Raw genomic sequence first — 56,485 nt, 5'->3', positions numbered from 1 at the left:
ATCAGGCAGAGCAGGCCGCTGAGACGCGCCAAATGCAGGAAGTGGCCAGCAAGCCGGTGGCTCCACAGGCTAAAAGGATGATGGCTGACAGCGCCTATAACGGCATTGCACCGGTCATGGCCGCCCCGCAGACGTCAATCGCCATGATGGCGCCTCAGCAAGAGCGTGATCGCTTTACCGAGATTGACGATAACGGCATTCACAGAACGGCAGAGTCGCCGGTATCCACGTTCTCCATCGATGTGGATACGGCCTCCTACAGTTTTTCCCGTCGCCAGATCAATCATGGTCGTCTGCCGCAGCCGGATGCGATCCGGCTGGAAGAGTGGGTGAACTATTTCGACTATGACTATCCCGCTCCGGATTCTCCCGACACCCCGTTCCTGACTCAGGTAAGCGTGAGTGATTCTCCCTGGCGGGCGGGTAACAAGCTGGTGCATATCGGCATCAAGGGTTATGAACCTAAGCAGCAATCGCGGCCCCGAGCCAATCTGGTGTTTCTGCTGGATGTGTCCGGCAGCATGATGGCAGAAGACAAGTTGCCGCTGGTCACCCGCTCCCTGCGCATGATGGTGGACCAGATGAACCCCGAAGACACGGTTGCCCTGGTGGTCTATGCCGGTGCGGCGGGTGTGGTGCTGGAGCCCACAGAAGTCAGTGACAAGCACAAGATCGAGGCAGCGTTGAACCAGTTGCGTGCCGGCGGCTCCACCGCAGGCGGAGAGGGGATTCAGCTGGCCTATGACCTGGCCGAGCAGCATTTCGACAAGGAGGCCATCAACCGGGTGATTCTGGCCACGGACGGGGACTTCAATGTGGGGGTGACCGATCAGGATGCGCTGGAGGGTTTGATTACCCGCCAGCGGGACAAGGGAATCTACCTGTCGGTGCTGGGTTTTGGTCAGGGCAACTACAACGACAGCCTGATGCAGACGCTGGCCCAGAACGGTAATGGGGTGGCCGCCTACATCGATACGCTCAATGAAGCGCGCAAGGTGCTGGTGACCGAGTCTACCTCGTCGCTGGTGCCGATCGCCGAAGATGTGAAAATCCAGGTGGAGTTCAATCCGGCAACGGTGCAGGAGTATCGCCTGCTCGGTTACGAAACCCGGGCGCTGGAGCGGGAAGACTTCAATAACGACAAGGTGGACGCCGGGGAAATTGGTGCCGGTCATACGGTAACGGCGATCTATGAAATTACCCCGGTGGGCGCATCGCCAATGATCGAGCCGGGACGTTATGAAAAACCGGGCGGCAAAACGGAAAGCGACTTCTCCGGTGAGTACGCGTTCCTGAAACTGCGCTACAAGCGCCCCGGGGAGAGTCGTTCGCAACTGATTGAAACGCCGGTGCCGGTGGCAACAACCGATGCGGATGCGCTGCAAAACCGTGAAACGGCTTTTGCCGTAGCGGTGGCCGGTGCGGCACAGATTCTCAAGGGAAGCCAGTACGCCGGCGACTGGAATCTGGACGATGCCATCGAGCTGGCACAGAAGAACAAGGGCGAAGATGCCTATGGCTATCGCAGCGAGTTCATCCAGCTGCTACGCCAGGCGGAGGTGAGCGAGAAGATCTAGCTACGAGCTACAAGCTACAAGCTACAAGCTACGCTTGATTGGAAAGGCAAGCCCAAAATGGTTCCCGGGTTTCTGCGCTTCTACAGCGCTGCTGTAGGAGCGAGCCTGCTCGCGATCCGAGCCTAAGCGAGGTAAGGATTCCAGAAACTCTGTTCGAATGGAAAAAGAAAGCAAACCGTGCAAAACATGGAATCGATCTTAGGGCGATCAAAGCCGAAATCAAAAAACCGCACCCTGACAGGTTTGGTTTTTTGCTTTCAGAGCATGGCAGCGTGGAGCATAAAGCTACCCGGTTAACGGGGCATGTCCACGTGTTGCAGCTTGAAGCTTGAAGCTTGAAGCTTGAAGCTTGTAGCTCGCGGCTTATATCGTCCCGTTCACAATTGGCTCGAATGCGGTAAGCCGGTCCAGCGAGGTGGCATTGCCCAGGCTGTGGTTGGGGAAGCGGCTGGCGAACTGGCTTTGTTCACCGTGCAGGGCCATGTAGTTGAGCCACACGGTTTCCGCCAGCAGGTTGACGTTGTTGGCCGCCGGGCTGCCGGCGGTTTCTACCGAGGCATCCGGACGCATCCAGCCCAGCTGCTGTTGCCCGTTGTTGAGGGTGGGGCGGCTGGCCGGGTTGTAGACCAGAATGAAGGAGGCGGCGGTGGAGGAGTTATCGCCAGTCCATTCGCCCTTGCCACGGCCGTTGACCGAATCATCAATACGCCCGTTGCTGGCCACGGAGCCGTCGCTGAATACGTACAGCATGATCGGTACGCCCTTGCGACGGGCATATTCCAGACAGGCGCCCATGCAACGGCCGGCACGCAGGTCACGCATTTCGCCGGTGGCACGCTCGCCGGTGTGATAATCAAAACCGCCCATGGATATACAGCCAGCCCCGGCATAGCCGTTTACCACCAGCTTCATGATCGACGCGGTCTTGGCGAACTCGCGATCATTCAGTTCGTTCTCTGAAAAGATCGACAGAATATCCAGATCTTCCTCCACCTTGAGTGGGGTCGGATCACCGTAGCGATCGGTAATGTCCGCAGCTTCCACATAGCCACATCGGAGCAGGTCCTGAAGGTTGCTGCGACGGTTGGCATCGGTGAGGCCGCTGTCGATACGGTCGATGCGTTTGTGGCTGATGCGGGCAATGGATTCCATCACCGCGGTGGCGTCTTCCTGATTCAACAGGCCCACCAGCTTGCCGGTATCCACCAGTCCGGTCACATCGGAGAAACGATCAATTTTGGTCGGCCGGGCAGAGGCAATGATGGAGCCATCCGGGGCCAGTGAGTTGCCACCGGACAGTGAACTGCGCGAGCCAATCAGCGACATGAGTTCGCCATCGGCGCCGGCGCTGAAAATCCCGTACATGGGGTTGTGGGGATTGTTGGCGGTATCGTTTTCAGAGCGGGCGGGAATCACGCAGCCATTGATGTTGGGCGCTGCCGCCGAAGCCTTTTGCAGGATGCCGCGCAGGAAGGCGGAATCGCTGTGGAAGGCCAGGCCGAGATCCCTGTTAACAAGCCCCGGGTTGTTGTTGGGGGCCAGGTTGCCGGGCAGACCCAGTTTCGAATAACCAGCGCTGGAAAGAAAATCTTCCTGACCTCCCTGGCCGCCCACCAGCACATTGGAACCGGAAATATTGGCGCCGCCGGCAAGATCGAAACAAATGAACGGGATCTTGCCTGCGCCTTCCGCCACGATGCCACAGTCCGTCTTGATCGCTTCCAGATCTGAAGACAGTGCCGCCATGGCTTCGCGGGGGTTGCTGAACAGGCCAAACAGGCCCACGGTGCCAAACGCTGCGCCGCTGACCAGACCACGGCCGAGCATGTCCCGGCGGGTCATCGCCTTGCCGTGGCCAATATTGAGAAGCGGCGCATCCGGGTGGAGGGGCTGCGGACGTTTTTTGAAAAAGTGTCGCTTGATCATGTTGTCTCTCCCTGACGTCCTATTGAACCAGCATGCTGGCGCTGCCCAGCACGGTGGCGCAGGCGGCTTTGGTGGCGGTGGCAGTGCGTTCGATGCAGTTGTTGCTGCACTGGGTCAGGTTGGTATCAAACAGCAGATGCTCCAGTTCGGCACCGATCTCGGTGCGCTGGGGCTGGCGCGCCTGGCCGTTGCCGATCATGCGTTCGAACAGCGGATCGATAACCCGGTCTCGCCATTGCTGTTCGGTGATGTTGGTCACGTCGCTGTTGTAATTCATGGACGGGAACAGCGGGGTGATGGTCGGGTCGTTGCTGCGCTCGGCCTCCACCAGGGCATTGCAGTATTCGATGGCCAGCTGGGCGATGCCGATCTGGTGGGCGGTAAGGAAGGCCTCGATATTTTCCTCACTGGGCAGCTGGGTGCGCAGACGCTGATAGGTATCCGGAATATCGCCGCGGGTTTTCGGTATGCCGGTCAGCACACTCATGGTGGCATTGATCTCGGCAAAGTCTCGCAGTCCCACATCGGGCTGCTCGCCGTACTGATTGGCGGCCAGCGGCAGTGGCGTGGGCTCGGTGAAGACATTGCTGTGGCTGCCCAATTGTTCGAAGGTCAGGAAAAATTCATCACCTTCCTGCCCCTGCTCCACCGGCAAAAGCGTTCCCAGCCGGGACAGGGTTTCACCCTGGCTGCTGTAACCCTCTCCGCCCAACTCGGCTTCCAGCGGGGCAAAGGATTGGCCCACATCAGGTACCCGACCATTGATGCCCAGCCGCAGTCCAGACATGGCCGTGCTGCTCTCCACGGTGTCCTGTTGCAGGTTGATGAAGTAGGGCGCGGCAAACAGGTAGCTGTAGTTATCGAAGCGTGACACCTCGAACACCACATAGGCGCCGGGCTGGTCGATCAGGTGGCCGATGTAGAACGGCAGGAAGAAGCGTTCGCCCACCCCGGCGGCAAAGTTGGTCTGCACCTGTTCAGCGGTAAGGGCGCGATTGTGGATAGCGGCAAAGCGTATCACGCCCTCCCAGGGATGATCGTTGGACGCTTCATTGCCGAGAATCAGGGCGAAAGTGTCATCCCAGGTATTGAGCAGCCCGGGTGTAGCCGGGTCCAGGGCAGGATGCAGTTCACCGTTGATAAACAGCCGGCGACCGTTGACCGGGTCGTAGGTAACCGCGATATGTTGCTGGCTGGCCTGCAGGGGCATGTCATCGGTGGCCAGAATGGGTTCGCCATTCAGGTTGGTGGATTCGCCGGTGCGCTGGTAAACCACGAAGTCGCTGTCGCTTTGCGCCAGTGTCAGGTTGCGCGCATCTGGGCCGGCGGAATAGCTGATGATGTGGGCGTTGTCCTGACCGGTGCTGACCGGGGTGATCCAGGCTTCCAGGGTCAGCTCGCCGGTGGCCTGAATCAGATCGGCGAGTTTTTTGCTGGTCACGGTGCTGCCCTGGGCCTTGCCATCGTTCAGGCGAATGCCCCAGCCGCCTTCCCAGGTCACGTTGCCACTGAATTGCAGATTGATGGCAGGTTCGACACCGGAGGTATCGTAGGCAACAGTGCCTTCGCCGGTCTTGAATTCGTAACGGGCAATCACGTTGCTTTCATAGCGGCCGCCGCCGGCGGCCAGGGTGCCATCGCCCACATTGAGTGCCTTGCTGAGCACCAGTGCCTCATCCGGTGCCGTGGCGGTGATGCCATTCGCCATGGCACGAATGGCATCTTCCATGCTTTGTGCGTCGCTGCTGCAATCGCTCCAGCAGTTGTGGCCGTCTTCCCCCAGACGTTCCACCAGCCGGCTCAGTTCTGGCTGGTTCAGATCCATCTTGCTCTGGGCGGCGATATAGGCCTCGTTGACATCATCGGAAGCGATGTAGGGGCTTTGTGGCGTGCTGGCATCACTCTGGTGACAGTCGGAGCAGTAGTCGTCCAGTAATGGGTAAACATGGGTCTGGAACAGGCTCGGGTCAGCCGGGAAGTTCTTGCTGTTGCCAGGATCCTTGATCGGCGGTTCGCTGAGCTCTGTGGTGCCACCGCCCAGGCCCAGGCTTTCTCCGGCCCAGGCACTGATCCAGGTACTGATCAGGTCGGCACACACCTGGGCATCGTTCTCCCAGCAGTTATGGCCGCCGGCGACTTTCTGCACCAGCCGTGAGGCGGCGGGCTGATTAAGGTTGATGAGTGGATTCGCCGCCGCGTAGGCCGCATTGATATCGCCGGTTTGTACAAACGCGGGCTGCTGGGTGCGATGGCAGGCGCCGCAGCGTTGTTGATCCACCAGATTGTTCCAGATGTAAATCTTGAACGCCGATACATCGCTGTTGCGCGGGGCTGGCCCTTGATAACTGGTCTGTCCGCCGCCTTCCGGTGGAGGTGGATTGGTTTGCGTGGTGGCGCCGCTGCCGCTGCCGCCGCAACCGGCCAGCAGGGCAAGACAGAACGTACTGATGAGGAGTCCGCTACGCATTGCTTCAGTCTCCCATGCAGTAGGTGGCCGCATCGGCAAACAGGGTCTTCATGCGGTAGTTATCGTTCTTGAAGGCGCTGGTCATGGTGGCCAGCTGACTGGTGTCGGCGTTGTCAGCCGGTTTGCGCAGGCATACCGCCGTGAACACTTTCTCGGCCTGGCAACTGGCGAAGACCTCGCTGTTGGCCAGTTCCTCGCCCAGGCTGGCAGCACCGCTGCCGCCACCCGGCAGGGTGGAATCCCAGCCAAGATTGGCATTGGGGCCTTCGCGCCAGTAGTTGTCCCAGTGGTCGTCCGGGGTGATATAGCCCCAGGGGAAGTTGTTGCTGTTGATCAGATATTTGCCCTGGACGCGAGTATTGGTGTCCGGGTCGTTGCCGGTGTTATAGACCATGCGGCCGCCGTCACCTTCCTGGTCGCCTTCCCAGTCGTAGTAGGCAAACGCCTGAGCAAGGGGATCCATGCCGCTGTGACAGCCAATGCAACTGTTGCGGAAGATGCGGCTGTCCCCGCCGGGACTGCGGCTGACATCCTGGCGGATGCGGTCGGAGGGGCGAGTGGTGTCCTTGACCTGTTCCAGGTCGCGGCACATGTGATTCATCAGGGTAAAGCGCAGCATGGCCCGATTGGTGCCGGCATAGAAGAAAGCATTGGCGGCGGCGCGGGTGGTGAGTACGCCGGCCACGGCTTGTGCCGGGGTGCCGTACTGGCTGACCTGGCTCACCGGCTCCAGTACCGCCTGCAGGTCGGCGTGGCTGGCTTCCAGATTACGGTAATGGGCATTGCTGTCCGCCGCTGCGGCGGGGCTGCTGTTGCCCACATAGAGCAGGTCGGCAAACAGAATGCGGCGGAAGTCCACATCATCGCGAATGGCGCCGATCACGGTGGCGGTGTAATCGTTGAGGTCGGCGAACACGTCCTGGGCTTCATTGGTCCAGGGGGTGGCGAACTGCTTCAGGGTGACGCTGTAGAAGGCCGGGTGCTCCATGGCCAGCTCGGCGGCGGCCTGGGCATTGTTGTTGTCGATCAGGCTGGCCATCTCGGTGAGTGTGGCCGCATCGGCGGGCACACCGGCCAGGCGGTTGTGAATCCGCTGGGCCTGATCCCGGCTGTTGGCATGGCCATTCTGAATGACCAGCAGCAACGACAGCGCTGCCAGTGCGATCCCCCCGGTTCGTCTCATTCGAAGCGTCCCTTTCTTGTCGTTATCAAACCGCCGGATTATGGTCAGTGGTTACCGTTGTTCAACTGACTTCCCGTTTCCCTTTGTTATTCTCACCGACTTTCGGCGTCGGGCTCTGTGATTCGGGCCCCAGAATTCTAAGAATATCTTCGCGATACTGAACTGATACTAAGAAATACGGATGGTTGGGGTGAAGGGACTAACAAGACTCCTGTTGCCAGGTTTGCTGGTGGCTATGAGCGGCTGCGGCGGGATGGACGGGGGAGACCAGGGCGAGGATCCGTCGGTAACGGATGTGCCGCTGGCCTATGTGGAACGCAAGGCTCCCGTTCTCGATATGGATGAGGATGCGCCGGATTCCCTGCGGGACCCGGCGGGTTTTCTGGCGGGTGCCCGTTTGATTGTGCGTGATGGGGTGTCCAGCCGGGCCAATGCGCGGGATGTGTCTACGCCGTTGCTGGGGCAGGGGCATGATATTCGTGACCTCTCTGTCAGTTATGACGGTGCTCGCATGCTGTTTGCCGCCCGGGCACCGGAGATCCCGGATGCGGACGACGACGAGCAACCCACCTGGAATATCTGGGAATATCACTTCGATAGCGGTGTGGCCCGGCGTGTCATGACCAGCGGGGTGCTGGCGGAACAGGGGCAGGATCGTTACCCCGCTTACCTGCCGGATGGCCGCATCGTGTTTGCTTCCACACGTCAGCCACAGACTCGCGCGCGCATGCTGGACGAAGGACGACAGCAATATTATCCCCTTGAAGAGCGCCGTGATGTTCGGGCCTTTGCCCTGCATGTGATGTCTGCAGCGGGCACCGCTGTGGAGCAGATCACCTTCAATGCCAGCCATGATGTGGCCCCTCTGGTAATGCCGGATGGCCGAATTCTGTTTCAGCGTTGGGACAACAAGGACAGCGAAAATCGATATGACCTTTATCGGGTCAATCCGGATGGCACCGCGGTGGAGCCGTTATACGGTGCGGACAGCCATGAGTGGGTGAACGACTTGCAGCGCCAGTTTGTCCCCATGGCCATGATGGACAGTGGCAGGGTGATGGCGGCACTGCGTACCGAGGAATCCCGGGATCTGGCGATCCAGCCTGTCCTGATTGATGTGGCTGGCTTCGTTAATCGTGACGGACCGCTGTGGGGTGTGGTGGGTGGCGCCCCGGAGCAGTCGCTGCAGGCGCCGGCGGCGCGACCGGGTCAGGTGAATGCGGCCGGCTGGCTGGCAGATCTGGCGCCGATGAATGATGGCAGCGGGCGCTTGCTGATGGCCTGGTCTCCCTGTCGGTTGAATGAGTATGGCACGCTGCGGCCCTGTACCAGCGAATTTCTTGGCAGGGGGTTGCCTGCGGCGCAGCCGGCTTACGGGCTTTGGGTTCTTGAGCCCGCCAATGGCGTGCAGCGAGCGGTGGTGCCGCCGCGGGATTCGGTCTGGGTTACCGAGCTCGCAGTGGCAACGGATAGTCGGTTACCGGCCCGGGCGACAGTGCCGGAACGGGATGAAACGCTGCAGCAGGCTGCCCAGGCGGTGCTGGATATTCGCAGCATCTATGACCTGGACGGCGCTTTTTCGGGTTTCATGGACCCGTTGCCTGTCGGGGTAAACAACTTTGCGGATTTTGCCAATCCCGCTTTGGTGTCACCGGACCAGCGAGCGGTGCGGTTTTTGAGAATCATCAAGGGCGTACCTATTCCCGGAGATGAGGTAAGAAATATCCCGGGCAACCAGATCGGTCGGCTGCCGGCGTTTGGTATGCGTGAACTGGTCGGCTATGTGCCGGTCCAGCCGGATGGCTCAGTACGAGTGCAGGTGCCTGCCGATGCGCCGCTGGGGCTGCAGCTGGTGGGTGCCGATGGCAAGTCAGTATACGGGCGCCATGGAGCCTGGATTACCCTGCGGCCCGGCGAAACGCTGCAATGTCAGGGGTGTCATGAAAATAACAGCCCGCTGCCACATGGTCGTCAGGAGGGGATGGCAGCGTCATTGAACCCGGGCGCGCCGCTGACGGGACAGCCTTTCCCGGGCACCCGAAGTGATGTGGTCAGCTTTGCGGATGCAGGCGAAACCATGGCCCAGGCCCTGACCAGGCTGTATCCGGAGCGCGCTCTGCCCATGATGGATATGGTTGCGGAGGATGTATGGAGTGATCCGGCCCCGGATCCTGATAGTGAACTGCAGCTTTTATATGCCGGTCTGGAGACGGAGATTCCGGTCAATCAGGCTTGTCTGGCGGACTGGCATCCGGGCTGTCGCACCATCATCAATTACCCGGATCACATACAAACTGTCTGGGATATGCAACGAAATGTCATGGTGGAGGGGGTTGCAACGGATGTAACCTGCTCCACGTGCCATAGTCGGCGAGATGCCAGCAATGCCGTTCAAGTGCCTCCGGGGCAGCTGGAACTGACCGGGGATCCGGCGGTGGATCAGCCCAATCAGCTGACCAGTTACCGGGAATTGTTGTTCGATGATAACGAGCAACTGTTGATGGACGGAGCATTGATAGACCGTTTGGCTATTGCACTGGATGACGATAACAATATTGTGTACCAGACGGATGAGGATGGTGAGCTGATACTGGACAGTAACGGCAACCCGATCCCTGCGGTGGAGCCGGTGGAGATCGCTTCACCGATTCGTGCAGGCCAGGCCCGTGACTCGGACCGGTTCTTCAGTCTTTTCGCTTCCGGTGGAAGCCATGAAAGCTGGTTGAGTCCGGAAGAGCTGCGGTTGCTGGCGGAATGGATTGATCTTGGTGCGCAGCAATATAACGACCCATTCCGTGTACCGGAGTAAACGGATTTGCCGCAAGAATGCTAGTTGTTAACACTTCCGCTGTATGTTCAGAAGTGCTCCGAAGGGTGTTGCTGCTCGTCGTGGTGTGCGCGGGCATCAGCCAGACTGCGCTCGCCGCTGAACCTGCTGTGCCGGCGGATCCTGTACGGGTCAAGGTGGATGTCTCCTTTGTCGAGGTACACACCGGGCCGGGCAGGGGCTATCCCGTGTTTCATGTGGTAGAGCGCCATGCTCCCCTGACGCTGCTGTTCGAGCGGGCCGGGTGGTTCAAGGTGGAGACGGCGCGCGGCAAGGTCGGCTGGGTGTCCCGGGAAGCCCTGATGGATACCGTGGATGGCACCGGGCAGGCGCCGAAACTGGCCTACACACTGGAAGAGTGGCAGCGCCATCGCTGGCACGCGGCCTTGCTCGGCGGGAACCTGGATGGGGCTAATTCCCTGGCGGCGGCAGTGGGTTACCGGCTGACCGAAAACATTACCGCGGAAGGCATGTATACCGCTGCCAGCGGAGATTTTTCCAACAACAAGCTGCTGGAATTCAATCTTCAGCATCAGCTTTTCCCTCAATGGCGGCTCTCCCCCTTTGTCATGCTCGGGACCGGGCGCGCCAGCATTGAGCCCAGGGCTACCCTGGTGCAGCCGGAAAGCCGGGGAGAAAGCTATGTCCATGGCGGGGCGGGGTTGAAGTACTACCTGTCCCGGGGCTTCCTGCTGCGCGGTGAGTACCGCAGCTATGTGTTGTTTACCGACGAAAACCAAAACCGGGATCTGGAAGAATGGAAAATCGGCTTCTCTGTATTGTTCTGAGTCTGTTGTTGCCGCTGCTGGCCAATGGCGAAGAGCAGGCAGAACAGGAAGATGTGGTGCGCGATGCACGACCGGAATCGGTGCTGGATCCGCAGATTGAGCGGCGTCAGATTACTGAAGCCGATATCGATACCGAAAACTTCGAGGCCGGTGTCTATGTGGGCATGATTTCCATCGAGGATTTCGGTACCCAGCCAGTGCTTGGGCTGCGGCTTAACTATCATCTTTCCGAAGACATCTTCTTCGAGGGGGTGCTGGGCCGGGCCAAGGCAGACGAGACCAGTTTCGAGCGACTCAATGACGGGGTGGAACTGCTTACCGATGATGAGCGGGCCTTTACCTATTACCAGGGCGCGGTGGGCTACAACCTGCTGCCGGGTGAAGCCTTCCTCAATCGTAACCGGGCCTTCAATAATGCCCTTTATGTGCTTGGCGGCGCCGGCATTACCGAATTTGCCGGCGACGAGCACTTCACCATCAGTCTCGGAGTCGGTTACCGCTTGTTGATTAATGACTTCACCACAGTGCGGGTGGATATGAAGGATCACCTTTTCAATCTCGACGTGCTCGGCGAAGACAAGATGACACAGAACATGGAATTCAGCGCAGGCGTGAGCCTGTTTTTCTGATGTTTCAGGGGGAAGCCACCATGAAAAGAATAATCGCCATCATCTTCACCGCCGCCCTGGCAATCAGTGGCCCGGTACAGGCTGCGGAGGAAGGCAAAACCGCTCCGGACTTTACCCTCAAGGCGCTGGATGGCAGTAACGTCAAACTGAACGAATTGCGTGGCACCGTTGTGCTGGTGAACTTCTGGGCATCCTGGTGTGGTCCCTGCCGTACCGAGATGCCGCTGCTGGATGAACTCTACAACGAGTACCGGGATTACGGCTTCACGATTCTGGGTATCAATCTGGATGAAGAGCAGAACCGGGCGCTGATGTTGCTGGACCGGATTCCGGTGAGTTTTCCAGTGCTTTTCGATCCTGAAAACATCACCAGTGAAAGCTTCGCCGTAGATGCCATGCCGACTACCGTATTGATTGACCGTAACGGTGTGGTGCGTCATCACCATCGTGGCTACAAGGATGGCTTCATGGACAAGTATGAACAGCAGGTCAAGGAATTGGTGCTGGAATGATAGTGCGTGCTGTGCTGCTGGCGGTGGTTGTGATGCAGGCGGGCTGCTCCATAAAGCCGTGGGTGAAGCCCTATGAGCGTTCCCGGCTGGCGGATCCGGTAATGAATGCTGCCGGCCATCCTGTGTCAGAAAGTTATATCAACCATGTGCATCAGGCACGGGAAGCCATGCGGGGCGCTGAGGGCAGCACCGGAGGAGGTTGCGGGTGCAACTGACGCGTTCGGTTGGTTGGTTGCTGGTTCTGCTGTTTCTGTCGCAGGCAGTTACGGCGGCAGTATTGCCGGAAGACCGTTTTGACTTGCTGGTTCACCGCTACGAAGGCGGCGGAATGAACATCAAGGGGCCGTCGATCCTGGTGCGCAAATCCTTTGCGGACAAGGTGGCGGTGAATGCCAACTATTATGTGGATGCGGTTACCGCAGCGTCCATTGATGTAATTACCACGGCCAGCCGGTATTCGGAAAACCGGATTGAAAAAAGCCTGGGGGTGGATTACCTGCACGGCAAATCGATCTACTCGATCAGCTACAGTACGAGTTCGGAAAAAGACTTTGAAGCGGAGTCGGTGCATTTTGACCTGAGCCAGGATTTCTTTGGTGATCTGACTACGCTGACACTGGGATATTCCCAGGGCGAGGATGATATCTCCCGCAACAAGGATGCGACTTTCTCGGCAGAAGCCGACCGGCAGCATTTCCGTATCGGCCTGTCCCAGGTGCTGACCCGGGATCTGGTGGCCAGCCTGAAGCATGAGCTGATTACCGACGAAGGCTATCTGAACAATCCTTACCGTTCGGTCCGGTATGTGACCGGGCCTTTCAGTTACAGCTTCCAGCCGGAACGTTACCCTGGCACTCGTACCAGTGAGGCCACAACCCTGGGGATGTCATATTACCTGCCCTGGCGGGCCGGGTTGCACGGTGAGTTCAGGATGTACGATGACTCCTGGGGAGTGAAGGCCAACAGTTGGCAGGTCAAACTGATTCAGCCGCTGGGTCAGAGCTGGACTCTGGAAACCCGTTACCGGACCTACAGCCAGAGCGATGCGGATTTTTATTCCGACCTTTTCCCTTATCAGAACGCCAGCAACTTTCTGGCTCGCGACAAGGAATTGAGTGATTTCGATTCCACGGTGTTCGGGGTCGGCATTGGTGTGCAGTTCAATCGAACCAAGCAGCACACCTTCAATCGTGCCGGGCTGCATCTGTGGTTCGACAAGTTCAACTTTGACTACAACAACTTCCGCGACTTGCGTTCTGATTCCCCTGTCCCCGGGTCCGAGCCGCTGTACAGCTTTGATGCCACGGTAACGCGACTGTTGTTCACGGTCTGGTATTAACTACAGTTGCGAGTGACGAGTTACGAGTAGCGAAAATCAAAAAACCGTTTGCTTCCTGCTCGCGGCTGATTTTTTCTTCGAAACTCGAAACTCGAAACTCGAAACTCCTAGAGCGAATCCGTCAATAGAATCCCGAAACTGAAACGGTTTTCGTAATCGTTGTAGTTGACCAGTGAATCTCCGTAGCCGGTAAAGAGTTCCACCACGCCTTTAAAGCGCTTGGTCATCGGGAAGGTATAGGTGAGCTGGCCGGCACCCTTGTTGTCGGTGCGCAGGTTGTTGCGCACCATCAATTCCAGTACGTGATTTCCGAACGGCCGGGCAATCTCCAGTTCAAAGTGCCCCATGTATTTTTCGATATCCGGGTTGTCGTCCCCCTGGGTGTCCAGTGGATCGTCTTTTTCCTTTTCCGGAATCCGGTACCAGGGCTTGATGGACCAGTAATAGCTGCCGGTACGGGCCACATAGCTGAAAAATATCCGGTTCCAGCTACGGGAGACAGGGATATCGCGGCCGTTGGATTCATGGCTGATACCCAGCGCCACCAGTTCCGAGTCCACTGGGCCAATTTGCCAGTTGACCGGTTTTGTCATGAACACTTCGGGCTCGTAGTTGGCTTCCCGGAACGGGGCCGATTCATCCTTGTTGTAGGCCTGCCAGTAGAAGGTCCCGGTGAAGGCCATCCACAGGGTGACATCGTCAAACAGTTTTTCCTTGATGGGGGCTTTCAGGGAGAGCTGAAACTTGACTTCGGTGGGTTGCAACTCGCGGTCATCCTTGGTGGGGTCATTCCACTTGCGGTTGGACCAGTAGCTGTACGGCATCAGGTAGTTGCGGCGATGGGGGGTGATCACAAACGGGTTGCCGCGGGTGTTGTTCTCCAGTGCCAGCCGTGCCCGAAGGGCATCCTCATGGGCGCTGATTCGCTCACCGTTTTCACTGACGCTGCACCAGTCATGCATTTCCTTCACGGTGATGGCATCGTCAGCGGTCTGTACGCTGCGTAACAGGCACTCGTCACGGCGTTGCTGCGGCGTCATTGCTGTTGTTGGCGTGCCTTCGGCGGGCACTTCGGCAGGCGCCTTTGACGATGAAGAGGGGGCGGAGGTGTCAGCCATGGCGTTGCTGCAGAGCAACAGCAGGCCCAGCGCCAGCGGTTTGCGCATCAATCGTTCCCGGGGTTGTTCAGAGATTGCTGATTTCTTCGTCGGACATGGTACGGGCCTGTTCCTCCAGCATGACGGGGATGCCATCGCGTACCGGGTAGGCCAGGCCACTGGCCTTGCACTTCAATTCAGCCTGTTTTTCGTCATGAATCAGCGGTGCCTTGCTGACCGGGCAGACCAGAATATCGAGCAGATTGGGATCGAGCATATTCATGATTCCTTCATCAGTTGGGCAGGAGTATAGCAGTGATTGGCGAGGAATCGGTGATCCGATATACGCCGTGTTTCTTTTTGCGATCTTTTACTAACCGTCTGTTTATTAATGGTTTTGTGTCATAAACGGCAGTTTCAAACGCTTGTTTGACTTGTGGGTCACAAATACCACTGGAGAGACGGCAAAGCACTGACCTAAGATGACTTTCCAAATTATCGGCGAGCCCGGGGCCCGCCGCATTTTTACTCTTTGATTAGGGAGATTTGAGATGCCGGATTACAAGGCTCCCCTGCGCGACATGCGCTTCGTACTGAATGAAGTCCTGGACATGGATGGCCACTACGCCAGCCTGGGTCTGGAAGATATCAACAGTGAACTGCTGAATGCCTTCCTGGAAGAGGGCGCCAAGTTCTCCGAAAACGAACTGGCTCCCCTGAACCGTTCCGGTGATGAGGAAGGCTGTGGTTTTGAAGACGGTGTTGTTACCACTCCGAAAGGTTTCAAGGAAGCCTACGCCAAGTATGTAGAAGGCGGTTGGCCTGCCATGGGCGGTGATCCGGAGTTTGGTGGCCAGGGCCTGCCGGGCTCTGCCGGTATCGCTATCTCCGAAATGACCGGTACCGCTAACTGGTCCTGGAGCATGTACCCGGGCCTGTCCCACGGTGCGGTTGCCACCATCGAAGAGCACGGCACCGACGAGCAGAAGCAGGCTTACCTGCCCAAGCTGACCAGCGGTGAGTGGACCGGCACCATGTGTCTGACCGAGCCGCATTGTGGTTCTGACCTGGGTATCCTGAAAACCAAGGCCGAGCCGAATGCAGATGGTTCCTTCAACATCACCGGTACCAAGATCTTCATCTCTGCCGGTGAGCACGACATGGCCGAGAACATCGTCCATATCGTACTGGCCCGCCTGCCTGATGCCCCCAAGGGTACCAAGGGTATTTCCCTGTTCATCGTTCCCAAGTTCATGACCGACGGTAACGGCGGTGTGGGCGAGCGTAACGCGGTGACCTGTGGCTCCATCGAGCACAAGATGGGCATCAAGGCTTCTGCTACCTGTGTGATGAACTTCGATGGCGCCAAAGGCTACCTGATCGGCCCGGAAAACAAGGGCCTGAACTGCATGTTCACCTTCATGAACTTTGCGCGTCTGGGTACCGCCATCCAGGGTGTGGCTCACGCCGAACTGGGCTTCCAGGGTGGTCTGACCTACGCCAAAGAGCGTCTGGCCATGCGCAGCCTGTCCGGCCCGAAAAACCCGGAAGGCCCGGCGGATCCGATCATCGTTCATCCGGACGTGCGTCGTATGCTGCTGACTTCCAAGGCCTTCGCCGAAGGTGGTCGTGCGCTGGTTTACCTGTGTTCCCAGCTGGGTGACAAGGTGAAGCTGGAGAAGGATGAAGCGGCTCGCAAGGAAGCTGACGAGCTGATGGCGCTGCTGACTCCGATCGCCAAGGCGTTTGTGACCGAAGCGGGTCTGGAAGCGGCCAACCACGGCGTTCAGATCTACGGCGGCCATGGCTTCATTCGCGAGTGGGGCATGGAGCAGAACGTACGTGATGCCCGCATCTCCACCCTGTACGAAGGCACCACCGGCATCCAGGCTCTCGACCTGCTGGGCCGCAAGGTGATGATGACCCAGGGCCAGGCCCTGCGTAACTTCACCAAGATCGTGCACAAGTTCTGCGAAGCCAATGCCGACAATGCCGACCTGAAGGTGTTCCTGGAGCCGCTGGCTGCCTACAACAAGGAATGGGGCGATCTGACCCAGGCCATCGGTATGCAGGCCATGCAGAACCCGGATTACGTGGGTGCCGCTTCCGTGGATTACCTGATGTACTCCGGTTACGTGACCCTGGCATACCTGTGGGCGCGTATGGCTGCTGTTGCCCATGCCCAGCTGGAAGCGGGCGCGGGTGATGAGGACTTCTACAAGGCCAAGATCAGCACCGCCAACTTCTACTTCAAGCGTATCCTGCCGCGCGTTGCCGGCCACAAGGGTGCCATCGAAGGTGGTCTGGACTGCATGATGGAACTGGATGCCGAACACTTCGCATTCTGATCGGTCTTGGCCCCCAACAAAAAAACCGCCTTCATGGCGGTTTTTTGTTGGGGCCGCAACACGCAACACGCAACACGCAACACGCAACACGCAACACGCAACACGCAACACGCAACACGCAACACGCCTGACGCAGGCACGCCCCTCACCCCTGTAGGAGAGCCAACTTGTTGGCCGAACCACGCCGCCGCGCGAAACCGCAGCGCTCTTCGTGTGCCACAGACCCCACCCCGCGTTGTTGCGTGAAGCATGTTGCGTGCCGCGTTATTCGACGAAAGGCGCACTTCGCCCGCCCGTAATGCCTTTGCCTGCACTCGTTCCCCGTCGCATACTGAAGCCATTGTGTGATGCGAGTGGGGCCCGTTCTGGTGGCGCCACCAGGGACAGGCATATGGTAAGGACACTGTGCTGGCGATTTCTGGCAATCCTCTTCGTGGCCATCGGGATGGTCGGCGTGGTGGTGCCTGGCTTGCCCACGGTGCCGTTTCTGCTGGTGGCCGCCTGGGCCGGGAGCCGCGGCTGGCCTGCCCTTGAGCAATGGTTGCTGGAGCATCCCCGCTATGGCGAGCCTCTGCTGCAGTGGCGCCAGAACCGTGCCATTTCCCGCCGCGCCAAGTGCGCAGCCTCTACCATGATGCTGATCAGTATCATGATTATCGCGTTTTCCAATGCCATGACGGCCATCAAGATTGCCGTGCCGTTGATGTTGTGCCTGACATTATTGTGGCTGTGGAACCGGCCGGAACCGCCCAAGCCGGTTCCTGAACATCACGAGGCGTGACTTTTCAGTCAGCGTTCTGGCTCAGCGTGCCGTATCCCGGCATGAACGGTGAGTCACAAATAAGCCTGTAAAGACAGGCACTTGCTGCCTAAAATTTGCGCCCTGCCAATTTTCGGGAGATGTGCAAATGGCGACCTATAAAGCGCCCCTCGAGGACATGCGTTTTGTTCTCAACGATGTGTTCAAAGCGGACGAGCAGTGGGCCACTATGCCTGCTACCGCCGAGGTAACCCGCGACCTGTCTGATGCCATTCTGGAAGAAGCAGGCAAGATGACCGAAGGCCTGTTGTTCCCTCTGAACCGGAACGGTGACGAGCAGGGCTGCAGCTGGAACGATGGCGATGTGACCACCCCGGATGGCTTCAAGGAAGCCTTCAAAACCTTTGCCGAGAACGGCTGGACCGCTTTCTCCGGTAACCCGGAATTCGGTGGCCAGGGCATGCCGAAATCCCTGGCGGTGCTGTTCGAAGAGATGATGCACAGCGCCAACTCTTCCTTTGCGCTGTACCCGGCACTGACCAGCGGCGCCTGTCTTGCCATCGATGCGCACGCCTCTGAAGAGCTCAAGGCCCAGTACCTGCCCAAGCTGTACAGTGGAGAATGGGCCGGCACCATGTGTCTGACCGAGCCGCATTCCGGTACCGATCTGGGGATTGGCCGTACCAAGGCTGAACCCAATGCGGACGGTTCCTACAGCATCACCGGCACCAAGATCTTTATCACCGGTGGTGAGCACGACCTGACCAGCAATCACATTCATCTGGTGCTGGCCAAGCTGCCGGGCGCACCGGAAGGCTCCAAAGGAATTTCCCTGTTCCTGGTGCCCAAGTTCCTGCCAGACGCGGACAACAACGCCGGCGAGCCGAACGGAGCCACCTGTGGTTCTATCGAGCACAAGATGGGCATCAAGGGTTCCGCTACCTGTGTGATGAACTTTGACAATGCCAAGGGCTGGATTATCGGAGAGCCGAACCAGGGCCTCGCTTGCATGTTCACCATGATGAACTACGAGCGTCTGTCCATTGGTCTGCAGGGTCTGGGCCTGGGCGAAGTGAGCTACCAGAGCGCTGTGGAATACGCCCGTGAGCGTCTGCAGGGCCGTAGCGCCACCGGTGCCAAGAACCCCAATGGTCCGGCGGATCCGATCATCGTACATGGTGATGTGCGTCGTATGTTGATGAATATGCGCGCAATCAATGAAGGTGGCCGTGCACTGGCTGCCTACGTGGGCATGCAGCTGGATGCCGCCAAGTTCAGCGACGATGCTGACGTCAAGAAGAAGGCGGATGATCGCGTCGCACTGCTGACACCGATCGCCAAGGCGTTCTTCACCGATCGTGGTCTGGAAACTACCATCACCGGCCAGCAGGTCTTTGGTGGTCACGGCTACATTCGTGAGTGGGGCATGGAGCAGTTCGTTCGTGACTGCCGTATTTCCCAGATTTACGAAGGCACCAATGGTATTCAAGCGCTGGATCTGGCGGGTCGTAAAGTGGCCCGCAATGGCGGCAAGTCTGTGGATGCGTTCCTGACCGACGCCAATGCCTGGCTGGAAGCCAACGCCGCCAACCCGCAGCTGGTTGACGTGGTTGAGCCGGTGAAAGCCGCTCTCGCGCTGCTCAAGGAAGCCACTGGTGAGCTGCTGGCCCAGGCCGGCGATAACCCGGATGCCATCAGCGCCGGTGCGGTGGAGTATCTGGATATCTTTGGTTATGCCCTCTACGCCTGGTTGTGGGCGCAGATGCTGGCGGCTACCGATGGTCGTGACGACGACTTTGCCAAGGCCAAGCGCATCACCGGTCAGTACTACTTCCAGCGCTTCCTGCCCAAGGCAGAAGCCCTGTTCGCCCAGCTGAAGGGTGGCGCCACCACCATGATGAGCCTGGACGACGAGTTGTTCTGATTGAGGGACGCTTCATGCAGCACGCAACACGCTGCAGGCTTAAAAAACCGCACCTTTTGGTGCGGTTTTTTTTTGCCGCTTCGCGGCCGCAACGGGCAGCACGCTTCACGCAGCACGCGGAAGGCAGAACCGGAGGCGCTGCACCGTGGGGGCGCTTGTGCCCTTTAGGGTATGCCTGCTCTCGAATGGTTTGGTCGAGTTTGGGAAAGATTCGTTTGCAAGCAAGCGCCCACAAGTGGCAAGAGCTTGCTGCTTTTGAATAGCGGCGAGGTCCGCCGCCTTTGTGTGTTGCCTGTTGCGTGAAGCCTGTAGCGTCTCTTTAAGGGAACTGATTATTAAGGGGGGAGGAACCCTTCAATGTGTCGGCCTTGCCGGGATCATCAATGAATGGATTGCGGACGCCCTGGAATTTCTCGATCTCATCATTACGGAGCATTTCAGCTTCATCCACCGGATCTTCCTCATTCCAGCGCTGATACATTTCCAGCGTGCCCAGTAGCGGCAGCTTGTAGCGGTCATGCAGGTACAGCATGGCCCTGGCTACATCGCCTTTGGCGTGAGCGGGTGGCTCGAAAACCTGGAACGACTGCTGATAGCCGCACTCGGCATCGGCGGCAATATTGTCAGGCAGATCGCCAAACAGGGTGCGACGGCGATCCAGTTCAACCTTGGTGGTCACGGGAAAGCGGCCGTGGCGATCCTGTTGTGCGGTGGTGAAGTCCTTGTTGTTGCGGCAAAGCCGGCTGCTACGACAGCCAAAGTGCTTGGCCAGGCGCCGATCATCATAGATGTTGTCGACGGAAACGCGGCCGTCAGCACGAAAGGCTTCCTGACAGTAAAGGGTCTTGCCCCCTTCAGGATACAGTTGCTGGATAAACTGCTCATCCTGATCACCTGCAAGACATTGCCCCACAAGAAAAAGTGCCATGGGCACAATCAGTGAAAACTTATTCATATTGTGATTCCGGTCACGTTTCTGTCCCCCATATTAGCCCCCAAAGCCGGGGTGACAGTTCCATACAATGTATACCTTGAGGATGGGCGGTGCCAATTGGTTGATGAGTGGTTGTCGAACAATCGCTGTTTCGATTAGTCCTCAACGGTAATGATCTCGGCAACATAGCCCACACAATAATTGCTACTTAGGTAATGAGGGTGTGAAGCAGCACTGAAAAACCAGGAAATGTGGTTAAGAAAAATTGTCAGACAGGAATTTAGAACTTTTTTATATATGTATTTATTTCGAACTAAATTCGCGATTTTTCTTCCGGTCCGTCAATGCTGATCATTTTTTAACATGTGGCTTACTGTAAAGAAAATAAAACGTTTATTTTTTCAATAAGTTATCATTTTTTTGGGGTTTTTGCCTGATTTGGGGTATGTGTAACTCTTTGATTTTGTTGGTATTTAACAATAAGAATTTAGTCTTATAGTCTAAAGAGTAGGTGACGTGTTACAGAAAAAAATTTTAGGAAACATCAAAGACGTACTTTCCTGATCAGGATCAAGTAATCATGGGTATGTTCGCATTGTTTATGTGATACGGTTTGCAAAGACCGGCATTTTTACAGTGCGGTCAAAAATGGAGAAAACAGTGTCTGGAGGACAGATCATGAAGAGCTTGATTACTCGTTTCCTGAAAGAAGAAGACGGCGCAACCATGGTGGAATACGCGATCCTGGTAGCCCTGATTTCCGTTGTTGCCATCGTCATCATCGCTTCGGTGGGGACAAAGGTAAATTCGGCGTTTACCGAAGTCGATACCCAGCTTGGTAATGTCGGGTCATAAGATTCACCACCAAGTAAACGGATGAATCGAGGGGAGGGGCTAACATGCTGGTTGTGTGGCTTGCTGCAATTTCAATTGCTCTCCCCTCAATTTTTTTTGATTGCAGGGAGAGGCGCATTCCCAATGCGCTGATCGCGTCTGGTTTGCTGCTTGCGGTATCCGCTGTTTTGTACGATGGGGGAGTTTCATCGCTTGCAAATGCCCTGCTTGGAGGGCTGGTCGCCTTTCTAGCGGGTCTGTTTTTCTGGTTGATTGGCTGGTTGGGTGCAGGAGACGTCAAATTGATCGGCGTATTCGGCATCTTGATTGGCTTGCCTGAGGCTGGCGCTTTCCTGATCAATGTGGGTTTGACTGGTGCCGTATTGGCCCTGACCTTCCTGATTTGGAAGGGGGGGGCTCGTACCTCATGGCAAAAGCTGAATTACATGTTGGTAAGCAAGGAATATCAGCTTGCTGCAGAGAGTTCCGGGGAAAATGGGCAGCAATTGCGATTGCCATACGCTATCGCTGTCGTTGCCGGCGCATTTGCAACGATGCTGGGGTTGTCGCCTATCGGATGAAATAATGTGCAAAGCATGGAGCAAACGGGGAAAGGAGATTCCTGATGCAACTTCGACCAATACTGATTTTGCTGGTAGCCATTCTACTGGGTGGTATTACCGTCTATCTCGTGAATCAGTTTCTACAGCAGGAAGTGACCAGCCGAACGGGTGAGCGCATTGTGCGTACCGTGCCGGTGGTGGTGGCGTCGACAGACCTGAGCAGCGGCACCCGTCTGGACGAAGTGCTTCTGGAGGTTGTGGCCTGGCCGGAATCCAGCCTGCCGGAAGGTGTGTTTTCTTCCAAGAGTGAGCTGCTGACAGACGAGCCTCCGCTAATTCTTACCCAAGCCGCCAAGGGCGAGCCGATTCTCAAGTACAAGCTGTCGCCCTACGGTGCCCGCGGTGGCTTGCCGGCAAAAATCCCGGAAGACAAACGTGCGATTACCCTGGCCACAAATGAGGTCAAAGGGGTCGGTGGTTTTGTCATGCCTGGTGACTATGTGGATGTGTTGCATACCACTACGTTTGGCCGATCGGATGAAAAACCGGTCACCAGGGTGATTTTGCAGAATGCCAAGGTGTTGGGTATCGATCAGCAATCCAGTGAAACGGAGACTGAGCCCAAGGTGGTGAACTCGGTCACCCTCATGGTCACCCCATACGATGGTCAGCGCATTGTGCTGGCGGCCAAGACCGGTGACCTGAATCTGATGCTGCGCAATGAATTCGATGCATCGATCCTGGAATCCGAAGTGGTGACCTACAAGGATCTGATGACAGAGGATACCGCACCCACCAAGGTCAAGGTTGTGCGCAGGGTGCGTCGTGCCCCGCCGAAGCCTCAGGTTGAGGTGATTCGCGGTCTGGAAGTGAAGAGCCAGACTGTTAAAGAAGGCCAGGTCCAGGAATAAGGCGGGTGCGCCCGCCAGTACCAATTCTTCATGGAGGAAGGGACGATGATGTTTTCCAAGCAACCCTTGCGGTGCGTGGCAAATCAGGGGCTGAGGTTGCTCCTGGTGTTATTGGCCACAGTGGCCGCTGGTGTGGCCTCAGCGGCTGAGCGATACGAACTGCAATTCAGTGATGGATTGCAGAAAGAAGAGCTGACGCTGTCACTGGGCAAGTCACAGATGATCTACTCACCGTCACCGCTGGATCAGGTGGTGATCGGTAACCCTGAGATTGCCGATATCAAGCTGTTGTCTTCGCGTCATGTTTTGATTCTGGGTCTCAAGCCGGGACATACCAATCTGGCCTTCCGGGATCAGAACCGGAATCTGGTGGCCTTGATGGATGTCATCGTTGGCTATGACATGGAGCAGATGAAGCGGCGCATCTATGAGTTGATGCCGGAAGAAAAGGGCATCGAGCTTCGCGGTTCCAATGATCAGGTGATTCTCTCCGGCAAGGTGTCCAGTGTAATGGCCATGGAGCAGGCGCTTTCAGTGGCGAGAAGTTTTGCGTCCAAAGAAAAGGTCGTGAACATGCTGGAGGTGGGTGGCGGAACTCAGGTAATGCTTGAGGTTCGTATCGCCGAGATCAATCGTAATTCGTTGAAGGAACTTGGGGTCAATCTTGAGCTTCTGGATACGGATGGCGCCAAGGCTATCGCCGCATCCACGTTGAATATTCCCAATAACATTCCTTTCCTTAATGCCGTTTTCACTGACACTTCTCCGGGTATGGGGCTCAATAATCCGTTGAGAGCAACGTTGCGGGCCCTGGAGCGTCAGGGTTTGGCCAAGGTGTTGGCAAAGCCGAATTTGACGGCACTCTCTGGCCAGGAAGCAAGCTTCCTGGCAGGTGGGGAAGTGGCAATTCCTGTCGCGCAGGATGCCAATGATAACGGCACCGCCACGATCACCGTGGAGTACAAGGAGTTCGGTGTCGGCCTGAAGTTCATTCCCACTGTGCTTTCAGACAGAAGCATCAATATCAAGTTGAATGCAGAAGTGTCCGCAGTAGATGAAGCCAACGGCTTCCAGGCATCCGGCTTCAATATTCCCGGATTTGTTACCCGCCGTACTGGCACCACTGTGGAGATGGCAGATGGTCAGGCGTTTGCGGTAGCTGGTCTGATCCAGAACGATTCCAACAATGTGATCAACCAGGTGCCTGTGTTGGGAAGCATTCCTGTGCTGGGTGCATTGTTCCGTTCATCTGAGTATCGCCGTCGGGAAAGCGAGCTGGTGGTTATTGTGACTCCGCGTCTGGTAACGCCGAAGTTGATGGATGATTACGCCATGCCCACTGACGTGTTCATCCCTCCCACCGATCTGGATCAATACCTGCTGGGCTTCCTTGAACATCGTCCCTGGACGAACCGCCACAAGGAAGAGGACGAGCAGGAGAAACAAGCAACCAATACATTGGCAGCTGCAGGTCCGGACGGTGGTCTGCAAGGCAGCTATGGTCACCAGCTTCGGGAGGTAGCCAGCTATGAATAAGTTCTTGATGTTGCTGACAATCGTTCTGGTTTCAGGTTGCGCAAGAGAAACACTGCGTGGCGATATGGGATACAGCACGGACAGGAATATGGCGGCACAAACCATCAATCCGGAAGCGGCAGAGATGGACCGCGGAGTCATCAGTACCCACGGTGCCAAAATCAATATGGGCGTAGAGAGATACCTCAAGGATGACGGTACTGTGGAAGAAGGCCGCATCGTTGAGGATATTTCCAACTAAGCGCAGGAGAGTGTTGCCATGAAACGTCGGCAGCAAGGTGCATATCTGGTCATGATGACGGTGCTGATTGTGGTGTTGATCGCAGTCGCTGCACTGGCCATTGATGTAGGACGCCTGTTGCTGATGCGAACGGACATGCAGAATGCGGCAGATGCTGCCGCCCTGGCGGCTGCTGCGGAGCTGGATGCGGACAGCAATGCCCGCGCCCGTGCCCGTGCGGCAGCCAGGGATCTGCTTGAACACGATGCTCGCTTTGCCCGGGTTTCGGAATTGCTGGGTGCGACGGGTCTGCCCGACGACGCATTCGAATTTTTCTGCGTGATTGGTAGTGAAACGGATGTAGATCCTGCGGTAACTGGATTCACTGACTTCTGCTCGGGTTCCCTTGTGGAAACTGACAAGTATGCGGCGACCAACGATGAAGATACTCATTATGTGCGTGTCACGCTTGATCCAGAACTGGTTGGAGACGGAGATCGTTTTACCGCCGACCTGATCTTTCTTCCCGCCTTGAGGGCATTTGGTATTGATGTGGCGGACACCGCCTCAGCGGTAGCAACGGCATTGGCCGGCCGTAACTTTTTTACCTGTAACTACCCGCCCATGGCCATGTGTGATCCCTGGGAATCAGAAGGCTCACATTTCCGGGATGAAATGGAGGTGGGGGCGCACATCCAGATGCGGCAGCAGGGAGCGAATCAGTGGAGTAGTGGTAATTTCGGCTTTCTGCAGCCCCCCAATGCCGGCCCCGGCGCGACAGACGTTTCCGAGTTTATTGCCAATGAAGGTGGGCTGGGATGTAACCCGGCAACCTTTACCACACAGACGGGTTCCATGACCAACAAGACCCGTGGGGGCTGGAATACCCGTTTTGGTATCTATGATGGGCCGAACCCCTTCCAGAACTATGACGCGGATTATCCTCCAGCGCCGAATGTTGTGGGATATCCGCTGGATAGCGGTACCGACTCTGTTGACAGCCGAATTGGTGATGGACTTTGGGATGTGGTGGGTTATTGGGCCGCGCAACATGGCGGTGTGATTCCCGGTGGATGGAACAACGCCAACCCTCCATCCCGATACGAAGTGTATCAGTATGAGATTGCCAATGGTCTGCCAACGGATGGCACTCCTGATGACCCGGCTGGCGATGCGGACCGGCGCGTAATGAATATGGCTGTACTCAGTTGCGAGGCGCTGGGAATCACGGGAGGGAAAAAGTCCGGTGTGATTTTTCCGGCGGATGGATTCGCCAGAATGTTTCTGGTGAGGCCTGCTGAGGGGCCGCCGAATTTGACCTTTTATGGCGAATTTATCGGCTGGGCGCAGGAGAATGATGATGACTATCATGTCCAGATTCAGCTTTACGAATAGCGCCAGGTACCAGCGAGGCGCAGCATTGGTGGAATTTGCGCTTCTGCTTCCCCTGATGGTGGTTATTGTTTTTGGTATTACCGAACTGGGACGGGCGATCTACCAACAGAATACGTTGAGTAAATCCGTTGCATCGGGCGCGCGTTACATGAGCCGTTCTGTGCAGAGCGTAGATTCTGATTGTAGTCAGGGCAGTAACTGGGCTGCGTCTATTGCCAATGCTGCCAATCTGGTTGCGTTTGGCCGCCAGGCAGGCGGTGTCGACCCGCTATTACCGGAATTGGATGCCAGCGATGTGAGCTTTTCCCTTCAGCAGCGCACAGTGACCGGTGGTGGAAATGCCTGTGTGCTGACGGTCACGGCGTCGGTTCCGTTTCAGGCTATTTTTGGTGAAACCCTGATTCCTTTTCTGGATCTGGATCCCATCATCCTGAATGCCACAGTTGAGGAGCGCTATCATGGTGAATAAAACTGTGAAAAAACGCTCCCAGGGTGGTGCCGTGATGGTGGAGATGGCGCTGACACTCCCAGTTTTCCTGTTGCTGGTGTTTGCCATCATCGAACTGGCGCTGGTGATTTTTGACTTCACCCGAGCCGTTGATGCCACGCGAGCAGGGGCGCGATATGCCATTGTGAATGATCCGGTTACTGATATTTCCACTCTGGATTGTTCTTCAGTCACGGAGGTGACGGCCACCTGTGATTCGGCGGGCTGTACTGACTTGATGGGCAAGATGACGGCGCTGTATCGAAAACTGGAAGAAGAAAATGTGGCGGTTCGCTATGGCTGTTCGTCAACGGGGTTTTCGGGGAACCCCAATCCGGTGCGTGAAGTGTCGGTTTCGATCACTGGCCAGGAGTACGAGTTGATACTGCCGGCGCTGATCGGCTTTGAATCAACCATTACCTTGCCGCCTTTTACCAGTACCAGGGTGAGCGAAGATATGTACACCCCTTAATGTTGTGGGGATGAGAGGGTAGTTATATGACACAGGGTGTGATTGTTGCACTGATTTACAGAAACGAGACGACTAAGTCTGAATTCGCACGGTTGGTTACGGGGGCGAAGGCCGGTTTCGTTGCGATTCCTGTGGGCGCGAACGAGGAGCTTTCCGAAAAGATTCGGACGTCAGGTAGCCAGGTCGTTATTTTTGAAGCTGGCGATGAAGTTGAAGCGGATGTGAGTCAGCTTCAGTCATTATCTCGCGAGTTCCCCAAGACAGAATTTTTTGCCTGCCATTCCTCTCCTGATGTGAATACCTTTCGAACCTTTATGCGTGCCGGTGTGCGTGACGTGTTCTCTCTACCTCCTGCAGAGCAGGATGTGATCAGGGAGCTGGAGCGCGTCGGTGCGAGTGTCGTCCAGGAAGGTGGGCAGCGGAATGGCAAGGTGATTTCCATCATCAACAGCAAGTCTGGCAGTGGTGCGACCACTCTGGCGGTGAATCTGGCCTGTGACCTTGCCGAGATGGATGAAAATCTGAAGGTGGCGCTGGTGGACATGGATATCCAGTTCGGCAGCGTATCCCTTTACCTTGATGTGAAGTGGCAGTCCAACGTCATGGAAGCTTTCTCCCAGTCGGCGAGGCTGGATGGGACCATGCTCAAGTCAATGATGAGCCAGCATGATTCCGGTGTGTTTGCTCTGTCTGCGCCATTGAAGATAACCCGTCTCGATCGTGTCAGCGCCATGGATGTGAAGAAATTTCTGGAGGCGGCACGGGAAAGCTTTGATGTGATCGTTCTGGATCTCCCCCGGGTGATCAATGAATGGACCGAAGAAGTGCTGCGTAGCAGCGACAGCATTTATATGGTGATTCAGCGCAGCCTGGCGGTGATCCGTGATGCCCGATTACTGACGACTTACTTCCACAGTGCGGGTATCAGTGATGACAAGGTTACCATCGTTGATAACCGTTACCGCTCCAAGCATGCCGCGGTAACCGACAAACAGATTCAGGAAACGCTCAGGATTGAGCGCATTGTGCGGATTGCAAATGACTATGACACCGCCATCGGTTCCCAGGAGCGCGGCGTGCCACTGTCACGTTATGCGCGATCCAGCCGGCTTGCCAAGGACGTGAATAGCCTGTCTCAGGCAATTCTGTTTGAACTGACCGGTGAAGAAAGGGAGTCCGGAGGGTTTCTGGATCGGTTGATGGGGCGACAGTAATTCGCGACAAAAGAAAAGGAGTTCACCATGTTTGTCAGCGACAAGAATGGACAAGAAGTAGATTTTAGTGCGGCACAGAAAAAGCTGCATGCGATGCTCATGGAACGCCTGGACTTGCGGGTGTTGGAGCGTCTGGAAGGGCAGCAGGTTCATGAGCAGATCCGTAATGCGGTAAGGGATCTGCTCAGTGAGAGTGGCTTTGTTCTCAACGAGCATGAAAAGACGGCCTTGATCGACAATGTCGAGAATGAGGTGCTGGGGCTTGGGCCACTGGAGCCGCTTCTCAAAGACCCGTCAGTGTCCGATATCCTCGTCAACACCTACAACGACTGCTATGTGGAGCGCCACGGTATGCTGGAAAAGACCAGCGTCCGCTTCCAGAGCAACGAACACCTGATGCGCATCATCCAGAAAATCGCCGGTGCGGTAGGGCGCCGTGTGGATGAGTCCAGCCCCATGGTGGATGCGCGCCTGGCAGACGGCTCCCGGGTGAATGCCATTATTCCGCCGCTGGCGGTAGATGGACCACTGCTGTCCATTCGTAAGTTTGCCGTGGACCCTCTCACGGTGAAGGATCTGATCAACTTCCGTTCCATCACCCAGCCAGTGGCGGACTTTCTCAAGGCGGCGGTGCTGGCGCGAACCAACATCCTTATTTCCGGGGGTACCGGCTCCGGTAAAACGACTCTGCTTAATGTGGTCTCCGGTTTTATCCCGCACAACGAGCGTATTCTGACCATTGAGGACTCGGCGGAATTGCAGCTGCAGCAGCCTCATGTCGGTCGGCTGGAAACGCGCCCGCCAAATATCGAAGGCAAGGGCGCAGTGATGGCCCGGGATCTGGTGCGAAATGCCCTGCGTATGCGCCCCGACCGTATCGTGGTGGGTGAGGTGCGTGGTGAGGAAGCCCTCGACATGCTCCAGGCCATGAACACGGGCCATGATGGTTCCCTGTCTACCATTCATGCCAACTCGGCACGGGATGCGATCTCCCGGCTTGAGCACATGATTGGTATGGCCGGTGTTTCCATTTCTCCCAATGTGATTCGGCAACAGATCGCCGCGGCACTGGATCTTATCGTGCAGACTGAGCGGATGTCGGATGGCCGCCGGGCGGTAATCAGTGTCCAGGAGATTACCGGCATGGAGCAGAATGTGGTCAACATGCAGGAGATCTTCTACTTCAAGCGCCACGGCATCGACGAAAATGGCCGTGTGAAGGGCGAGTTCCGGGCCAGCGGTATCCGTCCGATGATGATGCAGCGTATCCGCGAGCGTGGTATTCCTCTGGATGAGAGCGTTTTTGATCCTGATCGTGTTTACGAGTAGGAGGGGGCCATGATTAACGAAAATACAATCGTTATTTCGATTATCACTTTTCTGGCAGTAGTGGGTGCCATTGAGGGGCTGTACCTTCTCTATCGTTCCATGAATGTGGGCAGGACCCATGCGGTCGGCAAGCGCTTGAGAAACTTCTCCGCCTCCGGGATGAGCAATGAAGAAGCCATGTCTCTTCTCAAGAAGAGGATGCTGAGCGAAATCCCCATCGTTAACCGTATCCTCTCGGCATTTCCGCGATCACATTCCATGGACCGAATGCTGGTGCAATCCGGTGTCGACTTAACCGTTTCGCGTTACATCCTTATCCAGTTATCGCTGGCATTGCTCTTGTTCCTTTTGCTTTTCTTCGCGCTGGATATGTTCTGGTTTGTCGCGTTGCCCATTGCCATGTTGGCAGGGTTTTATCTTCCTTATGCCTACATCGCCGGGAAAACCCGCGAGAGGGCTACCGCAGTTTCGTCACAGTTGCCCGATGCGCTGGACTATCTGGCCAGAAGCCTGCGTGCCGGAAATCCATTTTCGGCGGGCCTGAAGCTGGCAAGCATGGAAATGAATGATCCTATTGCGACCGAGTTTGCCACGACCTTCGAGGAATTGAACTTCGGAGTGGATATCGAAGACGCCCTGGACCATCTTTCCCAGCGAACCCGTAGTGACGAAATGCGCTATTTCATCACCGCGGTGCTGATACAGAAATCCACAGGGGGTAACCTGGCGGAGGTAATGAATCGGTTATCTTCGGTAATGCGGGCGCGGGCCAGAACCCTTCGCGAGATCCGTGTATTGGCAGCGGAAATGAAGCTGTCAGCAAATGTGTTGATTGGCCTTCCGTTTATTGTGGCGGGTGCGTTGCTGGTTCTTAATCCGGGTTATCTCAATATTCTTGTGGAGACTTCTCTGGGATTTATGGTGATCGGCGTTCAGATCCTGTTAATGGTCGTGGGCTATATCATTATCCAGCGGATGGTGAACTTTCGGGTTTAAACAGGGAGAGATGTCATGTTTGAGGGTGTGAACCTGTCGATAGTGATCATGGTCTGTCTGTTTGCGCTGACCGTGTTGCTGGTTGCCGCTCTGGGGAACTGGTTGTTCAGTGGCCATGGCACCGTAGACCGGAGACTGAGAGAAATTCAGGGCCTGGCCCCAGTAGAAAAGAAGAAGGACAAGACGCCAACCGAGGATGGTCCCTTCAAGGTGAAGTGGCTAAAGCCCGTGGCCAATCTGGTCGTTCCGGATGACAGATGGAAACAGTCGAGAATCCGTGCCAGTCTGGTGCGGGCAGGGCACCGCGGTGAGCAGGCTGTCAGTGTTTTCTATCTGTCCAAGGTGTTTCTGGCTCTACTTCTGCCGCTGCTTGCCATTATTCCTTTTGTCGTCAATCCGACGCTGGTGGGTGAGCGGCTTTGGGTTGTCGTGGCGCTGGTAGTTGCTGCCGTGCTGGGATTTTTCTCTCCGGATATTTACCTGCATCACAAGGAAGAGGCGCGTAGACAGCATCTTGCTGAAGTCTTTCCGGACGTGCTCGATCTGCTGGTGGTATGTATCGAGGCGGGTTTGAGTCTGGACGCGGCGATCAAACGTGTCGGCGAGGAGTTTCGCCATGCCTCCCAGGACATGAGTGATGAACTGTTGCTGTCAACGCTGGAGATTCGCGCTGGCAAGGCTCGTAATGAAGCACTCAAATCCCTGGCGGAAAGGACCGACCTGGATGAAATGCAATCGCTGGTTTCCATTTTGATACAGGCGGAGCATTTTGGGACCAGTATCGCTGATGCACTTCGTGAACACGCAGACGATATGCGTGATTTGCGTATTCAGACGGCACGGGAAAAAGCCGCCAAGCTGCCGGTAAAAATGGCATTGCCGATCCTTCTGTTTATTTTTCCTGCATTGTTTCTGGTGATTCTGGGACCTGCGGCAATTCAGATTTACACTGGCTTTATCGGAAAAATGTGAGGGCGGGTTGTTGTGAGAGAGCGTGCGCTTGTTTTGTTCTTCGCATCTATGCTTTTGGTGTCAGGCTGTGCCAGCAAACCAGAGCAGGGCGATCTGGTGCTGGAACCACAGTCGCCAGAGGCACAATACGCTGAAGGTGAGGCGGCCCGCAGCCGTGGCGATTATGGTGCGGCAATGGCTTCTTTTACCCCTCTGATCGAACGCGAAGACGAGTGGGCGCTGCGGGGCAAGCTGGCCATCGCCAAACTCACCCTGGACAGCGGTCAGAATCGGGAAGCACTCAAAGCCTACTCAATCCTGCTGGAAGAGGATCCTGCACTGATCGAGGCCCAGGAAGGCAAGGGCCTGGCGTTGCTGGGGCTCGGCGACGTGGAAGCCGCCCGGGAGCAGCTGCTGGCGACCAACAGCAATGAACCTTCTCGCTGGCGCACCCTCAATGGGTTGGGTGTCGCGGCGGATATGGACACCGACTACGAAGCGGCAGCTCGCTGGTATGGCATGGCGCTGGAAAGTGGCGGGGACAATCCGCTGGTGATCAATAATGCCGCCTATTCACGAATCATGGCGGGTGATTATGCTGCCGCCGAAAAACTGCTACAGCGAGCTCTGGTTCGCTACCCGAAAGAAGACCGTCTGCGTAACAACCTGGCCATTGCCCAGGCGCGGCAGGGTAATTACCAACTGGCAATCAGCACCTGGAAGCAAAGTGTCGAGCCGGCGGAGGCTGTCAATAACGCTGGCTACATTGCCTACCTCAACGGCGATCTGGAACAGGCGAAAAAGCTGTTTCGGCAAGCCAGCGACATGTCTCCCCGCTATAATCCCGGCATCGCCAGAAATCTGGAACTGGTCGGCGAGTAGTCTCAGCGGGGTTTCGGCAAGGCAATCCAGCTGAGTACGCTGTGTTGCCGCTCCCGCCAGCGGAACGGAATCTGTGTCCCCCGTGGCCACTCCTCAGACAGGGTGCGTAGCAGTGTCAGGCTGTTGGGCTGGCGGCGTACCGCATCGTGAAAATAGAAGCGCTTGCCGGTGAGCGGATAAAGCGCTTTGAACAGGCTTTCCTTGGCTGAGAAGATCAGCGTCAGCCGGTTGGCTCTCTGTAATGGGCTCATGCCAGCCAGCGCCTTCAGTTCTTCCTCGGTGAGCAGCTCCCGCTCCAGGCGAGCCGCCCTTTCCGGGTTCACCCAGCATTCCGTGTCCAGTCCGACAGTGAGCCAGTCCCTGGCGTCTGCCACCATTACCTCGGCGACACCGTGACTGTGGGTGATGCTGCCCAGGGTGCCCTCCGGCCAGGCCGGAGAGCGGTCACTGTTCAGTCCCGGCAGGCCATCAACACCTAGCTGTGCCAGTGCTGCACGGGCACACCAGCGCCCGGCGAGATACTCTGCCTTGCGTTTGGCTACCGCATTGGACAGTGAGGCATGCAGTGTAATGCCTGCCTCGCGGAAACTGTCGTCGCCAAGTTTGTCGGCATCGAACTGGCAGCTGACACGGAACAGCCCGGCAGCCACTTCCTCGAGTTTCTGGTGAGACAGGCAGTCAGGGCGGGTGTAAGAAGACATGGAAAACATCGGGCTGCGAAACCAGTTCTGACTATAGCAGACCAGGGTGATGCTGGCAGCGCAGCCCGCTCAGGTTTACTTCAAATGGGCCGGGTGCTCCTTGTCCGGTTGCAACAGGGATTGTTGCCGTTCCCCGAAGTACTGCTGCAGTTCAGCTTGCTGGCGCTGTTGCTGCTGTTGCCGGAACATTGCCAGGGTGCGGCCGCCCCGGATACGGTGGTAAAGGATGTTCAGGAAGCGGAACGGGGCTGTGATCAGTGGGAACCAGGGCAGGGTAAAGAGTGGCAGGCCCAGCTGCCTGCGCTGCCGGAAGCCGAGAATCATGGAGGCATTACTGAGGTGCACTGCGCGTAGATAGCGACGCCGTAGCGGCTCGGCAAAGCCCGGCCATCGGGAAGGCCCCAGATGGCGTTTGAGCGGCTCTTCGGCAAGCGCCTGCCCCATCTGTCGTATCTTGTCGTCCGGCAGGCCATGGGTCAGAAAGGTGTGGTACAGCTTGCGCAGACCATCGCCTTCAGTGGTGGCCAGGCGGCTTTCGTCCACGCCCATGAGCCAGCCGATATAACGCCACAGGTGCATGATCGCCCGTGAGTCCTGGCGCCGGAACGGTACCCCGAACAGGCGGCAGCCGCTGAGGCTGGCAGGACCGAAGGCCAGATAGGTGGCTTGCATGTCCACCTGATTGATGGGGAGTCCCCAGGTGCGGGTGTCCCACTGTGGCTGGTTACCAAGGTGGTGGCGGATCAGGGCATGAATCATGCGTACCTTGATGGTGCTGGCAAAGCCGGGCGCGTACCGTTTCATGCCACCCTTGCTGGTCACATCCAGCAGCCAGGTGCCGGTTTCAGCCAGCCGCAGGCTCACATCCTTGTGTAGCGAGCCGCTGCGAGACAGGGTCTGGTTCATGCTGTTGAAGTACACGTAGCCGCCCATGAGGGCGAAATCCCTGAGTACGTAGAAGGCCGCATCACTCCCCAGCTGCCGGGCTGAGACCCCTCTCTCCAGGAGGGCACGGTCAAGCCATTCCGGATCCCGGTCTACCACGGTAAAAAAATCACGGATCGCCTGCGGCGGGTTGTCCAGACTGTCCACGCCGTTCTCCAGCGCCTGTTCGAACAGGGCTTTTGCTTCCCGCGGGCCATAGGCAAACATCCACTGGACCACGGCGTCCATGGCCGGGTCCCCCTGGAACAGGCCGATGTTGAGTTGCTCCCACTCGGCCCGGCTCGGTGGCAGCGGGCGGCCGAAAATCCATTTGCTGATCATGTCAGGCAGCCAGCGCTTGCCGGCTTTCTGCCAGGGAAGCATACGGGCGGCTGTGGGGATGGTGTGACCGGTCATTGGGGGGCTCCCTTGTTATTCGATGTCTATGGGGTTAATTTATTGCGAGTATTTGCTCGTGTTCAACTCGTCTTTTGCGGAGGCCCCATGCGCCGGATACCAAGGCAGCAGCGCTCGCGGGAAATGGTGGCCCGCATTATCGACGCCGTGGGCGAGGTGCTGGCCGAGCGGGGGCTGGACAATATGACCACCAATCATGTGGCCGATGCCGCGGGCGTTAGCATCGGTTCGCTTTACCAGTACTTTTCCGACAAGGACGAGCTGGTGGAAGCGTTGCTGGAATCGCTCAGCAAAAGGGTGACGCGGGACTTTCACCAGCAGTCGGTCAAGCTGAACATGAATACCTTGCCACTGCGCCAGCTGGTGGAGCTTGCGATTCGCTATGGCATGCAGTCGATTCGCACCAATCCGCTGATGTATGAGCTGGCACGCAACTGGCAAAGGTTGCCATTCGATCGCTTGCTGGAGCCGTTGAGTCAATTTTTCCAGGTGATGGCGCAGCCGTATTTCTTGAAGAACTACCAGAATTATCCGGTGGAGAACCTGCAGGCCAAACTTTATGTGCTGGTACACTCCACACTCTTCACCTCGGTGCATTACCTGGTTCAGGATGTGCCGACCATTAGCGAAGACGAACTGATTGCCACACTTACCGAGATGATTGTCGGTATGCTGGAGCCGCCGGCCACCGGGGCGGGTTGACGCGCCGGCACGGACAAACAGGACAAGGAGTTTCAAATGGCAGGTACCAGTCTGCTGGCACTGATTGATGACATCGCGACACTGCTGGATGACGTCTCCGTCATGACCAAGGTGGCAGCGAAAAAAACCGCCGGGGTATTGGGGGATGATCTGGCGTTGAATGCCGAGCAGGTTTCCGGGGTCAAGGCTGACCGGGAGCTGCCAGTGGTGTGGGCGGTGGCCAAGGGCTCCGCCGTGAACAAGTTGATCCTGGTGCCCAGCGCCTTGCTGATCAGTTTTTTTATCCCCTGGTTGATTACGCCCTTGCTGATGATTGGTGGTGCCTTCCTGTGTTTTGAAGGGGTGGAAAAGCTGGCTCACAAGTTCTTCCACAAGGACGAAGCCGAGAGCCATCACCAGCAACAGCTGGAAGCGGTAGCCAATGAAAAAGTCGACCTGGTGGCGTTCGAGAGAGACAAGATCAAGGGCGCGATTCGCACCGACTTCATTCTTTCTGCAGAGATTATCGTGATTTCACTCGGTGCCGTGCAGGCGGCCAGTTTTTCCGTCCAGGTGGCTGCCATCTGTGCCATTGCGGTGATCATGACCATCGGCGTTTATGGCCTTGTGGCCGGTATCGTGAAGCTTGATGACGCGGGGCTTTATCTGGCCCGAACCGCGCCGCAAGCCCCCGGCGCCGGTATGCGCATCGCGCTGGGTAAAGGCATTCTGGCCGTGGCGCCCTGGCTGATGAAAACGCTGTCTGTGGTCGGCACCCTGGCCATGTTTCTGGTCGGCGGCGGGATTCTGGTGCATGGCATCCCGGGCTCCCACGACGGGATCCACCACCTGCAGGAAATGGTCGCGCCGGTGGCCTTTGCCGTGCCTCTGCTGGTCAATCTGATCGGTGGTGTGATTGCCGGTATGGTGGTATTGGCGGTGGTCAATGTGGTGTCACGGTTGCGCGGCAAAGAGGCCGCGGCACACTGAGCGGTATGCAGGGGGGCTGGCGCCAGTCAGTCCTCTTTCAATGACAGGCCGCAGGCCTTGATCAGCTGAATAGCACGAATTTTCTTCCCTTCTTCTAATGCTGCCTCCACGGCGGAAGCTGCTTCATCTTTGCCCACTTGGCGAAGCGCCCTGATGACATCCTCCCAGGTTTTCAGCTGTGTCTTGTGTCCATCCATGGGGTTCTCCGGGTAATGGGTTAATGCATCAGGCGAGATTGTCTGGCCGCCACTTTGACGGGGGCACACCAAACCAGCGACTGAAGGCGCGGGAAAAGGCGCTGAGATCCGCATAGCCGAGCAGGTCTGACAGCTGTGTGACTTGTAGCTGTGAATCGCGCAGGTAACGCAGCGCCATGTTCTGGCGGGTATCGTCCAGCACCTTCTGGAACGATGTGCCTGATTCGCCAAGTCGCCGTTGCAGGGTACGCCGGCTCATGGCCATGCAGTCGGCCACCTGGTTCACTGTGACTCGCCCCTGGGGGAGCAGGTCGCGCAGCAGGTTGCCCACATAGCCGGGCAGTTCCAGATCGGAGAGCCGCTGCAGGGTATCAAGGTGTTCACGAATCACCTGGTGCAAGGCGGGATCGGCTTCGCTGAGTGGCAGGTCCAGTTCGTCTGGGTCAAGCAACAGCGCGGTGGTATCGCTATTGAACTGGGGGGCGATGCCCAGCAGGTCACGGTAGGCGTTCAAAGGCGCCTGGGGGGCATGCTCAAGCAGCATGGGATGTGGCTTCCAGTTATGCCCCATCAGTGTCTTCAGCAGCTTTCTGCCGACCCCCAACGCCAGCTCGGCACCATGGTTGATACCGGGTTGCTTGGGGTCCAGCACCCGATAGGCCAGCTGGATCTTGTCGCCATAGGGGCTGACTTCCACATGCGCAGCGCCCATATGCAGGTGAAAGTACTGGCGCAGTTCGCTCAGTGCCTCGCCTACGGTGCTGGCGTTGTTGAGCAGATAGACAATCGGCCCGAGTACCGTAATCCCTTGCCGGAGCCCCAGTTTCATGCCGAACAGGGGCTCATTGGCCTGCTTTGCGCTCAATTCCAGCAGTGCCAGAAAACGCCGGTAGGACACCAGCCCTTGCAGGTGGTCCAGGGTGTTTTCCGGGAGGCCGACCTCCTTCAAGAGCGACTTCCAGGGCAGGTCATACTCTTCCGCCAGAGAGTCAAAACCATACAGCGCGGAGGCTCTTGCAAAGTCCTGCATACGTGTTTGACCTCCTTGAGAATATTACGTGTATACCTGGCGCAAAATGCTAAATCATTGGCGCACTTTATCAAGTTTGGCTGCTTTTTTCAGCGCAGTATGTGGTTCTCCAAATTAATTCCAACAATCAAGTTTTTAAGGGAGAGCAACCATGTCCATGTTGCCGATGCTTGTAAAAGACCACGACGAACTGCTGACGCTGAACAACAATGATATGCCGATCTACAAGGACATCATGGTCCCGGGTCTGGATGTTCAGCCCCAGTATGTCGATGTCAACCGCGGTATCTGGGTTCTGCGTGTCATGTTCCACCCTGGCGTGCGTCTGCCCATGCACTACCACACCGGTACCGTTCACCTGTGGACCCTGTCCGGCAAGTGGAACTACGTCGAGTACCCGGACCAGCCGCAGACTGCCGGTTGCTACCTGTTCGAGCCGGGCGGCAGCATCCACACCTTCAACGTTCCGGAAGACAACACCGAAATCACCGACACCCTGATGCTGGTGGAAGGTGCCAACGTGAACTTCGATGAGAATGGCCAGTACCACAGCATCCTGGACGCCAACTCCATCACCCTGCTGATCGAGCAGTACATCCAGGAAAACGGTATGGAGCCGGCTACCTATATCAAGCCGTCCATGCCCGACTACGCCAAGAACATCAAAGGCTGATGGATTGCTTTTAGTGGATGGGGTGGCCGGTTTGGCTGCCCCTGACATTCACACATCAGGGCATAACCATGACAACAACAATGCCGACAGGAGCCAACGGGCAGAAGCCCGAGACTCCACAATCCGTTTTTATTACTGGCGCGGGCGGTTTCATTGGCCGTGCCATCATGGCGCGATATCAGGCGCTGGGCTGTGATGTGCGCGGCATGGATCTGCAACCGGATCCTGACGCGAATATTGTGGCCGGTGATATTACCGATCCTTCCGGTTGGGCAGAGCATGCCAAAGGCTGCGATCTGTTCATCCATACCGCTGCCATCGTGAGCCTGGCGGCCCAATGGCCGGCCTATCGCAAGGTCACTGTGGAAGGCACCCGCAAGGCCATCGAGGTCGCCATTGCCGGCGGCGCCAGGCGCTTTGTGCATTTCTCTTCCATTGCGGCTCTGGGTTACGACTACCCGGATAACGCTGACGAAACCTGGCCGGTCACCATCGGTAGCGATTACCTCTACGGTGTGGCGAAGGGCGCCAGTGAGCACGTGGCGCTGGCAGCTCATGCTGCAGGCGAAATTGACGTTACGGTTATCCGCCCTGGCGATGTCTACGGGCCCGGTTCCCGCGCCTGGTTAATCGAGCCGCTGAAGATGGCCCGTGCCGGTCAGCTGGTGCTTCCTGACAATGGCCAGGGTGTCTTCACTCCCGTCTATATCGACGACCTTCTTGACGGCATCATGCTTGCCGCGGGTCTCGAAGAAGGACGCGGCCAGGTCTTTATCCTTTGGGGTGGCGAAGCGGTTTCCTGCAAGGAATTTTTCAGCCATCACTGGCGCTGGGCCGGGCGGCAAGGTTCGCCCCACAGCCTGCCATTGAAGGCCGCGTTGGCTCTTACCAAGGGTGTCTGGAAACTCAACCAGATGCTCAAGCGTAATGATGAAGTGACCCCGGACACCATGCTGATGTTTTCCCGCAAGGGCGGCTTTTCCATCGAGAAGGCAAAGCGTTTGCTGGGCTATCAGCCGAAGGTGAATTTTTCAGAAGGCATGCATCAGTCAGAACTGTGGCTGAAAGCCTGTGGCGAACTGGAGAGCAAATAATGAATCACGTAATGATTACTGGTGGCGGCAGCGGTCTTGGTCTTGGCATGGCGCGCCGTTACCTCAAGCGCGGTATTTCTGTGAGTGTGCTGGACCTTGTTGTCAGCAATGAAAACCAGACCCTCCTGACGCAAGCGGCAAACGAAGGTGGCAGTCACTGGGCATTTTTCGAGATGGACATCACCGATGATGCGGCAGTGGATAAAGCCGTGCTGGCGGCGGTACAGAAATTCGATAGTCCGGATCTGGCCATCAACTCCGCCGGCGTCGCCATGAACAAGACGCTGGCAGACATGAAGCCCGCTGAGTTCCGTAAGGTGATCGACATCAACCTGAATGGCAGCCTGCATTTTGCCTCCGCGGTAGCTCCGCACCTGGCTCCCGGCTCGCGCCTGGCGCTGGTGGCCTCCCTGGCTGGCATTACCAGTAACTATGGCTACAGCGCCTATGGTGCCTCCAAGTTTGGTGTGCTGGGTCTGGCGACCACGCTGCGCTACGAATACGAGCCGCTGGGCATTCATCTCAGCTGCATCTGTCCGCCGGAAGTGCACACGCCGCTGGTGGACAAGGAGCGCCTTGAAGGCAATCCCATCGCTCGTGAGTTGAAAAAGACTGCAGGTTGCATGGATCCGGACGAGGCCTGTGACCAGATTGTCGCGGCCCTGGATGCCGGCAAGTGGATGATCATCCCCAGCTTCCTGGGCAAGGCCACCGGCTTTGTGGCACGCCACATGCCGGGTCTGTTCAATGGCTATATCCAGATGATGGTGAAGAAATTAATGAAGCAATATCCGGTGAAAATTCCTGGCTAAAACGTTATCTGCGTCTCCTAAATTGAGTGCATGGTTGCACTCCTTTGACCCGCATCTCCCCCGATGCGGGTTTTTTTTGGCCGCTCTGCGGCTGCATCACGCATCACGAAGCACGCCCCAAAAAGACATTGTGCGCAGTGGGCATATGATTTTCCGGAGAATGTCTTTTTCAGGGCTGCTGCCGAATCCTGAGGGAAAAATTCGGGCTGTCTGGCGCAATGCTGTCATCAACACGGGCCTGTTCACGAATGTGGGAGAGTTCTCCCTCTGCCTCAAGCAGGCCATGTTCGAACAGCACTTCATCGGAATAACCGGGCAGTAGAATGCGGTAATCGAGCCAGTGGTGGAGGTCGTTATAGCGTCCGGATTCCGCCAGCAGGCCGGTCAGGCAGTTGTCGGTGAGGGTGTTGTAAAAATCGGGGGTGTGGCGCAGGTTATCCGCCCGGCGCAAGAAATTCAGCAGCAGCGCCTGGCCTTGCAGTGCAGAACCCTTCACGGAGTAAAGGTAGACGGGCTCCTTGCGAAGATATGAGCGCAGGCCTATCACATCCTCCTCGGTGGCCAGCACCACAAACTTGGTATATTCCCGCAGTGCGCCTGCCAGCGGGTTATAAATCCATTGGTCTTCGCGAAGGCGGGCTTCGATAGAGACCACCAGAAATTGACCGTCATTGAATTCGAAACTGGCGAAGGCATGGGCAAGCCCATCGCCGCCGAAGTGGGACAGGCCAAACCAGACCCTTCTGAGACTGGACAGGGCATAGCTGCGATCCACATAGCGGGCAACAACTACGTTGCCATCCTCGTCATAGCGAAAATCCCTCATCCCGTCGATGAACAGCGTGTCGCCGCTCAAACGAGCATCGGGCAATCGCTGATAAGGTGTTTTCCACTGACCTTCCTGTTGCGGCACCCGGGTGGCGAACCAGATCAGGTAGCCAATGGTGAGCAGTGTTATCAACAGAAAACTTGTTCGTCGAATGCGCCGCCAGTTCGCCATGGAATCACTCTCTTATCGGAATACGTAGCCGAAGTGTATATTGAAGGAGTAATGATCTCCTTCGGTATAGCCCACAGACACATAGCCCGGGCCAAGCGGGGTATGGGTACCAAGAAACAGACTGCCCCCGGAAAGCAGCGAGCTGGTATCGACATCATCCCGATAGAACCACACATTGCCTGCTTCGTAGGAGGCACCCGCATAAATCTGAACAGAAGAGGGGAGCAGCAGGTTGCGGCGCAAGGGACGAGTGACAACCAGGCGGCCCAGGGCGCTGTGGTTGCCCCAGATGCTGTCTGGCGGCAGGCCCGACAGGCGCAGGAATCCGCCCAGCGGCTCGATGGCCTCTGAGCCTGGCTCTTCCTCGGAAATGGCCGCATTGGCTTCGGCGACGATCGAGAAGCCTGCCAGTGTGGTGGCGAACCCCAGCTCCATCAGTTGCCGGTTGTAATCCACATCGGCACCGAAGTCCGGATCATGGTGCTGGTATTCCAGGGCGGCTTTTATGCCCTGGGAAGGGAAGGCAAGATTGTCATAGGTGTCCCAGCTTAGACGGGAGAAGGCATAGCGGTCTTTGTAGCTGTCAATGTCGATTGGAATGCCGACTTCGGTCTCAATATCGCCCCCTGTTGCCTGTACTCCAAAGCGGAGCTCTCCCTTCTGCCGAAAAAGTGCGGCGCCGGCATCCAATCCACCATACACCTCCGTTCGCCGGAAAGTGGCAAAGGCTGGCTCATCAATGTCGTTATTCAGGTAGAGGTCAATGGAATCCGAGCGGTAACCGGCGACGGGCTCCACGAAAAAAATCAGTTTGTGATCTACCGGCTGAAAGAAGCGGGCTTCAATCATGGGGCGAGAACCAAGGTTGGCAAACAGGGCGGCGGTGCCGCCATAACGGTTCAGTCCGGCGGCACGTAAGGATCCAAACAGCCCGAAGGTGCCGTTGCCTCGCATATCATCGGAAAACTGCAGGCCAATCTGGGCAAAGGTATTGCTGGTGTCCCGCTCCTCCGCTTCGATCACTAGCTGGTTGCGACCGTTGTTGTTTTTCAGGTGGTAACGGATGCTGTCGTAGTAATCCAGTGCATAGACATGGGAAATATCTTCACGGATGGTTTCGCGGTCCAGTGGCTCGCCAGTCTTCTGGCTGATCATGGCGTGGATGACCTTGTCGCTGACTACGCCGCCGTTGGTAATAATGATTTCATCAATCACCGGATTGGTGTCCAGTGAGGTTAACGAGCTGACAGAGGATGGGGCATTTTCATTGTCAGCCTGAACAGGAGAGGGGCCGAGTACCTTGATGGCAGCACGATACCCGGCGTTAATGGCTTGCCGGGCCTTGTTGAAATCGCTGCTGCTGATCCCTTCCAGATCTGGCGTGATGACGATGTCTGTCTCATCCAGCGTGGCCAGACTGGCGTCACTGTTGTTACGCACCATCAGGGCACTCAGCTGAGCGAGTACCAGACCAATGGAGTTGATCTCTTCCTTCTCCCAGCGTGGGCTGCCAACGTCCACGACCACTAGCCGGTCCAGCTGTTGATCATCCAGCGCATCGATGGGGATGTTGTTGGCGATGCCGCCATCGACAAGAAGTTTGTCATCCAGCAGCATGGGTTCCAGCAAGCCGGGTATCGACATGCTGGCTCGGACGGCGGAGCTGAGTCGGCCGCTTTTCATGACGACCTGTTCACCGGAGACCAGATCTGCCGCCACCGCTCGGTAGGGAACCTTGAGCTGATCAAAATCGGTGATATCCCTGGCGGGGGAAAAGATCTCATCGAGAATCAGGGTAAGATGCTGGCCCTGCAGCGCTGCACGGGGCAGGGCAATGCCGTTGCGGTTGATGCGCAAGCGGTAGTCTACCGGTGCGCCCGCATCCAGTTGGCGATAGACAAACAGGGAGTGGGAGCGAGGGGAGTTGTCGGAGAACGCCTCCTGCCAGTCCATCTCGATGGCGATCTGTTCGATCTGTTCAATGGAGTAGCCCGTCGCATAGAGCCCACCCACAATGGAGCCCATGCTGGTGCCGGCCACGGCCTTGGGGTGGATGCCGTGTTCATCCAATGCCTTGAGCACGCCAATATGAGCCAGCCCGCGCGCACCGCCACCGGAGAGAATCAGCCCGGTGCGCTGCTCTGCCGAGGCGATGTTGGTATGGCTCAGCCCGATTAGTAGAGTGATGGCTCCTGAAAGCCGAATCATCCATTTCTTGTTCAAGGCGCGAATTCCTTCACTGGCCAGTCAGCATGGTTTGATCATAGCCGTATGCAGGAAGGGATGCGATTTTGTCGCTTGTGGAGGGATATTCGCAAAGAAGAGAAATTGGTGGGCCCACCAGGACTTGAACCTGGGACCAATCGATTATGAGTCGACTGCTCTAACCAACTGAGCTATAGGCCCGGAGAGATTGCCTGACGCCGGATGCTCGACGCCTGACGATGCCACGCTTGTGCGCGGGCATGGATTATAACGTGAATTCCTGAGAGAGAAAGGTTGATCCTTTTTTATTATAAACCCGGGCTGCTCAGCAGCCCGGGTTGGGTCTTGCATCCGGCATCAAGCGCCCGGCGAACTGTTTACAGATCGCCGTCCAGGAAGCTGCGCAGGTGTTCGCTGCGGCTCGGGTGGCGCAGTTTACGCAGTGCCTTGGCTTCGATCTGACGGATACGCTCACGGGTTACGTCGAACTGCTTGCCCACTTCCTCGAGGGTGTGGTCAGTGTTCATGTCGATACCGAAACGCATGCGCAGTACCTTGGCTTCACGGGCGGTGAGGTTGGCCAGTACTTCGCGGGTGGCTTCTTCCAGGCCCAGCGAGGTAGCGGAGTCCACCGGGGATTCCATGTTGCCGTCTTCGATAAAGTCGCCCAGGCTGGAATCTTCATCGTCACCGATGGGGGTTTCCATGGAGATCGGCTCTTTGGCGATCTTCAGTACCTTGCGGACTTTGTCTTCCGGCATTTCCAGACGCACGCCCAGTTCTTCCGGGGTCGGCTCACGGCCCATTTCCTGCAGCATCTGACGCTGTACCCGGTTGATCTTGTTGATGGTCTCGATCATGTGTACCGGAATACGGATGGTGCGCGCCTGATCCGCGATGGAGCGGGTAATGGCCTGACGAATCCACCAGGTCGCGTAGGTGGAGAACTTGTAACCACGACGGTATTCGAACTTGTCTACGGCTTTCATCAGGCCGATGTTGCCTTCCTGAATCAGGTCGAGGAACTGCAGGCCGCGGTTGGTGTATTTCTTGGCGATGGAGATCACCAGGCGCAGGTTGGCTTCCACCATTTCTTTCTTGGCGCGACGGGCCTTGGCTTCACCGATGGAAATGCGACGGTTGATTTCCTTGATGTCCGCCACCGGCAGGCCAATGACTTCTTCAATGGTGGAAATCTTGCGCTGGGAGCGCTGAATGTCTTCTTTGACCACTTCCAGCTTGTCGGCAATGGCTTTGCCTTTCTTGGTCTTCAGCTGGATATCGACCCAGCCCATATCGGTTTCATTGCCCGGGAACTGCTTGATGAAATCCTTGCGGTCCATGCCGCCACGACGGATGGCAAAAGACATGATCTGACGCTCGAACTTGCGCACCAGGTCCAGATTGTTGCGGGCGCCGACCAGCATCTCGTCATAGATGCGCGGTACCAGCTTGAACAGGGTGAAGTGCTCGGCCAGGGCTTCCAGCGCCTTGGCGGTGCTGGCATGGTCACGACCGTTGCGCTTGAGGGCGCGCTCAGCTTTTTCGTGCAGCGTTTTCAGGTGGTTGAAACGCTCTGCTGCCAGTACCGGATCCAGGCCGCCTTCATCTTCATCATCGTCGCTGTCGTCGCTGTCTTTCTCTTTGTCGTCAGCGTCGTCGTCGTCTTCGTCCTTTTCTTCCTTCTTGGCTTTTTCCGCGAAGGTGGGTTCCTTGTTGGCGTTGGTGGCCGCAGCCCCATCGTCATTGGGATCCAGGTAACCGGCGATGATGTCGGTGAGTTTGCGTTCTTCGTTTTCCACGCGGGCATATTCGTCGATCAGCATGTCGACAGCGCCGGGCCAAAAGGCCAGGGCGTGCATCACTTCGCGGGTGCCTTCCTCGATACGCTTGGCGATTTCGATTTCGCCTTCACGGGTCAGCAGCTCCACGGTGCCCATTTCACGCATGTACATGCGCACAGGGTCAGTGGTACGGCCGGGCTCGTTTTCTACCGAGGCGAGTACTGCGGCAGCTTCTTCGGCGGCCACCTCGTCGGTGCTGTCCGCACTTTCGTCGATCATCAACTGATCGGCATCGGAGGCCTTCTCGACCACGGTGATGCCCATGTCGTTGATCATCTGAATGATGTCTTCAACCTGGTCGGTATCGGTAATGGAATCCGGCAGGTGGTCGTTCACTTCGGCATAGGTCAGGTAGCCCTGTTCCTTGCCGAGGGCGATCAACAGCTTCAGCTGTGATTGTTGCTGCTGCTTTTGAGTCGTCATGCAATAAAGCCCGTCGTCGTGATGATGCCGTGGGGAAACGGCGGATTATACTCGGACATGGGGCTTTCGGCCAGTAATTGCAAGGGGTGGAGGCAGTGAACAGTTAACAGTGAATAGTTAACAGTTGATTGAAAATCAAAGGCTTGCGCTACGGCCGCGCCCTCCGTGGCATCGCGGAGGGGCTGGCGTAATTCAGGGGCCGCTAGTCAAAAGGCTTGCGGGCGTGCTGGCGGGCTTCTGCCAGGGCCTTGTGAAGTTCCTGCCAATAGGCTGCATCGGGGATGCCTGCCTGTTCCACTTCCATCAATGCCGCTTCCAGGCGAGCTACTTCCAGCTGGGAAAGGGCATCCTGCCAGAGGCGGCTGGCCATGGTCTCGGCCATGGGAGGCTTGAGGCTGGCCTTGAGCAGTCGGGACAGGGTTTCTCCCTGCTCCAGTGCCATCAGGGCGCCAAGCAGGGACGCCGGGTGCTGGTGTTTCTGGCACAGCCCGGCCACCTGGATTAGCAGATCAATATGCGGTACCGGCAGTTGCTCCACCCCTTCCGGCAGGGGGTGCGTTTCTACCAGTGCCGGGTAATCCAGCAGCACCAGTACCAGCCTTTCGGCCATGGTCAGTGGGCCCTTGCGGCGGCCGCTGTCCTGACGGGGGGCGGGGGCGCTGTCCAGACTGCCGGGAAAGTCGTCACCGGGATAGAAATCGTCATCACCCTGCGGCGGCATATCACCCCAGTCCGGGGGCGGCGGTTGTTCATCGCCGACATAACCGTCATCCATGGCGGGACGCTGTGGCGCACTTTGCGGTGCCGGTTGCGGCTTTGCGGGCTCCGGTTTGGCCGGCTTGAGCTGGATCAGTGATTCCTTGTCCAGTCGGGTCAGCTGGGCCAGCTCTTCGGTGAGCAGGGCGCGATAAACCGGGCCGGCGGGCTTGTCCAGATAGGGCAGGGCCAGCCGGGCCAGCCGCGCGCGGCCGTCTACGGTGTTCAGGTCCAGGCCTTCCGACAGGTGCCGGAACAGGTAGGTGGACAGGGCATCCGCTTTGTCAGTCATGGCGCGCAGGGCTTCCGGGCCCTGGGTGCGCACCAGGGTATCCGGGTCCTCACCGTCAGGCAGGAACAGGAAGCGCACCTGTTTGCCGTCATCCAGGGCGGGCAGCAGGGATTCCAGGGCCCGCCAGGCGGCACGCACCCCTGCCTTGTCGCCATCGAAGCAGAGGATCACCTCATCCACCTGCCGGAACAGCTTGCGGGCATGATCCTCGGTGGTGGCGGTGCCGAGGGTGGCGACCACATTGGGTACGCCATACTGATGCAGGGCGATCACGTCCATGTAGCCTTCCACCACATAGAGGCGCTCGCTGCGATCACGGCTCTGGCGCCATTCCCACAGGCCATAGAGCTCTTCGCCCTTGCGGAACACCGGGGTTTCCGGGCTGTTCAGGTATTTCGGCTTGCCGTCGCCCAGCACCCGCCCGCCGAAACCGATGGTGCGGCCGCGGGTGTCACGGATAGGGAAGATGATGCGATCGCGGAACTTGTCGTAGACCCGGCCGGTGTCCTCGCGCCGAACCAGCAGGCCGGCGGTAAGGGCCTGCTCCAGTCCGGCCTCGGTGAGTGACAGACCGTTGATCAGGTTGTCGAAGCCTGGCGGGGCAAAGCCGAGGGAGAAACGCTTGGCAATCTCGCCGCTCAGGCCCCGGTTTTTCAGGTAGTTCACCGCTTTCTGTTTTTCCGGCGCCAGGCGTAGCTGCTGGGCATAGAAATGCTCGGCGCGGCTGAGCAGGTCGTAAAGCGACTGGAGCCGGTCCTTGCGCTGGCGGTCGGCGGCGGTTTCCGGGCGGCTTTCCGGCACTTCCATGCCGGCCCGGCTGGCCAGCTGTTTGACTGCCTCCGGGAAGCTCATGTGCTCGTAGTCCATCAGGAAGCCCACGGCATTGCCCTTGGCGCCACAGCCAAAGCAGTAATAGAACTGCTTGTCCGGGGCCACGGTGAACGAGGGGGTCTTTTCCTGATGGAAGGGGCAGCAGGCGCTGTAGTTGCGGCCGGTCTTTTTCAGGGGCACGCGGGAATCGATCAGCTCCACCAGATCGGTGCGAGCCAACAGGTCCTGAATGAAATTATCCGGTATGCGCGCCATGGGAATGATTTTGCCAGAAGGCCGGCTATCTAAACAGAAACAGGAGCGGAAAGGCAGTTAATAGTTAACAGTGAATAGTTAACAGCGAAACCGGGAAAGTCAGGATGTGGGGTGTTGGCGGCTTAGCTGTTCAGCTTGGCGCGAACTTTTCCGCTGGCGGCGCCCATGTCGGCACGGCCCTGGAACTTCGGCTTCAGAATACCCATGACCTTGCCCATGTCCTGCATGCCGGCGGCGCTGGTGCTGGAGATGGCATCGTCGATGAGGGCATCGATTTCCGCGTCGGTCAGCGGTTCGGGGAGGAATTCCTGGAGCACTGCGATTTCCGCTTCTTCCACTTCGGCCAGATCGGCACGGTCGGCGTCGCGGTACTGGGTCGCAGAGTCCTTGCGCTGCTTGATCAGCTTGTCGAGCAGCGCCAGTACACGCTCGTCATCGGGTTCGATGCGTTCGTCTACTTCAATCTGCTTGATCGCTGCCAGCGCCATACGAAAAACGCCAAGACGTGCTTTTTCTTTTGCACGCATGGCGTCTTTCATGGCTGCAGTGAGCTGCTCCTTGAGCGCACTCATCAGACGTCTCTACTCAGCAGTGCTTAGTAAAGGCGCTTGCGAGCGAGTTGCTCACGCTGCAGTTTTTTCAGGTGACGCTTGACGGCTGCGGCACGCTTACGCTTACGCTCTTGAGTGGGCTTCTCGTACTGTTCGCGACGACGCACTTCAGACAGAATGCCCGCTTTTTCACAGCCACGCTTGAACCGGCGCAGGGCCACGTCAAACGGTTCGCCTTCTTTCACCTTCACCTGAGGCATGAAGAATCACCTTCCTAGAAATTTGAGTTTATGGATTCGCTGCGGGCTCAGGTGTCCCATTTGCAGCGAGGGCGCGATTGTACCTAAGTGGCCAGGAAATGCAAATCAGCCGGTCGGGGGGTATCATGGCGCCCCACGTTCTACAGTCAGGCCAGCGGCCGGAGAGAAGCACCATCATGCGCGTATTGGGTATCGAATCAAGCTGTGACGAGACCGGCGTAGCCATCTACGACACCGAGCGGGGGCTGCTGGGGCAGGCCCTGTTCAGCCAGGTGGACATGCACGCCCAGTATGGTGGTGTGGTGCCGGAGCTGGCCAGCCGCGACCACGTGCAGCGGGTGTTGCCTCTGCTCAGGCAGGTGCTGGAGGAGGCGGATACCCGCCCGGAGCAGCTGGATGGGGTTGCCTATACCGCGGGCCCCGGGTTGGCTGGCGCGTTGCTGGTGGGGGCCGGTGTGGCCCGCTCTCTGGCGTTTGGCTGGGGGGTGCCGGCGGTGGAAGTGCACCATATGGAAGGGCATTTGCTGGCTCCCTTGCTGGAAGAGCATGCGCCGGTTTTCCCCTTCGTGGCGTTGCTGGTCAGTGGTGGGCATACCCTGCTGCTGGATGCCAAGAGTCTGGGCGACTACGCGATTCTGGGTGAGTCCGTGGATGATGCTGCCGGTGAGGCCTTCGACAAGGCCGCCAAGATGATGGGGCTGGGTTATCCCGGCGGTCCGCGCATTGCGGCTCTGGCAGAAAAGGGCACCCCGGGGCGCTTCCGCTTCCCGCGCCCGATGACCGACCGTCCCGGGCTGGATATGAGCTTCTCCGGCCTGAAGACCTTTACCCTCAATACCATCCATGATCTGGGGGGCAAGGAGGCGCTGTCCGAGCAGGATCAGGCCGATATCGCCCTGGCCTTCGAGGATGCCTCCGTGGATACCCTGATTATCAAGTGCCGCCGGGCCATGGAGCAGACCGGCTACAAGCAGTTGGTGATGGCCGGCGGCGTGAGCGCCAACCGTTCCCTGCGTGCCCGCCTGGGAGAGCAGATGAAGAAGCGTGGTGTGGAGCTGTTCTACCCGGCACCGCAATACTGCACCGATAACGGCGCCATGATTGCCTTTGCCGGGGCGCTGCGTTTGCAGGCGGGAGAGTCTGCCGAGCTTCCCATCAAGGTGCGCCCAAGATGGCCGCTGACGGAGCTGGCGGGGCTGTAGGCAGGCGCCGCGACCACGACGGAGCCCCCGTTGCTGTAGGAGCCTGCCTGCAGGCGATCCGGGCGAGGGTGAGGAATCAGTTTCGAGTAACGAGAAGCGAGTTTCGAAAGGCAAAACCGGCTGCATGGAATGAAGTTTGGGTTTGATCTTCGAGACTCGCCTCTGGAATCCTTACCTCGCCGAGGCTCGGATCGCTTGCAGGCAAGCTCCTACGGCGGGTTATAGCAAGTGTTTATCGACGCAAAAAGGCGTCAGGCGTTCAGTCAGTCTTCCGGTTTTGATTTTCGAAACTCGCTTCTCGTAACTCGTTACTGATCTTTCTTCTTGAACCCCAGTTCTTCCCCGCGCAGGATCTTTTGCAGGTTGCTGCGGTGGCGGACGATCATGACCACTGACATCACCAGAATCGGCCAGAAGGCCGGGTTCAGCCAGGCGAAGATGCAGGCCGGGGCGACTACGAAGGCGCTCAGGGAGGCGATGGAGGAGATTCGGTTGAGGGCGAACACTGCCAGCCAGGTGCCGCCAGCGACCAGGCCGCTGGGCCAGTGCAGGGCAAATAGCAGGCCAAAGGCGGTGGCCACGCCCTTGCCGCCTTCAAAGCGGAAAAAGATCGGGTAGAGATGGCCGAGGAAGGCACTGGTGCCGGCCAGGGCAGCAATCAGCGGCCCCAAGTCCAGGGCGTTGGCAATCAGTACCGGGATCACCCCTTTGAGCACGTCACCCAGCAGGGTCAATGCGGCAGCGGGTTTGCCGCCAATGCGCAGTACGTTGGTGGCACCGGGGTTGTTGGAGCCCTGGGTGCGCGGGTCCGGGTAGCCGAACAGTCGGCACACCAGAATGGCGCTGGAAATGGAGCCCATCAGATAGCCGGCTACGCACAATGGCAGCAGCCAATACCACACATCCTGTAATGTCCCTGCTTCCACCGGCTATAATCTCCCTTCATATCGCTGGGCGGCCCTTGAGGTCGGCCTATTGTACACAGGGCGACGGCATTGCCCGGGTTGCAAGCGTAACATCTGATTACTACCAATGGGATGCTTCCCGCATGCTGTTGCAGGCGCCAAGGGGCGAGTATGGACATCGTTTATATCAATGATTTGAAAGTGGATACGGTGATCGGCATTTTCGACTGGGAGCGCCGTATCCGGCAGACCGTGAGTCTGGATCTGGAAATGGCGGCCGATATTCGCAAGGGCGCGGCCAGTGATCACATTGATGATGCCCTGGACTACAAGGCCATCGGCAAGCGGGTGATTGCCTTTATTGAAGGCAGCGAGTTTCAGCTGGTGGAAACCCTGGCGGAAAAAGTCGCGCAACTGGTATTGAGTGAGTTTGATGTGCCCTGGCTGAAGCTGCGCCTCAGCAAGCCGGGCGCCCTGCGCGGTGCCCGCGATGTGGGCGTGATCATCGAACGGGGTGAGCGTCCCAATGGATAGCAGCGACACACAGGTTTATCTCAGTCTCGGATCCAATATCGACCGGGAGCACAACATCCGATCCGGCCTGGATGCGCTGGAAGCGGTGTTTGGCGAGCTGGAGATCAGCCCGGTGTACGAGAGCGAAGCGGTGGGTTTTGACGGCGATGCCTTCTACAACCTGGTGGTGGGGATTCGCACTGCCATGGCGGTGGCCGAATTGACCTCCTGCCTGAAAGGCATGGAGAAGGATCACGGCCGGGTTCGCGGCGAGAAGAAGTTTGCCAGCCGGACCCTGGATATCGATATCCTGACCTACGGCGATGCGGTGGGCTCCATTGATGGTGTGCAGCTGCCCCGCGATGAAATCCTCAAGCATGCGTTCGTGCTCAAGCCGCTGGTTGATCTGGCACCCGATGGCGTTCACCCGGAAACCGGCGAGGCGTATCAGGAGATTCTCAAGCAATCGAACTTCGATGCGCAAAAGTTGTGGGTGGTGGAGTTTCCGCGATAATCAGCTACGAGCTACGAGCTACGAGCTACAAGCTACAAGCTACAAGCTACAAGCTACGCTTGATTGGAAGGAAAACCCCAAAAAGTTCCCGAGCTCCATCACTTCTACGAAGCCGCTGTAGGAGCCTGCCTGCAGGCGATCCGAGCCCAAGCGAGGTAAGGATTCCAGAAACGGATTTCGAGTACCGAGTTTCGAAAATCAAAACCCAAAGCAGATTCCAGGCCGAGGGTTTTGCCTTTCGAAACTCGCTTCTCGTAACTCGTTACCTCGCGTGGGCTCGGATCGCGGTCGAACGACCGCTCCTACAGCAGGCTCTAGCGAGTGTTGTACTGATACAAAAGAGCCCGCCCGGATATCCGGGCGGGCTCTTTTGTATCAGGAATCTCGAATCAATAATGCTGCGGCTGCATGCCGGCTTGTGCCCAGCTGAAGAAATCGTATTCCATTCTCGACAGGCCGCCGGGGTAGAGGTGGCCGATGCGTTGCAGGGTGGGGCGGCGGTCGGTTTTTTCCAGGTCCTGTAGCAGTTGTCGCAGGGTGCTTCGCCCCACCGGTTTCGACATCAGGAAAGCGGTGGTGCCCCAGGCGACGGTGTAGGGAATGGCATTGAGTTCATGGGCCATCTTGCGCCAGGCTCGGTCATCCAGAGACAGGTACTGACGCAGGGTGATCAGTTGCCGGGTAGCAATCCAGCTCTGGATGCGTTCCTCGGCATCCGGCAGGGCGGTGACTACCGCCTGACCGTTGGCCTGCACTTTCAATGTCTGGAAATATTGCGCCAGTCCCTCATGCAGCCAGACCGGTGAGGCCGGGGAAAGCTGGAACAGCAACACATGGCTGGATTCATGCAGAATGGTCTGGGCCACGTCATCGTCATCCGGACTCCAGCGCCATACCGCCACTTCATTGCTGGCAGGAAGAAACACGCCGGCGTAGTTGGCGTTGCCGCTGGCTCCCCGTTGTTCCATCCACTGCACGAAATCTGCCTGTTCATTGAACAGGTGCAGGTTGACCTCGGCGGTGCCATGCAGATCCAGACCCAGGTCCTGGCGGTAGCGATCATAGATATGGCGGATGGCGGACAGGGTCTGTTCATGAAGGCCGTCCGGCAGGGTGAATTCCTGATGGCGGATCTGGATCTTCAGGGACTCGATGCGGGAAGGCTGCACCTTGGGGGTAACCACCGAAGAGTGATTTTCTTCCGGTGGGCGGTCACCGAAGTGCAGTTTACCGTTGGCGTCGCGCCATTGGTAAATCTCGGCATGGCACGGGGTGGCAAGTATGGCAGCCAGCACCATGACGGGGGCTAGTAGTCGTCGCAATTCTCGTCAATCCATTGTTGCGTTTGGGCGATGTCCGCCTCGGCTTCCTCGCGGAGGCTGTCGCGCCGGGAGCCATCGTCGTCCACATAAACGAAGGGGCGATTGAGTGCCTTGATCCGCTCCCGTGCCTTCTTGCACATGGGCACCATGTGCCGGCGCCGTGCTTGCTCTTCCTGGCGGGCCTGTTGTTGTTCCTGCTTCTGGCGAGTCTGTTCGCTTTCACGCAGGCGTTGCAGACGCTGGTGAATCTGCTGGACGTTTTCATCCTGTCCCAGCTTGGCGGGGCCTTTTACGTCCATGGCTTCATGCTGGGCGTCCGGGGCTCGATCCCCGAACTGCCAGTTGCCGTTTTCATCTTTCCAGCGATAGATTTCCGCGCCGGCGATTAACGGCACCAGCATCGCTATCATCACTGCTATCCCTGCGATCACGCGCATCGGTATGCGCCCCCCTTCTTAAACCCTTCGTTGTCTTTTTAAGGTAATTGCTTATGCCATGCACGGATGGCGCTTCTGACGATCAACTTCCTTGCAGCGCCAGTGAGCGACCGCCATCCACCGCCAGAATCTGTCCAGTGACAAAGCCTGCGGCACTGGCCAGCCATTGTACCGCGCCGGCAATATCCTCGGGCGTACCGCAGCGTTTCAGAGCGGTGGAATCGGTGATGGCATCCTGGTTCATCTGGCCACTCTCCGGCCAGAGGATGGGCCCCGGTGAGACGCCGTTGACGCGAATCTCCGGGCCCAGCTCCCGGGCCAGGCTTTTGGTCATCATGGCAAGGCCGGCTTTGGCCATGCAATAGAGGGTGTGCTGAGAGAGCGGTTTTTCCGCGTAAACGTCGACGATATTGATGATGCTGCCATTCTGCTCACGCAGGGCCGGGGCCAGTTGCTGACTGAGGATAAAGGGCGCACGCAGGTTGCTGTGTACCAGCCGGGTCCAGTCGTCGTCGCTGGCGGTCTCCACCGGGGTGGGGTAGAAGCTGGAGGCGTTGTTGACCAACAGATCCAGCCGACCGAAGGCATCCACGGCCTGGGCAGCGAGGCGGCGTACGGCATCGGGATCATCCAGGTCTGCCTGAAGTAGTCGGCTGCTGTCCGGACGAGTCTCTTCCAGTTCTGCCGCGAGGGCTTCCGCTTCCTGCTGGCTGCCACGGTAGTGGATGATTACCCGCATGCCGCTGGCATGCAGGGTACGAACAATGGTGGCGCCAATGCGGCGGGCACTGCCGGTCACCAGGGCTACAGGTTGCATGATTCCTTGTACTCCTTGAGGGCCTGAATACGCGCCCGGGTAATAGCTTCACCCAGTTCCGGGCCGCTGAAGCCTTGCTGCTGCAGGGCCTGAACATCCACCTTGCGGGCGGCCTCGGCAGCACCCAGCAGATAACCGGCCTGGGGATAATCCCGATCTTCAAAGCCGGTACGGCCGCGGGCATCCGCCTCACAGGCCCCCACGAAGGTGGCCAGGCGTTCCGGGCGGCGCAGTACATCCAGGCTTTTCAGCAGTTTCCAGACCGTGGCTGGCTTCAGCTCCAGGGCGCGATGACAGTGGGTATGGTATTCGCCCACCAGTGAAGCCAGCGTGGCGGTCTCACGGGGCACCTTGAGCCGTTTGGAGACGGTCTGGCTCATGCGGCTGCTGCGAATCTCATGGGCAATGTGCCGTGGCCATTCCTCCGGCGGTGTCTTGCCCTTGCCCAGGTCGTGGCAGAGAATCGCGTAGCGCCCATCCAGATTCAGGCCCATGCGGCTGGCCTGTTCCAGGCACAGCCATTGATGTACCAGGGTATCGATTTCCGGGTGGTGCTGTTCCGGCTGGGGCACGCCGTCCAGGGCGGCCAGTTCAGGGAACAGCTTTTCCAGCGCGCCACAGGCATGCAGCACCTGAAAGAACACCTGTGGGTCGCGCTCCATGAGTGCCCGGCTGGTTTCCTTCCACACCCGCTCCGGCACCAGATAATCCAGCTCGCCGCTGTCACTCAGTTGGCGCATCAGCGCCAGGGTGTCGTCGGCCACCCGGAAACCCAGCCAGTGATAGCGAGCAGCAAAGCGGGCCACCCGCAATACCCGCAGGGGATCTTCGGCGAAGGCGGGAGACACATGGCGCAGCAAGCGGGCCTTGAGATCCGCGCGGCCGTTGAACGGATCCACCACCGGGCCACCTTTCTCCCGGGCCATGGCATTGATGGTCAGGTCTCGGCGCACCAGATCGTCTTCCAGAGTCACATCGCTGGCGGCATAAAAGGTAAAGCCGCCATAGCCATGGCCGGACTTGCGTTCGGTGCGGGCGAGGGCATATTCCTCTTTGGTCTTCGGATGGAGGAAGACAGGGAAATCCTGACCCACAGGCTGATAGCCCTGCGCCTGCATTTCGTCCGGCGTCGCGCCGACCACGACCCAGTCCTTTTCGGTGACAGGCAGGCCGAGCAACTGATCCCGGACCGCGCCGCCCACCAGATAAATTTTCATCTTGTGCGCCTTTGCATTCTTGAGCAGAATGTTCTCATGCTTTCTATCGTACTGAAACTCAACAGCCTTGTGATGGTCATCGATCGCTGTGCACGCAAATGGCGTGCGCAGGGACGGCGGCTGTCTGACTGATAGTTTCAGTTTGGCAAGAAGGCCGCAGTGTCCCCGACCTGCGGCCTTTTTTCGTTTTAGGGGTTTGCAGGTCGTTAACCAGCTACAAGCTGCAAGCTACAACACGAGACAGGTTTTCAGCTTTGATATTTCTTTCGCCGCGCACAAGCGTAGAGCGCGGCTCCCACGAGGGGAGTTCAAGGCAGAACCTAACCGTGCTGCAGCTTGCAGCTTGTAGCTCATACAAGGAGAACGAAATGCCAACCCTGGCAGCGTATTTGATCGTGGTGGCGGTGTGGGCGACTACCCCGCTGGGGATTAAATGGAGTGGTGAGGCCATGGCGCCGCTGGCGGCGGCCGGTGTGCGTATGGGTATCGCTGCGCTGCTGGGTCTCATGTGGCTGCGATGGAAACGTCAGGCGCTGCCACTGCATCGCCAGGCCCGGATCAGTTATCTGGCGGCGTTGCCGGGGATCTTCGGGGCCATGGGCTGCAGCTATGTGGCCTCCAGCTACCTGCCTTCCGGTCTGATCTCAGTGATCTTTGGTCTGGCGCCGTTGTTGTCGGGATTGATGATGCAGTTCCTGCCGGGCAGTGTGCGACTCAACAGCTGGCACTGGGGCGCCTGTATCATGGGTCTGTTCGGTCTGATGCTGGTGTTTGATGACAGTCTGTCGGTGTTGTTTGCTGGCGGAGACATGGGCGATCGGGGTATTGGCGTGCTGTGGATGCTCACGGCGGTCACCCTGTTTTCCGGCAGTGGCATTGCGGTGCAGCGGGTCGGCGCCGGGCTCAAGCCCATGCAGCAGACCGTGGGCGGGCTGCTGCTGTCGTTGCCCTTTTATGGTCTGGCGATTGCGCTGACAGGGCAGTCGCTGACCTGGAACGGCGACGTGCGTGGCCTGTCGGCGATCGTCTATCTGGCGGTGTTTGGTTCTCTGCTGGGGTTCTACAGCTACTTCCAGATTCTGGCGCGACTGCCGGCGGCCACGGTGGCGCTGGTGACCCTGATCACCCCGGTACTGGCGCTGACGCTGGGCAGTCTTTTCAACGCGGAAAGGCTGGGCGGCATGGTGCTGGCCGGCGCGCTGCTGATTGTGGTGGCGCTGGGGCTGTTCATGCTCGGTGATCATCAGGTGCGTCGTACCCTGAAGGTAATCCCGAAGGGCGAGGCTGCCTGACGCCACTGGCGGAGATCCCCTGTCGGGGATTTCCGCCCTACATGACGGTGATGGGTTCCGGAGAAGGTGGCATGGAATAGCGACTCACAACGCTGCCGTTTTCCACGCTTTCCAGGTGCACATCGAATTGCCACAGACGATGCAGGTGTCGCAGTACTTCATTGGTGCTGTGGTCATCCAGCGGTCGGCCGTCGCTGCGTTGATGACGCAGGGTCAGGGCGCGATCACC

The 56,485-nt window shown here is 57.8% G+C and carries 54 protein-coding genes and 1 tRNA gene (2 of these 55 cut by a window edge); 32 read left to right on the top strand and 23 right to left on the bottom strand.

The annotated features are described in order from the left end of the window. A protein-coding gene (locus tag MWU49_RS06900; protein ID WP_246969850.1) for a VWA domain-containing protein crosses the window boundary here: on the top strand, window positions 1–1,577 show its 3' portion. 64 nt of this gene lie to the left of the window's left edge; the window shows 1,577 of its 1,641 coding nt (coding positions 65–1,641); the start codon falls outside the window, past its left edge; the stop codon is at window positions 1,575–1,577. Between the two features lie 363 nt (window positions 1,578–1,940). Here MWU49_RS06900 and MWU49_RS06895 read toward each other — a convergent pair whose 3' ends face one another. The 3 genes from MWU49_RS06895 to MWU49_RS06885 are packed head-to-tail and all read right to left on the bottom strand — an operon-like array spanning window position 1,941 to window position 7,153. Further along, window positions 1,941–3,503: a general secretion pathway protein GspF gene (locus tag MWU49_RS06895; RefSeq protein WP_246969848.1), complete on the bottom strand. Its 1,563-nt coding sequence runs from the start codon at window positions 3,501–3,503 to the stop codon at window positions 1,941–1,943. 19 nt (window positions 3,504–3,522) lie between these two features. Further along, entirely contained in the window at window positions 3,523–5,970 is a 2,448-nt protein-coding gene (locus MWU49_RS06890; protein ID WP_246969845.1) for a LamG domain-containing protein, read from the bottom strand. Window positions 5,971–5,974: 4 nt separating this feature from the next. Further along, entirely contained in the window at window positions 5,975–7,153 is a 1,179-nt protein-coding gene (locus MWU49_RS06885) for a hypothetical protein (protein WP_246969843.1), read from the bottom strand. A 235-nt stretch (window positions 7,154–7,388) separates the two neighbouring features. Here MWU49_RS06885 and MWU49_RS06880 point away from each other — a divergent pair, with 235 nt between their 5' ends. From MWU49_RS06880 to MWU49_RS06855, 6 genes are all read left to right on the top strand, one after another. After that, window positions 7,389–9,962, top strand: coding sequence for a hypothetical protein (locus tag MWU49_RS06880; RefSeq protein WP_246970759.1), 2,574 nt, complete (start codon window positions 7,389–7,391; stop codon window positions 9,960–9,962). Between the two features lie 65 nt (window positions 9,963–10,027). Next, the gene (locus MWU49_RS06875; protein ID WP_246969840.1) at window positions 10,028–10,768 is read left to right on the top strand and encodes an SH3 domain-containing protein; all 741 of its coding nucleotides are present in this window, start codon (window positions 10,028–10,030) and stop codon (window positions 10,766–10,768) included. Further along, complete coding sequence (locus tag MWU49_RS06870) at window positions 10,738–11,397, top strand: outer membrane beta-barrel domain-containing protein (protein ID WP_246969836.1); 660 nt, start codon at window positions 10,738–10,740, stop codon at window positions 11,395–11,397. The genes MWU49_RS06875 and MWU49_RS06870 overlap by 31 nt, the downstream gene beginning before the upstream one ends. Before the next feature lie 20 nt (window positions 11,398–11,417). Then, window positions 11,418–11,909 (top strand): TlpA disulfide reductase family protein, encoded by a 492-nt coding sequence (locus MWU49_RS06865; protein ID WP_246969833.1) that lies wholly within the window; start codon window positions 11,418–11,420, stop codon window positions 11,907–11,909. After that, complete coding sequence (locus tag MWU49_RS06860; RefSeq protein ID WP_246969830.1) at window positions 11,906–12,124, top strand: DUF4266 domain-containing protein; 219 nt, start codon at window positions 11,906–11,908, stop codon at window positions 12,122–12,124. The genes MWU49_RS06865 and MWU49_RS06860 overlap by 4 nt, the downstream gene beginning before the upstream one ends. After that, the gene (locus MWU49_RS06855; protein WP_246969826.1) at window positions 12,115–13,248 is read left to right on the top strand and encodes a DUF3570 domain-containing protein; all 1,134 of its coding nucleotides are present in this window, start codon (window positions 12,115–12,117) and stop codon (window positions 13,246–13,248) included. The genes MWU49_RS06860 and MWU49_RS06855 overlap by 10 nt, the downstream gene beginning before the upstream one ends. Window positions 13,249–13,355: 107 nt before the next feature. Here MWU49_RS06855 and MWU49_RS06850 read toward each other — a convergent pair whose 3' ends face one another. Together MWU49_RS06850 and MWU49_RS06845 are read right to left on the bottom strand one after the other, a co-directional pair. Next, complete coding sequence (locus MWU49_RS06850; protein WP_246969823.1) at window positions 13,356–14,414, bottom strand: phospholipase A; 1,059 nt, start codon at window positions 14,412–14,414, stop codon at window positions 13,356–13,358. A 19-nt stretch (window positions 14,415–14,433) separates the two neighbouring features. Continuing rightward, entirely contained in the window at window positions 14,434–14,622 is a 189-nt protein-coding gene (locus tag MWU49_RS06845) for a Trm112 family protein (RefSeq protein WP_246970757.1), read from the bottom strand. Window positions 14,623–14,896: 274 nt separating this feature from the next. Between MWU49_RS06845 and MWU49_RS06840 the strand changes: the two genes are divergently transcribed. The 3 genes from MWU49_RS06840 to MWU49_RS06830 all read left to right on the top strand — a co-directional run bounded on the left by MWU49_RS06840 (window position 14,897) and on the right by MWU49_RS06830 (window position 19,377). Next, complete coding sequence (locus tag MWU49_RS06840) at window positions 14,897–16,693, top strand: acyl-CoA dehydrogenase C-terminal domain-containing protein (RefSeq protein ID WP_246969820.1); 1,797 nt, start codon at window positions 14,897–14,899, stop codon at window positions 16,691–16,693. A 391-nt stretch (window positions 16,694–17,084) separates the two neighbouring features. Further along, window positions 17,085–17,474, top strand: coding sequence for a YbaN family protein (locus MWU49_RS06835; RefSeq protein WP_246969816.1), 390 nt, complete (start codon window positions 17,085–17,087; stop codon window positions 17,472–17,474). Window positions 17,475–17,601: 127 nt separating this feature from the next. Further along, window positions 17,602–19,377, top strand: coding sequence for an acyl-CoA dehydrogenase C-terminal domain-containing protein (locus tag MWU49_RS06830; RefSeq protein ID WP_246969812.1), 1,776 nt, complete (start codon window positions 17,602–17,604; stop codon window positions 19,375–19,377). A 319-nt stretch (window positions 19,378–19,696) separates the two neighbouring features. Here MWU49_RS06830 and MWU49_RS06825 read toward each other — a convergent pair whose 3' ends face one another. Continuing rightward, entirely contained in the window at window positions 19,697–20,332 is a 636-nt protein-coding gene (locus MWU49_RS06825) for an endonuclease (protein WP_246969809.1), read from the bottom strand. Between the two features lie 657 nt (window positions 20,333–20,989). Here MWU49_RS06825 and MWU49_RS06820 point away from each other — a divergent pair. The 13 genes from MWU49_RS06820 (at window position 20,990) to MWU49_RS06760 (ending at window position 32,101) form a co-directional block, all read left to right on the top strand. Then, window positions 20,990–21,166, top strand: coding sequence for a Flp family type IVb pilin (locus MWU49_RS06820; RefSeq protein ID WP_246969806.1), 177 nt, complete (start codon window positions 20,990–20,992; stop codon window positions 21,164–21,166). A 44-nt stretch (window positions 21,167–21,210) separates the two neighbouring features. After that, window positions 21,211–21,726, top strand: coding sequence for a prepilin peptidase (locus tag MWU49_RS06815; protein ID WP_246969803.1), 516 nt, complete (start codon window positions 21,211–21,213; stop codon window positions 21,724–21,726). 44 nt (window positions 21,727–21,770) lie between these two features. Next, window positions 21,771–22,619: a Flp pilus assembly protein CpaB gene (gene cpaB, locus MWU49_RS06810; protein ID WP_246969800.1), complete on the top strand. Its 849-nt coding sequence runs from the start codon at window positions 21,771–21,773 to the stop codon at window positions 22,617–22,619. 105 nt (window positions 22,620–22,724) lie between these two features. Further along, window positions 22,725–24,155 carry a type II and III secretion system protein family protein gene (locus MWU49_RS06805; RefSeq protein WP_246969797.1) on the top strand — a complete coding sequence of 477 codons (1,431 nt, stop codon included), beginning with the start codon at window positions 22,725–22,727 and terminating at the stop codon, window positions 24,153–24,155. An 88-nt stretch (window positions 24,156–24,243) separates the two neighbouring features. Continuing rightward, window positions 24,244–24,396 carry a hypothetical protein gene (locus MWU49_RS06800; RefSeq protein ID WP_246969794.1) on the top strand — a complete coding sequence of 51 codons (153 nt, stop codon included), beginning with the start codon at window positions 24,244–24,246 and terminating at the stop codon, window positions 24,394–24,396. Window positions 24,397–24,414: 18 nt separating this feature from the next. After that, window positions 24,415–25,770 carry a pilus assembly protein TadG-related protein gene (locus MWU49_RS06795; RefSeq protein ID WP_246969791.1) on the top strand — a complete coding sequence of 452 codons (1,356 nt, stop codon included), beginning with the start codon at window positions 24,415–24,417 and terminating at the stop codon, window positions 25,768–25,770. Beyond that, the gene (locus MWU49_RS06790) at window positions 25,736–26,239 is read left to right on the top strand and encodes a TadE family protein (protein ID WP_246969786.1); all 504 of its coding nucleotides are present in this window, start codon (window positions 25,736–25,738) and stop codon (window positions 26,237–26,239) included. Before MWU49_RS06795 ends, MWU49_RS06790 begins: the two co-directional genes overlap by 35 nt. Then, window positions 26,229–26,729: a TadE/TadG family type IV pilus assembly protein gene (locus tag MWU49_RS06785; RefSeq protein WP_246969783.1), complete on the top strand. Its 501-nt coding sequence runs from the start codon at window positions 26,229–26,231 to the stop codon at window positions 26,727–26,729. Before MWU49_RS06790 ends, MWU49_RS06785 begins: the two co-directional genes overlap by 11 nt. A 221-nt stretch (window positions 26,730–26,950) precedes the next feature. Then, the gene (locus MWU49_RS06780) at window positions 26,951–27,943 is read left to right on the top strand and encodes an AAA family ATPase (protein ID WP_246969780.1); all 993 of its coding nucleotides are present in this window, start codon (window positions 26,951–26,953) and stop codon (window positions 27,941–27,943) included. A gap of 27 nt (window positions 27,944–27,970) precedes the next feature. After that, window positions 27,971–29,272, top strand: a complete 1,302-nt coding sequence (locus tag MWU49_RS06775) for a CpaF family protein (protein ID WP_246969777.1) — start codon at window positions 27,971–27,973, stop codon at window positions 29,270–29,272. 9 nt (window positions 29,273–29,281) lie between these two features. Further along, window positions 29,282–30,268 carry a type II secretion system F family protein gene (locus tag MWU49_RS06770; RefSeq protein WP_246969773.1) on the top strand — a complete coding sequence of 329 codons (987 nt, stop codon included), beginning with the start codon at window positions 29,282–29,284 and terminating at the stop codon, window positions 30,266–30,268. Between the two features lie 15 nt (window positions 30,269–30,283). After that, window positions 30,284–31,240, top strand: coding sequence for a type II secretion system F family protein (locus tag MWU49_RS06765; protein WP_246969771.1), 957 nt, complete (start codon window positions 30,284–30,286; stop codon window positions 31,238–31,240). Between the two features lie 96 nt (window positions 31,241–31,336). Beyond that, a complete protein-coding gene (locus MWU49_RS06760; RefSeq protein WP_246969769.1) occupies window positions 31,337–32,101 on the top strand; it encodes a tetratricopeptide repeat protein in 765 nt (254 codons plus the stop codon). A gap of 2 nt (window positions 32,102–32,103) precedes the next feature. Here the strand turns inward: MWU49_RS06760 and MWU49_RS06755 are convergent, their stop codons facing one another. Together MWU49_RS06755 and MWU49_RS06750 are read right to left on the bottom strand one after the other, a co-directional pair. Further along, window positions 32,104–32,802, bottom strand: coding sequence for a 4'-phosphopantetheinyl transferase superfamily protein (locus MWU49_RS06755; RefSeq protein ID WP_246969767.1), 699 nt, complete (start codon window positions 32,800–32,802; stop codon window positions 32,104–32,106). Window positions 32,803–32,877: 75 nt separating this feature from the next. Further along, window positions 32,878–34,143 (bottom strand): oxygenase MpaB family protein, encoded by a 1,266-nt coding sequence (locus MWU49_RS06750; protein WP_246969765.1) that lies wholly within the window; start codon window positions 34,141–34,143, stop codon window positions 32,878–32,880. An 87-nt stretch (window positions 34,144–34,230) separates the two neighbouring features. Here MWU49_RS06750 and MWU49_RS06745 point away from each other — a divergent pair, with 87 nt between their 5' ends. Beyond that, window positions 34,231–34,845: a TetR/AcrR family transcriptional regulator gene (locus MWU49_RS06745; RefSeq protein ID WP_246969763.1), complete on the top strand. Its 615-nt coding sequence runs from the start codon at window positions 34,231–34,233 to the stop codon at window positions 34,843–34,845. 36 nt (window positions 34,846–34,881) lie between these two features. Next, window positions 34,882–35,814, top strand: coding sequence for a DUF808 domain-containing protein (locus MWU49_RS06740; RefSeq protein WP_246969761.1), 933 nt, complete (start codon window positions 34,882–34,884; stop codon window positions 35,812–35,814). A 26-nt stretch (window positions 35,815–35,840) separates the two neighbouring features. On the opposite strand, the gene MWU49_RS06735 is transcribed toward MWU49_RS06740, so the two are convergent. Together MWU49_RS06735 and MWU49_RS06730 are read right to left on the bottom strand one after the other, a co-directional pair. After that, the gene (locus tag MWU49_RS06735) at window positions 35,841–36,011 is read right to left on the bottom strand and encodes a hypothetical protein (protein WP_246969758.1); all 171 of its coding nucleotides are present in this window, start codon (window positions 36,009–36,011) and stop codon (window positions 35,841–35,843) included. Between the two features lie 28 nt (window positions 36,012–36,039). After that, a complete protein-coding gene (locus tag MWU49_RS06730; RefSeq protein WP_246969756.1) occupies window positions 36,040–37,041 on the bottom strand; it encodes an AraC family transcriptional regulator in 1,002 nt (333 codons plus the stop codon). Between the two features lie 151 nt (window positions 37,042–37,192). Between MWU49_RS06730 and MWU49_RS06725 the strand changes: the two genes are divergently transcribed. The 3 genes from MWU49_RS06725 to MWU49_RS06715 all read left to right on the top strand — a co-directional run bounded on the left by MWU49_RS06725 (window position 37,193) and on the right by MWU49_RS06715 (window position 39,620). Then, window positions 37,193–37,714, top strand: coding sequence for a 2,4'-dihydroxyacetophenone dioxygenase family protein (locus tag MWU49_RS06725; RefSeq protein WP_246969754.1), 522 nt, complete (start codon window positions 37,193–37,195; stop codon window positions 37,712–37,714). Between the two features lie 68 nt (window positions 37,715–37,782). Next, window positions 37,783–38,808 carry an NAD-dependent epimerase/dehydratase family protein gene (locus MWU49_RS06720; RefSeq protein WP_246969751.1) on the top strand — a complete coding sequence of 342 codons (1,026 nt, stop codon included), beginning with the start codon at window positions 37,783–37,785 and terminating at the stop codon, window positions 38,806–38,808. After that, complete coding sequence (locus tag MWU49_RS06715; RefSeq protein WP_246969748.1) at window positions 38,808–39,620, top strand: SDR family NAD(P)-dependent oxidoreductase; 813 nt, start codon at window positions 38,808–38,810, stop codon at window positions 39,618–39,620. The genes MWU49_RS06720 and MWU49_RS06715 overlap by 1 nt, the downstream gene beginning before the upstream one ends. A 169-nt stretch (window positions 39,621–39,789) precedes the next feature. On the opposite strand, the gene MWU49_RS06710 is transcribed toward MWU49_RS06715, so the two are convergent. The 7 genes from MWU49_RS06710 to rpsU form a co-directional block, all read right to left on the bottom strand. Next, entirely contained in the window at window positions 39,790–40,620 is an 831-nt protein-coding gene (locus tag MWU49_RS06710) for a DUF4105 domain-containing protein (RefSeq protein WP_246969746.1), read from the bottom strand. 12 nt (window positions 40,621–40,632) lie between these two features. After that, complete coding sequence (locus MWU49_RS06705) at window positions 40,633–42,843, bottom strand: patatin-like phospholipase family protein (RefSeq protein ID WP_246969744.1); 2,211 nt, start codon at window positions 42,841–42,843, stop codon at window positions 40,633–40,635. A gap of 106 nt (window positions 42,844–42,949) precedes the next feature. After that, a tRNA-Ile gene (locus tag MWU49_RS06700) sits at window positions 42,950–43,026 on the bottom strand. A 176-nt stretch (window positions 43,027–43,202) separates the two neighbouring features. Next, on the bottom strand, window positions 43,203–45,092 hold the full coding sequence (gene rpoD / locus MWU49_RS06695) for an RNA polymerase sigma factor RpoD (RefSeq protein ID WP_246969742.1): 1,890 nt from the start codon (window positions 45,090–45,092) through the stop codon (window positions 43,203–43,205). A gap of 202 nt (window positions 45,093–45,294) precedes the next feature. Further along, window positions 45,295–47,226 (bottom strand): DNA primase, encoded by a 1,932-nt coding sequence (gene dnaG, locus MWU49_RS06690; protein WP_246969740.1) that lies wholly within the window; start codon window positions 47,224–47,226, stop codon window positions 45,295–45,297. A gap of 122 nt (window positions 47,227–47,348) precedes the next feature. After that, the gene (locus tag MWU49_RS06685; RefSeq protein ID WP_246969738.1) at window positions 47,349–47,798 is read right to left on the bottom strand and encodes a GatB/YqeY domain-containing protein; all 450 of its coding nucleotides are present in this window, start codon (window positions 47,796–47,798) and stop codon (window positions 47,349–47,351) included. 23 nt (window positions 47,799–47,821) lie between these two features. Then, entirely contained in the window at window positions 47,822–48,037 is a 216-nt protein-coding gene (rpsU, locus tag MWU49_RS06680; RefSeq protein WP_007148705.1) for a 30S ribosomal protein S21, read from the bottom strand. 176 nt (window positions 48,038–48,213) lie between these two features. On the opposite strand from rpsU, the gene tsaD reads away from it, so the two are divergent. Next, on the top strand, window positions 48,214–49,239 hold the full coding sequence (gene tsaD / locus MWU49_RS06675) for a tRNA (adenosine(37)-N6)-threonylcarbamoyltransferase complex transferase subunit TsaD (protein WP_246970755.1): 1,026 nt from the start codon (window positions 48,214–48,216) through the stop codon (window positions 49,237–49,239). A 308-nt stretch (window positions 49,240–49,547) separates the two neighbouring features. On the opposite strand, the gene plsY is transcribed toward tsaD, so the two are convergent. Further along, window positions 49,548–50,165 carry a glycerol-3-phosphate 1-O-acyltransferase PlsY gene (gene plsY / locus MWU49_RS06670; RefSeq protein WP_246969735.1) on the bottom strand — a complete coding sequence of 206 codons (618 nt, stop codon included), beginning with the start codon at window positions 50,163–50,165 and terminating at the stop codon, window positions 49,548–49,550. Window positions 50,166–50,315: 150 nt separating this feature from the next. On the opposite strand from plsY, the gene folB reads away from it, so the two are divergent. Both folB and folK read left to right on the top strand, forming a co-directional pair. Beyond that, entirely contained in the window at window positions 50,316–50,678 is a 363-nt protein-coding gene (gene folB / locus MWU49_RS06665; protein ID WP_246969732.1) for a dihydroneopterin aldolase, read from the top strand. Continuing rightward, window positions 50,671–51,171: a 2-amino-4-hydroxy-6-hydroxymethyldihydropteridine diphosphokinase gene (gene folK, locus MWU49_RS06660; RefSeq protein WP_246969729.1), complete on the top strand. Its 501-nt coding sequence runs from the start codon at window positions 50,671–50,673 to the stop codon at window positions 51,169–51,171. Before folB ends, folK begins: the two co-directional genes overlap by 8 nt. Window positions 51,172–51,560: 389 nt before the next feature. Here the strand turns inward: folK and MWU49_RS06655 are convergent, their stop codons facing one another. The 4 genes from MWU49_RS06655 to MWU49_RS06640 all read right to left on the bottom strand — a co-directional run bounded on the left by MWU49_RS06655 (window position 51,561) and on the right by MWU49_RS06640 (window position 54,964). Beyond that, complete coding sequence (locus tag MWU49_RS06655) at window positions 51,561–52,493, bottom strand: DUF4124 domain-containing protein (protein WP_246969726.1); 933 nt, start codon at window positions 52,491–52,493, stop codon at window positions 51,561–51,563. Next, complete coding sequence (locus MWU49_RS06650) at window positions 52,478–52,903, bottom strand: DUF4124 domain-containing protein (RefSeq protein WP_246969723.1); 426 nt, start codon at window positions 52,901–52,903, stop codon at window positions 52,478–52,480. The genes MWU49_RS06655 and MWU49_RS06650 overlap by 16 nt, the downstream gene beginning before the upstream one ends. 109 nt (window positions 52,904–53,012) lie before the next feature. After that, on the bottom strand, window positions 53,013–53,750 hold the full coding sequence (locus tag MWU49_RS06645; RefSeq protein WP_246970752.1) for a pteridine reductase: 738 nt from the start codon (window positions 53,748–53,750) through the stop codon (window positions 53,013–53,015). Continuing rightward, on the bottom strand, window positions 53,735–54,964 hold the full coding sequence (locus MWU49_RS06640; protein ID WP_246969720.1) for a multifunctional CCA addition/repair protein: 1,230 nt from the start codon (window positions 54,962–54,964) through the stop codon (window positions 53,735–53,737). The genes MWU49_RS06645 and MWU49_RS06640 overlap by 16 nt, the downstream gene beginning before the upstream one ends. Window positions 54,965–55,332: 368 nt before the next feature. Here MWU49_RS06640 and MWU49_RS06635 point away from each other — a divergent pair, with 368 nt between their 5' ends. After that, window positions 55,333–56,256 carry an EamA family transporter gene (locus MWU49_RS06635; protein WP_246969717.1) on the top strand — a complete coding sequence of 308 codons (924 nt, stop codon included), beginning with the start codon at window positions 55,333–55,335 and terminating at the stop codon, window positions 56,254–56,256. A 37-nt stretch (window positions 56,257–56,293) separates the two neighbouring features. On the opposite strand, the gene MWU49_RS06630 is transcribed toward MWU49_RS06635, so the two are convergent. Continuing rightward, window positions 56,294–56,485: the end of a SpoVR family protein gene (locus tag MWU49_RS06630; protein WP_246969714.1), read on the bottom strand. It continues 1,326 nt past the right edge of the window; only the last 192 of its 1,518 coding nucleotides appear in the window; the start codon falls outside the window, past its right edge; it ends in the stop codon at window positions 56,294–56,296.

Source organism: Alcanivorax sp. S6407, from assembly GCF_023016115.1.
GTDB lineage: Bacteria > Pseudomonadota > Gammaproteobacteria > Pseudomonadales > Alcanivoracaceae > Alcanivorax.
The sequence above is the reverse complement of the archived record's forward strand: the minus strand, read 5'-3'. Positions and strand labels throughout refer to the sequence as shown.

Coding starts and splice junctions, on each gene's coding strand:
- MWU49_RS06750 (WP_246969765.1), bottom strand. CDS start 34,143: ATGACCGGTCACACCATCCCCACAGCCGCCCGTATGCTTCCCTGGCAG.
- MWU49_RS06745 (WP_246969763.1), top strand. CDS start 34,231: ATGCGCCGGATACCAAGGCAGCAGCGCTCGCGGGAAATGGTGGCCCGC.
- MWU49_RS06815 (WP_246969803.1), top strand. CDS start 21,211: ATGCTGGTTGTGTGGCTTGCTGCAATTTCAATTGCTCTCCCCTCAATT.
- MWU49_RS06685 (WP_246969738.1), bottom strand. CDS start 47,798: ATGAGTGCGCTCAAGGAGCAGCTCACTGCAGCCATGAAAGACGCCATG.
- MWU49_RS06755 (WP_246969767.1), bottom strand. CDS start 32,802: ATGTCTTCTTACACCCGCCCTGACTGCCTGTCTCACCAGAAACTCGAG.
- MWU49_RS06640 (WP_246969720.1), bottom strand. CDS start 54,964: ATGAAAATTTATCTGGTGGGCGGCGCGGTCCGGGATCAGTTGCTCGGC.
- MWU49_RS06850 (WP_246969823.1), bottom strand. CDS start 14,414: ATGCGCAAACCGCTGGCGCTGGGCCTGCTGTTGCTCTGCAGCAACGCC.
- MWU49_RS06730 (WP_246969756.1), bottom strand. CDS start 37,041: ATGCAGGACTTTGCAAGAGCCTCCGCGCTGTATGGTTTTGACTCTCTG.
- rpsU (WP_007148705.1), bottom strand. CDS start 48,037: ATGCCTCAGGTGAAGGTGAAAGAAGGCGAACCGTTTGACGTGGCCCTG.
- MWU49_RS06800 (WP_246969794.1), top strand. CDS start 24,244: ATGGCGGCACAAACCATCAATCCGGAAGCGGCAGAGATGGACCGCGGA.
- MWU49_RS06890 (WP_246969845.1), bottom strand. CDS start 5,970: ATGCGTAGCGGACTCCTCATCAGTACGTTCTGTCTTGCCCTGCTGGCC.
- folB (WP_246969732.1), top strand. CDS start 50,316: ATGGACATCGTTTATATCAATGATTTGAAAGTGGATACGGTGATCGGC.
- dnaG (WP_246969740.1), bottom strand. CDS start 47,226: ATGGCGCGCATACCGGATAATTTCATTCAGGACCTGTTGGCTCGCACC.
- MWU49_RS06795 (WP_246969791.1), top strand. CDS start 24,415: ATGAAACGTCGGCAGCAAGGTGCATATCTGGTCATGATGACGGTGCTG.
- MWU49_RS06725 (WP_246969754.1), top strand. CDS start 37,193: ATGTCCATGTTGCCGATGCTTGTAAAAGACCACGACGAACTGCTGACG.
- MWU49_RS06840 (WP_246969820.1), top strand. CDS start 14,897: ATGCCGGATTACAAGGCTCCCCTGCGCGACATGCGCTTCGTACTGAAT.
- MWU49_RS06860 (WP_246969830.1), top strand. CDS start 11,906: ATGATAGTGCGTGCTGTGCTGCTGGCGGTGGTTGTGATGCAGGCGGGC.
- MWU49_RS06715 (WP_246969748.1), top strand. CDS start 38,808: ATGAATCACGTAATGATTACTGGTGGCGGCAGCGGTCTTGGTCTTGGC.
- MWU49_RS06790 (WP_246969786.1), top strand. CDS start 25,736: ATGACTATCATGTCCAGATTCAGCTTTACGAATAGCGCCAGGTACCAG.
- MWU49_RS06650 (WP_246969723.1), bottom strand. CDS start 52,903: ATGATAGCGATGCTGGTGCCGTTAATCGCCGGCGCGGAAATCTATCGC.
- MWU49_RS06835 (WP_246969816.1), top strand. CDS start 17,085: ATGGTAAGGACACTGTGCTGGCGATTTCTGGCAATCCTCTTCGTGGCC.
- MWU49_RS06895 (WP_246969848.1), bottom strand. CDS start 3,503: ATGATCAAGCGACACTTTTTCAAAAAACGTCCGCAGCCCCTCCACCCG.
- MWU49_RS06770 (WP_246969773.1), top strand. CDS start 29,282: ATGATTAACGAAAATACAATCGTTATTTCGATTATCACTTTTCTGGCA.
- MWU49_RS06870 (WP_246969836.1), top strand. CDS start 10,738: ATGGAAAATCGGCTTCTCTGTATTGTTCTGAGTCTGTTGTTGCCGCTG.
- MWU49_RS06635 (WP_246969717.1), top strand. CDS start 55,333: ATGCCAACCCTGGCAGCGTATTTGATCGTGGTGGCGGTGTGGGCGACT.
- MWU49_RS06710 (WP_246969746.1), bottom strand. CDS start 40,620: ATGGCGAACTGGCGGCGCATTCGACGAACAAGTTTTCTGTTGATAACA.
- MWU49_RS06865 (WP_246969833.1), top strand. CDS start 11,418: ATGAAAAGAATAATCGCCATCATCTTCACCGCCGCCCTGGCAATCAGT.
- MWU49_RS06740 (WP_246969761.1), top strand. CDS start 34,882: ATGGCAGGTACCAGTCTGCTGGCACTGATTGATGACATCGCGACACTG.
- MWU49_RS06830 (WP_246969812.1), top strand. CDS start 17,602: ATGGCGACCTATAAAGCGCCCCTCGAGGACATGCGTTTTGTTCTCAAC.
- MWU49_RS06820 (WP_246969806.1), top strand. CDS start 20,990: ATGAAGAGCTTGATTACTCGTTTCCTGAAAGAAGAAGACGGCGCAACC.
- MWU49_RS06775 (WP_246969777.1), top strand. CDS start 27,971: ATGTTTGTCAGCGACAAGAATGGACAAGAAGTAGATTTTAGTGCGGCA.
- cpaB (WP_246969800.1), top strand. CDS start 21,771: ATGCAACTTCGACCAATACTGATTTTGCTGGTAGCCATTCTACTGGGT.
- rpoD (WP_246969742.1), bottom strand. CDS start 45,092: ATGACGACTCAAAAGCAGCAGCAACAATCACAGCTGAAGCTGTTGATC.
- MWU49_RS06880 (WP_246970759.1), top strand. CDS start 7,389: ATGAGCGGCTGCGGCGGGATGGACGGGGGAGACCAGGGCGAGGATCCG.
- MWU49_RS06885 (WP_246969843.1), bottom strand. CDS start 7,153: ATGAGACGAACCGGGGGGATCGCACTGGCAGCGCTGTCGTTGCTGCTG.
- MWU49_RS06735 (WP_246969758.1), bottom strand. CDS start 36,011: ATGGATGGACACAAGACACAGCTGAAAACCTGGGAGGATGTCATCAGG.
- tsaD (WP_246970755.1), top strand. CDS start 48,214: ATGCGCGTATTGGGTATCGAATCAAGCTGTGACGAGACCGGCGTAGCC.
- MWU49_RS06720 (WP_246969751.1), top strand. CDS start 37,783: ATGACAACAACAATGCCGACAGGAGCCAACGGGCAGAAGCCCGAGACT.
- MWU49_RS06825 (WP_246969809.1), bottom strand. CDS start 20,332: ATGAATAAGTTTTCACTGATTGTGCCCATGGCACTTTTTCTTGTGGGG.
- MWU49_RS06785 (WP_246969783.1), top strand. CDS start 26,229: ATGGTGAATAAAACTGTGAAAAAACGCTCCCAGGGTGGTGCCGTGATG.
- MWU49_RS06845 (WP_246970757.1), bottom strand. CDS start 14,622: ATGCTCGATCCCAATCTGCTCGATATTCTGGTCTGCCCGGTCAGCAAG.
- MWU49_RS06765 (WP_246969771.1), top strand. CDS start 30,284: ATGTTTGAGGGTGTGAACCTGTCGATAGTGATCATGGTCTGTCTGTTT.
- folK (WP_246969729.1), top strand. CDS start 50,671: ATGGATAGCAGCGACACACAGGTTTATCTCAGTCTCGGATCCAATATC.